55 protein-coding genes are annotated in these 53,792 nt (G+C 65.1%); 21 read left to right on the forward strand and 34 right to left on the reverse strand.

Features of this window, described 5'->3' with window-relative positions; translation table 11 throughout:
* Positions 1 to 260: 260 nt before the first annotated feature.
* Positions 261 to 1,619, forward strand: a complete 1,359-nt coding sequence (trmFO, locus tag WAS25_RS04575) for a methylenetetrahydrofolate--tRNA-(uracil(54)-C(5))-methyltransferase (FADH(2)-oxidizing) TrmFO (protein ID WP_422310385.1) — start codon at positions 261 to 263, stop codon at positions 1,617 to 1,619.
* Here the strand turns inward: trmFO and WAS25_RS04580 are convergent.
* The 14 genes from WAS25_RS04580 to hpt all read right to left on the reverse strand — a co-directional run bounded on the left by WAS25_RS04580 (position 1,616) and on the right by hpt (position 11,874).
* Positions 1,616 to 2,524: a hypothetical protein gene (locus WAS25_RS04580; RefSeq protein WP_422310331.1), complete on the reverse strand. Its 909-nt coding sequence runs from the start codon at positions 2,522 to 2,524 to the stop codon at positions 1,616 to 1,618. The two genes, trmFO and WAS25_RS04580, sit on opposite strands and share 4 nt — an antisense overlap.
* Before the next feature lie 19 nt (positions 2,525 to 2,543).
* Positions 2,544 to 4,064: a flagellar hook-associated protein FlgK gene (gene flgK, locus WAS25_RS04585; protein WP_422310332.1), complete on the reverse strand. Its 1,521-nt coding sequence runs from the start codon at positions 4,062 to 4,064 to the stop codon at positions 2,544 to 2,546.
* A gap of 2 nt (positions 4,065 to 4,066) precedes the next feature.
* Positions 4,067 to 4,363: a hypothetical protein gene (locus WAS25_RS04590; RefSeq protein WP_422310333.1), complete on the reverse strand. Its 297-nt coding sequence runs from the start codon at positions 4,361 to 4,363 to the stop codon at positions 4,067 to 4,069.
* Between the two features lie 32 nt (positions 4,364 to 4,395).
* Complete coding sequence (locus WAS25_RS04595) at positions 4,396 to 4,710, reverse strand: hypothetical protein (protein ID WP_422310334.1); 315 nt, start codon at positions 4,708 to 4,710, stop codon at positions 4,396 to 4,398.
* A 24-nt stretch (positions 4,711 to 4,734) separates the two neighbouring features.
* On the reverse strand, positions 4,735 to 5,037 hold the full coding sequence (flgM, locus tag WAS25_RS04600) for a flagellar biosynthesis anti-sigma factor FlgM (protein ID WP_422310335.1): 303 nt from the start codon (positions 5,035 to 5,037) through the stop codon (positions 4,735 to 4,737).
* A gap of 42 nt (positions 5,038 to 5,079) precedes the next feature.
* Complete coding sequence (locus WAS25_RS04605; protein ID WP_422310336.1) at positions 5,080 to 5,415, reverse strand: rod-binding protein; 336 nt, start codon at positions 5,413 to 5,415, stop codon at positions 5,080 to 5,082.
* Positions 5,412 to 6,521 carry a flagellar basal body P-ring protein FlgI gene (locus WAS25_RS04610; protein WP_422310337.1) on the reverse strand — a complete coding sequence of 370 codons (1,110 nt, stop codon included), beginning with the start codon at positions 6,519 to 6,521 and terminating at the stop codon, positions 5,412 to 5,414. The genes WAS25_RS04605 and WAS25_RS04610 overlap by 4 nt, the downstream gene beginning before the upstream one ends.
* Positions 6,522 to 6,530: 9 nt before the next feature.
* Positions 6,531 to 7,202 (reverse strand): flagellar basal body L-ring protein FlgH, encoded by a 672-nt coding sequence (locus tag WAS25_RS04615; protein WP_422310338.1) that lies wholly within the window; start codon positions 7,200 to 7,202, stop codon positions 6,531 to 6,533.
* A gap of 44 nt (positions 7,203 to 7,246) precedes the next feature.
* Positions 7,247 to 8,077: a peptide chain release factor N(5)-glutamine methyltransferase gene (prmC, locus tag WAS25_RS04620; protein WP_422310339.1), complete on the reverse strand. Its 831-nt coding sequence runs from the start codon at positions 8,075 to 8,077 to the stop codon at positions 7,247 to 7,249.
* 45 nt (positions 8,078 to 8,122) lie between these two features.
* Positions 8,123 to 8,701, reverse strand: coding sequence for a FumA C-terminus/TtdB family hydratase beta subunit (locus WAS25_RS04625; RefSeq protein WP_422310340.1), 579 nt, complete (start codon positions 8,699 to 8,701; stop codon positions 8,123 to 8,125).
* 7 nt (positions 8,702 to 8,708) lie between these two features.
* A complete protein-coding gene (locus WAS25_RS04630; RefSeq protein WP_422310341.1) occupies positions 8,709 to 9,692 on the reverse strand; it encodes a fumarate hydratase in 984 nt (327 codons plus the stop codon).
* A gap of 81 nt (positions 9,693 to 9,773) precedes the next feature.
* The gene (gene holA, locus WAS25_RS04635; RefSeq protein WP_422310342.1) at positions 9,774 to 10,796 is read right to left on the reverse strand and encodes a DNA polymerase III subunit delta; all 1,023 of its coding nucleotides are present in this window, start codon (positions 10,794 to 10,796) and stop codon (positions 9,774 to 9,776) included.
* A complete protein-coding gene (gene lptE / locus WAS25_RS04640) occupies positions 10,796 to 11,356 on the reverse strand; it encodes an LPS assembly lipoprotein LptE (protein ID WP_422310343.1) in 561 nt (186 codons plus the stop codon). Before lptE ends, holA begins: the two co-directional genes overlap by 1 nt.
* Complete coding sequence (gene hpt / locus WAS25_RS04645; protein WP_422310344.1) at positions 11,353 to 11,874, reverse strand: hypoxanthine phosphoribosyltransferase; 522 nt, start codon at positions 11,872 to 11,874, stop codon at positions 11,353 to 11,355. The genes lptE and hpt overlap by 4 nt, the downstream gene beginning before the upstream one ends.
* Positions 11,875 to 11,993: 119 nt before the next feature.
* Here hpt and WAS25_RS04650 point away from each other — a divergent pair, with 119 nt between their 5' ends.
* From WAS25_RS04650 to WAS25_RS04665, 4 genes are read left to right on the forward strand one after another with little or no spacing between them, the layout of a single operon-like run.
* Positions 11,994 to 12,653: an RNA polymerase sigma factor gene (locus tag WAS25_RS04650; protein WP_422310345.1), complete on the forward strand. Its 660-nt coding sequence runs from the start codon at positions 11,994 to 11,996 to the stop codon at positions 12,651 to 12,653.
* Complete coding sequence (locus WAS25_RS04655) at positions 12,650 to 13,162, forward strand: hypothetical protein (protein WP_422310346.1); 513 nt, start codon at positions 12,650 to 12,652, stop codon at positions 13,160 to 13,162. Before WAS25_RS04650 ends, WAS25_RS04655 begins: the two co-directional genes overlap by 4 nt.
* A 24-nt stretch (positions 13,163 to 13,186) precedes the next feature.
* Complete coding sequence (locus WAS25_RS04660) at positions 13,187 to 13,699, forward strand: hypothetical protein (RefSeq protein WP_422310347.1); 513 nt, start codon at positions 13,187 to 13,189, stop codon at positions 13,697 to 13,699.
* Between the two features lie 52 nt (positions 13,700 to 13,751).
* Positions 13,752 to 14,738 carry a hypothetical protein gene (locus WAS25_RS04665; protein WP_422310348.1) on the forward strand — a complete coding sequence of 329 codons (987 nt, stop codon included), beginning with the start codon at positions 13,752 to 13,754 and terminating at the stop codon, positions 14,736 to 14,738.
* Here the strand turns inward: WAS25_RS04665 and WAS25_RS04670 are convergent.
* The 8 genes from WAS25_RS04670 to priA form a co-directional block, all read right to left on the reverse strand.
* Complete coding sequence (locus WAS25_RS04670; protein ID WP_422310349.1) at positions 14,735 to 16,450, reverse strand: ribonuclease J; 1,716 nt, start codon at positions 16,448 to 16,450, stop codon at positions 14,735 to 14,737. The two genes, WAS25_RS04665 and WAS25_RS04670, sit on opposite strands and share 4 nt — an antisense overlap.
* Positions 16,441 to 17,259, reverse strand: coding sequence for a 16S rRNA (adenine(1518)-N(6)/adenine(1519)-N(6))-dimethyltransferase RsmA (gene rsmA, locus WAS25_RS04675; RefSeq protein ID WP_422310350.1), 819 nt, complete (start codon positions 17,257 to 17,259; stop codon positions 16,441 to 16,443). Before rsmA ends, WAS25_RS04670 begins: the two co-directional genes overlap by 10 nt.
* 76 nt (positions 17,260 to 17,335) lie before the next feature.
* The gene (locus tag WAS25_RS04680; protein WP_422310351.1) at positions 17,336 to 21,802 is read right to left on the reverse strand and encodes a hypothetical protein; all 4,467 of its coding nucleotides are present in this window, start codon (positions 21,800 to 21,802) and stop codon (positions 17,336 to 17,338) included.
* Between the two features lie 32 nt (positions 21,803 to 21,834).
* Positions 21,835 to 22,437 carry a hypothetical protein gene (locus WAS25_RS04685; protein ID WP_422310352.1) on the reverse strand — a complete coding sequence of 201 codons (603 nt, stop codon included), beginning with the start codon at positions 22,435 to 22,437 and terminating at the stop codon, positions 21,835 to 21,837.
* A gap of 10 nt (positions 22,438 to 22,447) precedes the next feature.
* Positions 22,448 to 23,602, reverse strand: a complete 1,155-nt coding sequence (locus tag WAS25_RS04690) for a PilW family protein (RefSeq protein ID WP_422310353.1) — start codon at positions 23,600 to 23,602, stop codon at positions 22,448 to 22,450.
* An 11-nt stretch (positions 23,603 to 23,613) separates the two neighbouring features.
* Positions 23,614 to 24,135, reverse strand: coding sequence for a type IV pilus modification PilV family protein (locus WAS25_RS04695; protein WP_422310354.1), 522 nt, complete (start codon positions 24,133 to 24,135; stop codon positions 23,614 to 23,616).
* A gap of 11 nt (positions 24,136 to 24,146) precedes the next feature.
* Positions 24,147 to 24,815 carry a prepilin-type N-terminal cleavage/methylation domain-containing protein gene (locus WAS25_RS04700; RefSeq protein WP_422310355.1) on the reverse strand — a complete coding sequence of 223 codons (669 nt, stop codon included), beginning with the start codon at positions 24,813 to 24,815 and terminating at the stop codon, positions 24,147 to 24,149.
* Positions 24,816 to 24,961: 146 nt separating this feature from the next.
* Positions 24,962 to 27,232, reverse strand: a complete 2,271-nt coding sequence (gene priA, locus WAS25_RS04705) for a replication restart helicase PriA (RefSeq protein WP_422310356.1) — start codon at positions 27,230 to 27,232, stop codon at positions 24,962 to 24,964.
* A 24-nt stretch (positions 27,233 to 27,256) separates the two neighbouring features.
* On the opposite strand from priA, the gene tsaD reads away from it, so the two are divergent.
* Both tsaD and gatC read left to right on the forward strand, forming a co-directional pair.
* Entirely contained in the window at positions 27,257 to 28,279 is a 1,023-nt protein-coding gene (tsaD, locus tag WAS25_RS04710; RefSeq protein WP_422310357.1) for a tRNA (adenosine(37)-N6)-threonylcarbamoyltransferase complex transferase subunit TsaD, read from the forward strand.
* A gap of 1 nt (position 28,280) precedes the next feature.
* Complete coding sequence (gene gatC / locus WAS25_RS04715) at positions 28,281 to 28,565, forward strand: Asp-tRNA(Asn)/Glu-tRNA(Gln) amidotransferase subunit GatC (protein WP_422310358.1); 285 nt, start codon at positions 28,281 to 28,283, stop codon at positions 28,563 to 28,565.
* A 12-nt stretch (positions 28,566 to 28,577) separates the two neighbouring features.
* Here the strand turns inward: gatC and WAS25_RS04720 are convergent, their stop codons facing one another.
* Positions 28,578 to 29,156 carry a hypothetical protein gene (locus tag WAS25_RS04720; protein WP_422310359.1) on the reverse strand — a complete coding sequence of 193 codons (579 nt, stop codon included), beginning with the start codon at positions 29,154 to 29,156 and terminating at the stop codon, positions 28,578 to 28,580.
* Between the two features lie 164 nt (positions 29,157 to 29,320).
* Here WAS25_RS04720 and WAS25_RS04725 point away from each other — a divergent pair, with 164 nt between their 5' ends.
* Together WAS25_RS04725 and WAS25_RS04730 are read left to right on the forward strand one after the other, a co-directional pair.
* The gene (locus WAS25_RS04725; protein WP_422310360.1) at positions 29,321 to 30,442 is read left to right on the forward strand and encodes an anhydro-N-acetylmuramic acid kinase; all 1,122 of its coding nucleotides are present in this window, start codon (positions 29,321 to 29,323) and stop codon (positions 30,440 to 30,442) included.
* Positions 30,433 to 32,406, forward strand: coding sequence for a transglutaminase domain-containing protein (locus WAS25_RS04730; protein ID WP_422310361.1), 1,974 nt, complete (start codon positions 30,433 to 30,435; stop codon positions 32,404 to 32,406). Before WAS25_RS04725 ends, WAS25_RS04730 begins: the two co-directional genes overlap by 10 nt.
* Here the strand turns inward: WAS25_RS04730 and WAS25_RS04735 are convergent.
* Positions 32,393 to 33,163: a slipin family protein gene (locus WAS25_RS04735; protein WP_422310362.1), complete on the reverse strand. Its 771-nt coding sequence runs from the start codon at positions 33,161 to 33,163 to the stop codon at positions 32,393 to 32,395. The two genes, WAS25_RS04730 and WAS25_RS04735, sit on opposite strands and share 14 nt — an antisense overlap.
* Positions 33,164 to 33,261: 98 nt before the next feature.
* Here WAS25_RS04735 and WAS25_RS04740 point away from each other — a divergent pair, with 98 nt between their 5' ends.
* The gene (locus WAS25_RS04740; RefSeq protein WP_422310363.1) at positions 33,262 to 33,879 is read left to right on the forward strand and encodes a hypothetical protein; all 618 of its coding nucleotides are present in this window, start codon (positions 33,262 to 33,264) and stop codon (positions 33,877 to 33,879) included.
* A 1-nt stretch (position 33,880) separates the two neighbouring features.
* Here the strand turns inward: WAS25_RS04740 and WAS25_RS04745 are convergent, their stop codons facing one another.
* The gene (locus tag WAS25_RS04745) at positions 33,881 to 34,504 is read right to left on the reverse strand and encodes an MBL fold metallo-hydrolase (protein ID WP_422310364.1); all 624 of its coding nucleotides are present in this window, start codon (positions 34,502 to 34,504) and stop codon (positions 33,881 to 33,883) included.
* Between the two features lie 37 nt (positions 34,505 to 34,541).
* Here WAS25_RS04745 and WAS25_RS04750 point away from each other — a divergent pair, with 37 nt between their 5' ends.
* Together WAS25_RS04750 and uvrC are read left to right on the forward strand one after the other, a co-directional pair.
* Complete coding sequence (locus tag WAS25_RS04750; protein ID WP_422310365.1) at positions 34,542 to 35,189, forward strand: DUF5808 domain-containing protein; 648 nt, start codon at positions 34,542 to 34,544, stop codon at positions 35,187 to 35,189.
* A gap of 7 nt (positions 35,190 to 35,196) precedes the next feature.
* The gene (gene uvrC / locus WAS25_RS04755) at positions 35,197 to 37,023 is read left to right on the forward strand and encodes an excinuclease ABC subunit UvrC (protein ID WP_422310366.1); all 1,827 of its coding nucleotides are present in this window, start codon (positions 35,197 to 35,199) and stop codon (positions 37,021 to 37,023) included.
* Here the strand turns inward: uvrC and WAS25_RS04760 are convergent, their stop codons facing one another.
* Genes WAS25_RS04760 through WAS25_RS04770 form a run of 3 tightly spaced genes read right to left on the reverse strand, consistent with a single transcriptional unit; the run spans position 37,024 to position 38,989 of the window.
* The gene (locus WAS25_RS04760; RefSeq protein WP_422310367.1) at positions 37,024 to 37,680 is read right to left on the reverse strand and encodes a tetratricopeptide repeat protein; all 657 of its coding nucleotides are present in this window, start codon (positions 37,678 to 37,680) and stop codon (positions 37,024 to 37,026) included.
* A 41-nt stretch (positions 37,681 to 37,721) separates the two neighbouring features.
* Positions 37,722 to 38,177: a hypothetical protein gene (locus WAS25_RS04765; protein WP_422310368.1), complete on the reverse strand. Its 456-nt coding sequence runs from the start codon at positions 38,175 to 38,177 to the stop codon at positions 37,722 to 37,724.
* The gene (locus tag WAS25_RS04770) at positions 38,174 to 38,989 is read right to left on the reverse strand and encodes a segregation and condensation protein A (protein WP_422310369.1); all 816 of its coding nucleotides are present in this window, start codon (positions 38,987 to 38,989) and stop codon (positions 38,174 to 38,176) included. Before WAS25_RS04770 ends, WAS25_RS04765 begins: the two co-directional genes overlap by 4 nt.
* Positions 38,990 to 39,229: 240 nt before the next feature.
* Between WAS25_RS04770 and lipA the strand changes: the two genes are divergently transcribed.
* A complete protein-coding gene (gene lipA / locus WAS25_RS04775) occupies positions 39,230 to 40,135 on the forward strand; it encodes a lipoyl synthase (protein WP_422310370.1) in 906 nt (301 codons plus the stop codon).
* A gap of 10 nt (positions 40,136 to 40,145) precedes the next feature.
* Here lipA and WAS25_RS04780 read toward each other — a convergent pair whose 3' ends face one another.
* From WAS25_RS04780 to WAS25_RS04805, 6 genes are all read right to left on the reverse strand, one after another.
* The gene (locus WAS25_RS04780; protein ID WP_422310371.1) at positions 40,146 to 41,267 is read right to left on the reverse strand and encodes a response regulator; all 1,122 of its coding nucleotides are present in this window, start codon (positions 41,265 to 41,267) and stop codon (positions 40,146 to 40,148) included.
* A 9-nt stretch (positions 41,268 to 41,276) separates the two neighbouring features.
* On the reverse strand, positions 41,277 to 42,803 hold the full coding sequence (locus WAS25_RS04785) for a sensor histidine kinase (RefSeq protein WP_422310372.1): 1,527 nt from the start codon (positions 42,801 to 42,803) through the stop codon (positions 41,277 to 41,279).
* A 3-nt stretch (positions 42,804 to 42,806) separates the two neighbouring features.
* On the reverse strand, positions 42,807 to 43,973 hold the full coding sequence (gene nrfD / locus WAS25_RS04790) for an NrfD/PsrC family molybdoenzyme membrane anchor subunit (RefSeq protein WP_422310373.1): 1,167 nt from the start codon (positions 43,971 to 43,973) through the stop codon (positions 42,807 to 42,809).
* Entirely contained in the window at positions 43,970 to 44,722 is a 753-nt protein-coding gene (locus tag WAS25_RS04795; protein ID WP_422310374.1) for a 4Fe-4S dicluster domain-containing protein, read from the reverse strand. The genes nrfD and WAS25_RS04795 overlap by 4 nt, the downstream gene beginning before the upstream one ends.
* A 433-nt stretch (positions 44,723 to 45,155) precedes the next feature.
* On the reverse strand, positions 45,156 to 46,784 hold the full coding sequence (gene groL, locus WAS25_RS04800; protein WP_422310375.1) for a chaperonin GroEL: 1,629 nt from the start codon (positions 46,782 to 46,784) through the stop codon (positions 45,156 to 45,158).
* Between the two features lie 29 nt (positions 46,785 to 46,813).
* Positions 46,814 to 47,101 carry a co-chaperone GroES gene (locus WAS25_RS04805; protein WP_422310376.1) on the reverse strand — a complete coding sequence of 96 codons (288 nt, stop codon included), beginning with the start codon at positions 47,099 to 47,101 and terminating at the stop codon, positions 46,814 to 46,816.
* Positions 47,102 to 47,314: 213 nt separating this feature from the next.
* Here WAS25_RS04805 and WAS25_RS04810 point away from each other — a divergent pair, with 213 nt between their 5' ends.
* The 8 genes from WAS25_RS04810 to WAS25_RS04845 all read left to right on the forward strand — a co-directional run.
* A complete protein-coding gene (locus WAS25_RS04810; RefSeq protein WP_422310377.1) occupies positions 47,315 to 48,013 on the forward strand; it encodes a zinc ribbon domain-containing protein in 699 nt (232 codons plus the stop codon).
* Positions 48,010 to 48,675 carry a YggS family pyridoxal phosphate-dependent enzyme gene (locus tag WAS25_RS04815; RefSeq protein WP_422310378.1) on the forward strand — a complete coding sequence of 222 codons (666 nt, stop codon included), beginning with the start codon at positions 48,010 to 48,012 and terminating at the stop codon, positions 48,673 to 48,675. Before WAS25_RS04810 ends, WAS25_RS04815 begins: the two co-directional genes overlap by 4 nt.
* Positions 48,676 to 48,782: 107 nt before the next feature.
* Positions 48,783 to 49,208, forward strand: a complete 426-nt coding sequence (locus WAS25_RS04820) for a hypothetical protein (protein WP_422310379.1) — start codon at positions 48,783 to 48,785, stop codon at positions 49,206 to 49,208.
* Positions 49,209 to 49,358: 150 nt separating this feature from the next.
* Entirely contained in the window at positions 49,359 to 50,792 is a 1,434-nt protein-coding gene (locus WAS25_RS04825) for a DUF4139 domain-containing protein (protein WP_422310380.1), read from the forward strand.
* A gap of 53 nt (positions 50,793 to 50,845) precedes the next feature.
* Positions 50,846 to 51,610 carry a DUF58 domain-containing protein gene (locus tag WAS25_RS04830; RefSeq protein ID WP_422310381.1) on the forward strand — a complete coding sequence of 255 codons (765 nt, stop codon included), beginning with the start codon at positions 50,846 to 50,848 and terminating at the stop codon, positions 51,608 to 51,610.
* Positions 51,607 to 52,401 carry a hypothetical protein gene (locus WAS25_RS04835; RefSeq protein WP_422310382.1) on the forward strand — a complete coding sequence of 265 codons (795 nt, stop codon included), beginning with the start codon at positions 51,607 to 51,609 and terminating at the stop codon, positions 52,399 to 52,401. Before WAS25_RS04830 ends, WAS25_RS04835 begins: the two co-directional genes overlap by 4 nt.
* The gene (locus WAS25_RS04840; RefSeq protein WP_422310383.1) at positions 52,398 to 53,354 is read left to right on the forward strand and encodes a VWA domain-containing protein; all 957 of its coding nucleotides are present in this window, start codon (positions 52,398 to 52,400) and stop codon (positions 53,352 to 53,354) included. Before WAS25_RS04835 ends, WAS25_RS04840 begins: the two co-directional genes overlap by 4 nt.
* A partial coding sequence (locus tag WAS25_RS04845; protein ID WP_422310384.1) for a hypothetical protein occupies positions 53,351 to 53,792 on the forward strand: 442 nt, incomplete at its 3' end. The genes WAS25_RS04840 and WAS25_RS04845, both read left to right, overlap by 4 nt.

Raw genomic sequence — 53,792 nt, forward strand, 5'->3', positions numbered from 1 at the left:
AAAGGCTTCCTATCTTCTATCCGGTTTTCAAAGACGCCCACCATGCTCCTCAGCATGTCGGATTCAGCCTCACAGCCTCATCCTGCACCCCACAGCCTCAACTGCGCAGGACATCCAGACTAACACCAACCGCCCCCACTTCAAGAGAAAATTTCTTCCGCAGCGCTCACCTACCGCTTGAAGGGCATACACCCATTCGGTTTAGGGGCCATTCCGCAGAGAAGCATCCTCCGGCGGGGGCTGTTTGAACTTGCCGTAGAATCGGTCCAGTAGGGGGAGCTTTGATCCAGATCGTGGGAGCAGGCTTGGCTGGATCGGAGGCCGCCTGGCAGCTGGCTTCCCTTGGGCATTTGGTCCAGGTCACGGAAATGCGCCCGGGTTACACCACGCCTGCGCACAAGACCCGTCACGCCGCCGAAATGGTCTGCTCGAACTCCTTCAAAAGCGACGATCCGAACTCCGCTACGGGAATTCTCAAGGCCGAGATGCGCCGGATGGACTCTCTGATCCTCCGCTGTGCCGAAGCCACCCGTGTGCCGGCCGGCAACAGCCTCGCCGTCGATCGGGATCTTTTTTCATCCTCAGTGACCGAGGCCCTCAAGCATCATCCGAACATCGAGTGGGTCGAGGCCCAGGTTTCAGTTCCCGACCTGCAACATCCGACCATTCTCGCCACCGGCCCCCTAACCTCAGATCCCCTGGCGGACTGGCTTGCCAGGATCACCGGAAGCGGATGCCTGCATTTCTACGATGCCATCGCCCCCATCGTCGAGCGGGACAGCATCGACATGGGGATCGCCTGGATGGCCTCCCGGTATGACAAGGGGGGGCCCGACTTCATCAACTGCCCCCTTGATCAGCCGCAGTACGAGGCCTTTCTAGATTCGCTGCTCTCGGCAGAACAGGTTCCCCTGCACGAAGTGGATACGCCCTACTTCGAGGCCTGCCTGCCCATCGAGGTTATGGCGGATCGAGGGCGGGAGACCCTTCGTCACGGCCCCATGAAGCCCGTGGGGTTGGACAACCCGAGGACCGGACGTTGGCCCCACGCCATTGTGCAGCTGCGACAGGACACTCTCGCAGGAGAGCACTTCAACCTGGTCGGGTTCCAGACCCGCCTGAAGTGGGGAGCGCAGAAAGAGGTCTTCCGGCTCATTCCAGGCCTGTCCCACGCGGAATTCGCGCGCTTTGGGAGCATCCACCGAAACACCTATCTCCAGGCGCCATCCCTTCTCGATGCGACACTCGCTGTCAAGTCCGTGCCGAACCTCTGGGTGGCGGGCCAGCTCTCCGGCGTGGAAGGTTATCTGGAATCCGCTGCGGCCGGACTAGCGGCCGCCCATTCCGTGGATCGGGCCGTCCGGGGCGCGGCGCCCCTTCCATTCCCTCAGGACACCATCCTGGGGAGCCTCCTGAACTACCTCGCGCACTCGTCCAGCAAGGATTTCGGACCAACCAACGCCATGCTGGGATTGCTTCCACCCATCCCAGAGGAGGAGTTGGACATCCGAGGTCTGAAACGCTCGGGAGGGCTCAGGGCCGTCAAGGCCGCCAAGGGAGAAATCCACCGGAGACGGGCCCTCGCCTCACTGGAGCGCCATCTCGCCACGCCTGATTAAGTAAGGTAATCAAACAGGTTCGACTTGTTGGTCTTGGCCATGGTGCTCAGGGTGACCGACTTCATTGTCTCATCGGCCGCGACCTCCGTCATGACCTTGGGATAGTCGGTCTCCGCCTGGGCGGTCTGGAGGTTCTCAAGGGTCGCGTTGAAGTTGGCGTAGGTTTCCTTCAGGTTCTCAAGTCCCGCCTGCCGACCCCCCAGGTCTGCCTGGGCCTTGTTCAAGTTGGAAAGGATGAGGTTCAGGTTCGCGGATACCACCTTTACGGCCGCCGTGTCGTTGGCATTGAACGCCGTCTTGAGATCGGTGATGGCCTGAAAGATGTCCGTGCTGGAACCCAGACCGCCTGCACCAAAGAAGACCGTGTCACCCGGAATGTTCGTGACCACTTGGTTGGGGTTGGCGGCATTCCCATCCAGATTCAGCCGGATCTGGCCCGAATTGCCCTGGTAGGTGATCTGCGATGTGGGGTCGTTGGGGTTGGTCAAGACGAAGGGCTTCGTGTCGGTAGCAGTGCCGGCGAACACGTACTTCCCCTGGGACTGGGCATTCGCCATGGAAAGCAGGTTCGAGCGGATGGCATCCAGCTCCGCGATCGAGGCCGTCGAGCCTCCGATCGCCAACTCCTGCAGCCGCATGTTGGCTTCGATGACTGCAGCGACGTTGTTCTCCGCTGGCGTCAGGTAGGAGAGCGCAGCGTCGGCCTGCTTGATGAATTGGGTGTTCACCTTGATGGAGTTGTCGAAATCCAGGATCGCAGCGGACGCCGTCGGATCGTCCGCCGGACCGGTGATGCGGCTGCCGGTGGTGAGCCGGGTCTGGTTCTGGGCAAGCCGCTCCTGGGTGCGCTGAAGGTCCAGGAGGCTCTGGCGCTGCTGGGTGGTGCTGGCGGTTCGGAAGGACATGGGTCACCCGTCTCCTAGGTTATCGGCCGAACTGGTTCACCAATTGATCCGTGAGCTGGTTGATGACGCTGATGAAGCGTGCCGACGCCTGGTAGCCCCTCTGAAGGGTCATCATGCTTGAAGCCTCTTCATCGAGGTTGACCCCGGAGATGCTGTCACGCTGGTTCTGAAGCGCCGTCAGCAGATTCTGCTGGGCGGTGGTCTGGGTTTCATAGCGCTGGACCTTGTTGCCCACGTCGCTGATGAGGTTGCCAACCACATTGCTGTAGGTGGTGCCAGAGTCACCTGCCCCGTTGCCATCCAGGTCCACGGTGCCCAGGGCCGTCTGCAGGGCGGCCATGGCCAAAGCATTGGTGTTGTCGCCCTTGGCTCCAGCCGCCCCGGCCGCGGCGATCAGTGAGGAATCCAGCACGATGTTTGGGTCGATGGCCAGGCTGCTCACCATGCCTTTGTAATTGCCGGTGAAATCCACCCCCACGGGAAGGCCAGGGTTGCTGGGGTTCGTGGGATCGCCGACGAAGAAATAGTTGTTGAAAGCCAGCGGCGGGTGGGGCGCGGCCGAGGCCGAATTGGTGATGCCGTCAGCCGCGAAACCTGTCCGATGCAGCTGGTTCACCCCCTGCACGATGCCCGCAGCCAGCTGATCCAGCTGCCGCTGCAGGCCGGGGAGGAGGTTGTCCCGCAGGTCAAGCCTCGCCCCCAGCTGCCCTTCCTTGATGTCGGAAGTGACATTCAGTGGTGGAACGCCCACATCCAGTAGCACACTCGATTTCCCGTCGAGGGCGCCGCCTGGGGAAGTCCTCAGCTGGAAGGCACTCGTACCGTTGACCAGTACACCCGTACCGGAGTCCAGGGTGATCTGATACTCGCCCTTGGCCCCCTCAAAGACACTGATGCCCACCAACGCAGAAAGCTTGTCCGTCAGGGCCTTTCGCTGATCCCTGGCGTCATTGTTGGCTCCAGGTGTGGTCTCGGTCATGATGCGCTGGTTGAGATTGGCGATCTGGTCGGTCAGCGTGTTCACTTGCGTCACCAGACTGCCGACGGCCTGATCCGCACTGTTCCTCTGGTCATCGAGTAGTTGATACCTTGTCTTCAGTGCGGTCACCATGCCTTGGGCCTTGTTGACCAAGTTGGTTCGGAGGGCAGCGCTCTGCGGCTGGGCGGACAGATCCTGGAACCCCTGGAAGAAGGCCTGGATCTGAGCTCCGATCCCGGAACTGCCCGAGTCGGCGAGACTGGTGGCAATCGCGTTCAGCCCCGCGAACCGGTCGGAGGCGCCAGACTCCTTCGCTGTTTCTCGATAGATCTGGAGATCGAGGAACCGGTCGCGAATGCCCTGGACCGAAGTCAAGGTCACCCCGGTGCCAAAATAGAGCTGCCCTTCATTCAACGAGAGGTTGGAGGAGAGATCAGCCCGCTGCCTTGTGTAGCCAGGCGTGTTCACATTCGCGATGTTTTGGCCGACGACGCTCAGGGCCGACTGCTGGGCTTGCAGCCCGGAGAGCCCAAGGTAGAGGCTGGCATTCAATCCAGGCATGGCTAGGCCTTTCCGCGCAACCGCTGGACGCGGACCGGGGCCTCCGCGAGGAATCCCCCCCGACCATACACTGGCGCCCCGGACATCTCAGAGAACGCCGCCCGCAGAGGGGACTGCAGCCCCATGATCAGGGTCTGGATGGCGATGATGCGCTGCTTCAGGGTTCGGGCGGCCACGGCGTCTTCGGGCCATCCGACCAGTTCTGACCAGCGGATGGCGGACAAAAGCTCGGCCGGATCCTCGCCCTCAATCAATCGTGTCTCGAGCGCGTCAAGCAGTTCGGGCACGGCATGCAGCATGGAAGACCTCCGTAGCCCTCTTCCGGCAAGCCTCAGGCCAAGAGATCCAGGTGTGGCCCGGCACCCTCTGCCGGGATATCCACCGTTTCCTCCTCTGAGAGGTCCTCGGTGGCCCCGGTGCCATGCCCGGACCTCCGGTCCTGCTCCCTTGCCCCCTGTTCGGTCAGCTTCAAGACATCCGTCTCCGCCACATCCGACACATCGAGCATGGCCTCCGCGAGCTTCGCGTCGAAGGCCTGGCGACGGGCCTGCTCCCGCTGCACCTGGAACCCGCCTTCCATGGCCTGCCTCACCGTCTCGACTGCGGCGGTCTGGAGGATCTGGCGCTGTCCAAGCGGACTGATCATGCCCTCACGACAAGGGCCTACGGGCTAGGAATGGCGTCCTTTCGCCATGTGTTCCTTGATGAGCCCTGCGGCCACGGCCTCTCCATCGGGGTTGTAGGCATCGGCATCCAACCGGACCTTGATGGCTTCCACCTTCTCCGTCCGGATGTCGGGGACGACGGCCAGGGCCTCCTGGGCCACGGCCACAAGCCGTGCCTCCGAGGAGACCTGGACGGCGTCGGAACCGGAAACCGAAGCGACGGGAGCGGAGGCTGGGGCACCGGAAGGCTTGGGCCCGGTCGCGCTCTGGGTGCTTCCGACACCGCTCGGTTTGCCGCTGATGCGCATGTGTACCTCGACAAGGTTCTATCGGCAGTTTGCCAAGAACCTTCAATCCACTGGGAGTTCTTTTTCCTGCGCGGTTTTTTCTTGACGGGACCAACTGGCTTTCAACCGTTCTGCCAAACCCCAGCCGTGGCCGGTCGAGACGGCCTGATCCACCACCGCCTGGTCCATCAGATACTCGTAGGTGGATCGCGACTGTCCCGACTCACCGAACAGCCCCGAGGGCTGTACCGTCTTTCGCATGGTCTGGAACAGCAGGCTCATCAGCAGGCCTTCAAACTGGCGGGCCGCCTTGTCCGTCCGCTCGGCCTGGTCGGGCAGGGCCTTGGCCCCCTGGGCCTGGGTCACCGAGTCGATGGATGGCAGACCCTGGGCGATCACAGCACCCTCAGTTCGGCCTGGAGCGCACCCGCTTCCTTGATGGCCTGAAGGATCGCCACCATGTCGCGGGGGCTCACGCCCATGCCGTTCAGCATCTCGGCGAGCTTGCCCACACTGACACCGGGCTCCACCGTGACGGTCTTGGGTTTCTCCTCGACGGCCGTCACGTCCTTCTTGGTCGCCGTGACCGTCTTGCCCTGGCTGAAGGGGGCGGGCTGACTCACCAGCGGTGTGGAGGTCACCACGATGCTCAGCCCGCCCTGCACGATGCTCACGGCCCCGATCCGAACTTCCGAACCGAGGATCACCGTGCCTGTCCGCTCATTCACCACCACCCGCGCCTTCGGCTGCAATTGGATGTTCAGGTTCTCCAGCCGGGCCACAAGCTCCACGGCCCGTCCCTGGAACTCCTTCGGGATCTTCAATTCCACCGTGCGGGCATCCAGCGGCTGGGCGAGCTTCTCCCCCAGTTCCTCGTTGATGGCATGCACCACGCGGATGGCCGTGGTGAAGTCCTCTTCCGTAAGGCTGTAGCGCAGAGTCGGTCGGGCGTTGAAGTCGCCCCCGACTTCCCGCTCGATGATGCCCCCATCCGGCACCCGGCCCACGGTCGGGTGGTTCTTGGTGACCGAGGCGCCCCCGGCCGAGGCACTGAATCCACCCACCAGCAGCGGCCCCTGGGCGACCGCGTAGGTCTGGCCATCAGGTCCTTGCATGGCGGTCATCAAGAGCATCCCACCGGCCAGGGACTTGGCGTCGCCGGTGCTCGACACTGTCACATCCAGGCGTGACCCAGCCCGGGCGAAGGGGGGCAGTTCCGCCGTCACCATGACCGCCGCGACGTTCTTCACCTTGATCGTGGCCGGATTGACAGTCAGTCCCTGCCGGGACATAAGGTTGGCCAGGGACTGGACGGTGAACTTGGTCTGGTCCTTGTCACCGGTGCCATCCAGTCCCACAACCATGCCGTAACCCAGAAGCTGGTTGCCCCGGACGCCCTGCAGCCGGGCCACGTCCCGGAGCTTGGACTCGATCTTTTTTTCGGCCTTCGCCAGGTCCGCACCGAAGAGTGCCAGGCCCGTGAGAAAGAGGACGGCGATGCGCATGGGAACTCCCTAGAACGGCCAGATGTAGGCAAGCAGGCGGCTGATGTAGCCCGGCTTCAGCGTTTCATCCACCACGCCCTGACCGCCGTACCCGACGCGCAGCTCAGCCACCTGCCCGGAGGTGATGGCATTGGTGGCATCCAGCATGTGGGGATCAAGCATGCCGGCCACGTAGAGCCGCTGGGTCTCGTTGTTCAGCTGGATGTCCCGGTAGCCCTCGAAGATCAGGTTCCCGTTGCCCACCACCTTGACAACCCGCGCCGTGACCGTCGTGGTGAAGGTGGCACTGCGCCCGGTGGTTCCGGTGCCGGCGAACTTGTTGGTGTTTCCCGTGGTCTTGTCGGCGGTGCTGCTCCCGATCCCGAAGCCAGCCAGGGCGCTGAAGAGGTTGGGACTGCTGAGCTTGTTGCTACCGACCCGGCTGGTCGTGACGTCCGCCTTGCTGATGGCATTGGTGCTCTCGCTGATCTTCAGGGTCACAAGGTCATTCACGCGGAAGGCCCGCAGGTCGGCGATCATCGGCCGGTCCCGCCAGAGGCTCCCCTCGTTCAGGGGCTGCATCGGTGGGGCCTCATCCACATAGGGGATGGCTGGTTTCTTGGCCAGATTGGCATCGTGGCGCTTGGGAATGGAGCAGCCGAATCCCACGAAGAGCAGGACGATAGGCAGCATTTTCCTCATGACGCACCTCCAGCCCTAGGTGGGGCGAGGACAGTGCCAATCCCTCAGGCCAGGGCCACCAGGATTCGATCATGTCCTGCAAGATCCTGATGAATCATGACCTTGCTCCAACCGATGCCCATACCCCGACGGCACAACTCGCCCCCTTGCCCCGCCCCAATCTCCAGCAGGCAAGCCGGGGCGTGCCTGACTCTGGCTTCGCCCAACAGGGCCACCGATAGGGCCAGTCCCCGATCAGGGGCAAACAGGGCCGAGGCTGGTTCAAAGGCCAGCTCCCGCTGCAGGGTCGGCTCGTCGGCGGGGTCCACATAGGGCAGGTTCGCCACCACCAGGGACACCGGATCCGGAACCGGCGCCAGCAGGCTTCCCTCGACGAAGGCGACCTCCGCTCCCAGGCTCAGGGCGTTCTCCCGGGCAATGGCCAAGGCGCCAAGGCTCACATCCGTGGCCGTCACCTGCCAGCCAGTCTCCAGGGCCAGACACACGCCGATGATGCCACTGCCTGTGCCCACATCCACGCAACGGTCCACCTTCAATCGCCTGCCCACCTCCAGGGCCGCCTCCACCAGCAGCTCGGTCTCCGGGCGCGGGATGAGGGTGGCGGGGCTGACCTTGAAGCGTCGGTCCCGGAAGATGCTCCAGCCCAGGATGTAGGCCCAGGGCTCGCCCTGCTTCCGGCGGCGCACCCAACCGCTGACACGACGACGCACCTCCGGGGGAACCTGGTCGCTCCCGTGGGCGGCCATCCAGGTGCGGGAAAGTTCCAGCCCCTCCTCGAACCACCGAACGCACTCCGCGTGGGCCTCCTCCGGATCGAGGAACACCGCCAAGGCAGTGGCCAGGTCGAGGCGGAGCTGATGATAGGTCTGGACCATCCCACCAGCCTAGCGTGGGAACGGTGGATCCAAAATGCGGTGTTTTCAGGCTGTCAGGGCCTTGGCCCGCTCCTGGCTTTGTGCCAGCACGATCTCGTGGAGGCTGCCGCCATGGCTGTCCATCGTGACCACCAGGGGGAAGTCCTCCACCTCGATGATCCAGAAGGCCTCAGGGCTGCCGAATTCCTCCAACATCTTCACGTCCACCACGCGCTTCACGCGCGCGGCGAGCAGACTACCCGCGCCGCCCGTGGCGTGAAGGTAGACAGCGCCGGTCTTCACGAGGCCTTCGCTGGTCTTCTTGCCCATGCCACCCTTGCCGATGACGCCCCGCACCTTGTAGGTCTCGATGACGTCGGCCTGGTAGGGCTCCTCCCGGATGCTGGTGGTGGGGCCGGCGGCCACGAAGGACCACGTGCCATCCGCATTCTTCTTCACCACCGGGCCACAGTGGTAGATGACCATGTTCTCGAGGATGGGCTTCAGCCACTCAGGCTTCTGCTCCTTCATGTACTTGTGGCCGATGTCACGGCTGAGGACGACGCGGCCGTTGAGCAGCACTTCGTCGCCGACCTTGAGCGTGCGGATCTGATCTTCGGTGATGGGCGTGGTGAGTCGGATCATGGGAGCCTCACAGATCGTAGGAAGGCTGGCCGCTGGCCGGGAAAGTGACCGTGCCACGCCGGCTGCTCCAACACATGTAGCTGATGCTCACGTAGAAGCTGGCGGGGTGGCGGTACATCTCCTCGACGTGGATGCCGAGGGCGGTGGTGACGCCGCCGTAGCCCATGGGGCCTATGCCGAGGGTATTGAGGTCTACCGTTAGGTCCTTCTCGAAGGCATCCATCTTCGGATCGGCATTGGTCGTGCCCAGCTTGCGGAGAATGAGTTCCTTGCTCTTCTCGTAGCCCGTGACGCGGTCGCCACCGATGGCCACGCCGAGGATGCCCGGGCTGCAGCCCTGGCCCTGCGCCTTCACCACGGCATCGATGATGCACTTGCGCACGCCCTTGATGTCACGGCCCGCGCCCAGCGAGGCGTCCGGCAGGCGGTACTGGGCGCCCACGTTCTCGCAGCCGCCGCCCTTTTGCATGACCGAAATCTCGATCTCCTGCTTGTCCCACTCCTCGAAGTGGATGGCCGGGTGATGCTCGTGGAAGGGATCCATGTTCGTGCCGCTGTTCTTGCCGCTCAGCGACTCCACGCAGTTGGGGCGAAGCCAGGAACGCTTTGTCGCCTCGACCACGGCGGCGCGGATCTGGGCCTTGGCGGCGCGCTGGCTGAGGCCGAAGGGATGGCGCACCCAGAAGATCACTGAGCCCGTGTCCTGGCAGAGAGGCGTCACCTGGCCATCCGCGAGGTTGATGTTGCGCACCATGTCGTTCAGGGTATTGAAGGCCCGGCTGCCCTCCTCCTCGGCGTCGCGGCCCTTCACGATTGCATCGATCACGTCCTGCGGCAGCCGGCTGGTGGTGCGGCGCAACAGCTCCATCACCGGCTGGGTGAGGTCGAGAGAACTCAGGTTCGACAGGTCAGCCTTCCAGCCCTCAGGCAGGACAGACTTGGAAGCCACCACCTCCGGGGAGGTCAAGGCGGGAATGACGCACTCAGACATGGGCCCTCCGGGATGCAGACCCCCATGATCCGCCCGGCGAAGCTCACGCTCAAGTGATCAATGTCCGGTTCGCCCAGCGGTTCAACGGCCCCAGGCCCGGCACAGGGCCAGGGTCAGGTCCAGCAGGGGCGCCTCGCTCCGGGACAGCGCCATGCCCTTGAGGTCCCGTTCGCACTGGTTGACCCGCCCCAGAAGGGCTTTGACCCCGCGGGCCTTGAGCTTGGCCAGGGCACTCCGATAGCCATCCAACAGGAAGGCCTGCTTGGGCGACATCCCCAGCGCGCCGAGCAGTTCGGCGCCCTTCAATCCCGCCGCCTCCGCTTCCGCCAACCGCAGCAGGCGGTCCACTTCTCGGCGAACCTGGCCCAGCATCATCAAGGGCTCGTCCCCATCCTCCAGCGCTGTGCGCAGGGCTCTGAGCGCCCCGGCGGCATCCCCCTTCTGCCAGGCACCGGACCAAGCGAAAGCCTTCTGGTCGGCCAGCCGGAAAGTGACTTGGTCCACCATGGCCTCGGTCACCCGCCGATCCTCGGACAGCAGGTCCAGCACCTCCAGGGCGCGCTTGAGCAGGCCCGGGTGGCCGCCCTGGCGCTGGGCGAGCATGGCCGCCGCGGCCCCCTGGAGCGACAGGCCCAGCCGCCGGGCCTCCGCCTCGATGAACGCGGGAATCTCCATCGCATCGAGAACTCCAACCTTTAGGATCCGACCGGCCTTGGTCCAGTCCGTCCAGGGCTTCGCGCCCAGCGCCTTCCCAGGGGCGGAAGGAAGGGTCGTCCAGGCCACCAGCAGGAGGTTCACGCCTGCCAAGGGCTTCTCCAGAAGAGCCTTCACCGAGGAAGGCAGTTCCTTCGCGCGGGTGAAGAGGTTGTCCGCGGCGGGCACAATGACGGTGCGGGCCTCTGCGCCCAGGGGCGCCGCTTCCTGAAGGGCGGCCGTGACCTCAGGCCAGGGGCAGCCTTCGGAACAGACCGTGAGTGAGAAGTCCGCCCACTCGGGATCCACGTGCTTCTGCTTCCAGGCCTCCACGGCCTCGCGGCGGCCATCGCCATCCTCACCGTGCAGCAAGGCGAAGCCGTGATTCAGCCAGGCGGAGGGCACGGCCATCAGTCGATGCCTTCCAGCAGCTGGGTCAGGAAGCTCTCGGCGAAGTCGTCCGCCAGGCTTTCCAGCACCTGCAGCTCGCGGCTGTCGAAGCTGGCGAAGTTCTGGTCCACCCGGTACTGATTCGAGAAGGTGAGCCCGCGACGGGAGAGCACCACCACGCCCGTCTGGCCGTCGAGGAGGTCCACGCTGGCCACCACGGCCACCTCGACACGGGAGGCGGACCCGGCGCTGGCCTTGGCCTTGTCGTTACCGAGAGTGAGTCCGATGGGGCGTGAACTGTAGCTCTCCAGGGTTCCCTGGAGCACCCAGCGGGAGGGCTCGCCCTGCGCCACCAGCCGCCAGGGGCTGGCCGCCACCACCCGGTTCTCCAGCGCCTTCGTGAAGCGGTCCTCTAGCCCGAGACGGGGCGTGAGGTTGCGGAAGCGGGCCAGGCGGATGGTCTCCCCCTGCTTCGCCCAGGCGGCTGTGCGCTGCTGGCGATCCAGACGGTGATAGCCGCAGCCGGTCGCCGACAGGCACACGACCAGCAGTAGAGAGGCTCCGAACGGAGAGGGCTTCACGGGTGGTACACGCCGACGTACGGCAGGTTGCGGAGTTTGCCGTCGAGGTCGAGGCCATAGCCCACGACGAAGTGATCCTCAATGGTGAACCCGATGTAGTCCACGGGCACCTCGACCTTCCGGCGGCTGGGCTTGTCCAGCAGGGTGCAGATCCTCAGGCTCAGGGGCTCGCGATCCTTCAGCAGGTTGCCCACCTTGAACAGCGTGAGCCCCGTATCGACGATGTCCTCCACCACCAGGGCGTGGCGCCCCTGGATACTCCGGTCAAGGTCCTTGAGGATGTGCACCTCGCCGGTGCTCTCCATGCCGCCGCCATAGCTGGCCACCTGCATGAAGCTCACCTCGATGTCCAGGTCCATGGCACGGACGAGATCCGCGAAGAAGGGGAACACCCCGTTCAGGAGGCCGATGACCACGAGGTCCTTCCCGGCATAGTCCCTCGTCAGCTGGGCCCCCAATTCCTGGACCCTGCCCCTGAGCTGGGCCTCGGTCACGAGGGGGGTGATGCGCGTTCGCATGGAGACTCCTGCACCTGGGACCTATAAGTCTAAATCCTTGTCCATTCAACCTCATGAGGCCACGCCGGGTCCATCCATTGACGGCGGATTCTCCTTGATTCCCGCCGTCGGAGCCTAACATGATGGCAATAGCCACCTTGAGCGAGCCCCTGATGATCCAGACGGCCAACCCGACCACCGATCGGACCCCCGATCGGACCCCCGATCGGGGCTCGCCGTACCACACCCCGGAGGTGCTGGCCTGGGTGGAGGAGGCCCAGCAGGGCGATCAGGCCGCCTTCGGTTCCCTGGTCCGGCTCTTCTCGAGGGACGTCTACGGCAAGGCCTTCTCCATCTTGAAGAACCACCAGGACGCGGATGACGTCGTGCAGGAGACCTTCATTCGCGTGTTCCGCGCCCTGCCCGGCTTCCGCTTCGAGTCCTCCTTCCGCACCTGGTTGATCACGATCGCCACCCGTCAGGCCCTGAACTACCGGGAGCGCGTCACCAAGGAGCACGAGAGCATCGATGGCCCGGAAGGCACGCTCGAGCATCCGGCCCTCCGGGTGGATGAGACCCAGATCAGCTCGCTCATGGACCAGGAAGCCCGCCGCCTGCTCCAGGAAGCCCTGCCCAAGCTGCCCAAGCGACAGAAGCAGGCCCTGACCCTCAAGCTCCAGCACGACTGGAAGTACGAACGCATCGCCCTGGAGATGGGCACCTCGGTGGGCAGCGTGAAGGCCCACATCTTCCACGCCATCCAAAACCTGACCCGCCATGTCAAAGGAGGCCGAGCATGACCCAGCCCCTCCCCATTCCCTCCGCCTGCGCCCCCACCATGGAGGCCGTCCTGGTGGATCCCCTCGATCCGGGCCCTGAGGCCGAGACCCACCTGAAGATCTGCCGGGCCTGCGCCGAGGTCCGGGTGGCCTACCTCGCCCAGGAGGAGAGTCCCGAGGCCCTGGCCCCCGCCGGCTACTTGGAGCGCCTCCCTGATCGCATCCTGCGGAAGCTGCCCGCCAGGCCCCGCCTGCACCGGCGCCTCGGTTTCTTCACCTGGGCCGCTGCTGCTGCCCTGTTGATGGCCGTGGGGGCCGGTGCCTTCTGGGCCGGGCGGGCCAACCGTACCCCCCTCGTGGAGGCCACCCTCCCCCGGACGCCATCGGAAATTCAGGAGGTCCAGCCGGAAATCCCCTTCCTGGATCCGGAGGACGCTGTGTCCCAGTTGACGGCCCTGTCGCAGCAGGACGCAGATGCCGTGCTCCAGGCCCTCAGCGACCGGCAGGCCCAGCCACCCGTGAAGAAGTGAGCTAAGTTCCCAGTGGAGTCTTCCATGTCCGTCCGAACCCTCCTGCTCCTCGCATTGACCGCCTTCACCCTGGGCGCCCAGGGCCGTGTACGCCCCGAGCGGGCCTTCAGGGACCCCTCGGAGCGCCGCGCTGGACCACGCCGGGAGCGGATCGTGGCGGTGCTCCACGAGCTCCGATCCAGGAAGCTCCAGCGGTCACTCGGCTTGAGCGAGGAGAAGGCCAATGCCATCGCGGACCGCTGGGCCCTCTTCGACGAGGAATCCTCCTCCCGCCGGCTGCTGATGGGCCAGCTGCGCCACCAGATGAACACCACTCTGATGGGCCCCGGTAGCGAGGATGACAAGAACCGGAAGCTGCAGCCCGTGGTGGAGGAGCTTGCCGCCCTCCGGCAGCAGCAGGAGGCCTCCCGGAAGCGCTTCGAAGAGGACATCCGGGGCTCCCTCACGCCGGCCCAGCAGGGTCGCTTCATCCTCCTGGTGGACGAGTTCCAGAAGTCCATCCAGGAAGCCATCCAGGAACAGCGGAAAGACAAATAGCCTCGCTTCGTAGGCGATCCACCCACCCTTCCCCCTCCTGAGCAGGTGACCTGTGAAATGGATCGTCCTGGTGGCGGCTTCGCTGCCAGTCCTGGCCCAATCGAGTGCTGAGCCGGAGCCCGCTCCCTACCGGCCCCCTAATCTCACGCTCAAGCTGGGGGGACTGGCGGACAGCGCCGAGGGCCGGGACTTCCACGGCAAGCTCACCTGGAACCCGAGTGGGGTCCTTTCCCTGTTTATCTCCGGCGTCCGGTCGAACCTCGCCTCCACGGCCCAGGCCCCCAGTCCGGACGGGTCCTCCACCACGGCGACCACCACCAGCCTCGGTGGCAACCATTCTTTCGGCGTGTTCGACCTCGCCTTGCGATACGACCAGACAGACCTGTCCGGCCTGCTGGCCTACAAGCGCTACGCCTTCCAGCCCGCCTTCGACCTGGGCGGCTGGCGGCTCGGCTTCGAGTTCTCCACGCGCACCACGGAGTACGATCGGATCAGCTTCACCAGCCGGCCCATCAACACGCCAACGGGCATCGTCTACGTGACGGGCTACGCGAACCTGAGAGTCACCGACCGGGGCATCGGCGCCAACCTTGATTACCTAGGCGAGGTCTGGCGCCCGTACTTCTCCTACATCCACTACGACTATGGGGCCCTGCACGGGGAGACCGATGTCAGCCGGATCCGAAACAGCTCGGGAGGCGTGAGCCCGGAGGTGTTCCGGGCCCTGTCGGGCCGCCTGGTGAGTTGGCTCGAAAGGGTCGCGGCCTCGCGGGTGGGCTCCAAAGCGTCTCTCCTGGACTGGACGGCGACGGCAGGCCTGGAGGCCGACCTGAAGCGCACCCGATGGGGGCTGGAGGCAATCCGTGACGTGGACCACATGACCGGGGAGAGCTCCGACACTCTGACCGGAACCGCCGGCTGGAAGGTCAACTCGAGGTTCCTCCTGGAACTCCAGGTGGGGGCCACCCGCTCGGAAGCCTTCGGCACGGACCGCTTCGCGGGCCTGACCTTTACCTTCCGCACCCGGCCCGGGTCCTAACTCGCTGGCGCCTCCAGGATCACCGGAATCACCAGGGGTCGTGTCTGCGTGGTCTTCCGGATGATCCTGCGCAGGGCCAGGCGTAGGGTGTCGCGGATGGCCTCGCCATTGTTGCGGACCACCATCGGCGCCTCCTCGTAGGCCTTCCGGGCCACGCCAGCCAGCAACTCGGCGTATGCCTCGTCATCGGACAGCATCACGAAGCCCCGGCTGAGGATGGTGGGCGTCGCCGCCAGCTCGCCTGTCTGTGGATCCACCAGCAGGGTGGCGAAGACAACGCCGTCCTCCTGGAGGATGAGGCGGTCCTGCACCACGCGGGCATCCACCATGTGGTCCACACCCTCGTGCACGAAACATTTGCCAACCGGGACCGCGCCCGGCATGTCCACCCGGCCATCCAGGAACAGGCGCAGGCAGAGGCCGCCATCGAGCAGGGAGATCCGCTCCGGCGGCCAGCCCAGGGAAGCCGCCAGGGCACTGTGGGCCCGCAGGTTCCGGTAGGTGCCATGAACGGGCACCATCTGGCTGGGCCGGACGGCGCGGATCAGGTCGGCCAGCTCCTCCCGGCTGCCATGGCCCGAGGCATGGACGGGGCCCAGGCCATCATTGGAAGTCTCGGCACCCAGACGTTCCGCCGCATCAAGCATGCGCGAGATGGCCACCTCGTTGCCTGGAATGGCCCGGGCGCTCACGACCAGGCGGTCGCCGGGCTCCATGGGCAGGCCCTTCACTTCCCGCCGCAGCAACCGCGCCAGCCCGCTCATGGGCTCGCCCTGGCTGCCGGTGCAGAGCACCACCAGCTCATTCTTGCGGAAGAGATGGGCATCCTTGACGTCCACTAGGAGGTCGTCGGGCAGGTCCAGCCGCTTGAGCGAGCGAGCCAGCGTCAGGTTTCGATCCAGGCTGCGGCCCAGGAGCACCACCTGGCGGCGGAACTCATAGGCCAGGTCCACCACCGTCTGGAGGCGGTGGATGTTGGAGCTGAAGGTGGTGATGAAGAGACGCCCCTTGGTCTGCTCGAAGGCGGCCTCCAGCCCTTCGCGGCACACGGCCTCCGAAGGAGAGCGCCCCGGCCGGCCCACATTGGTGGAGTCGGCCATGAGCAGGCGCACACCGGCGTCGCCCAGGGCCTGAAGCCGCTCGATGCCTGTGTGCCGTCCATCCAGGGGCTCGGGATCCAGTTTGAAGTCACCCGAGTGCACCAGCACGCCCTGCGGGGTGTGCAGCGCCAGTGCGCAGGCATCCGGAATGCTGTGGGTCACGGGGATCCACTCGGCCTCGATCTCGCCATCGCCCACCTTCACGCGGCCGTAATCCGTCACCACGTGCAGCAAGCCCGTATCCAGACCATGCTCGCGGAGCTTGCCTTCCAGCAGGCCCAGGGTGAAGGCCGTGCCATAGACGGGCACCGGCCAGCGGCGGAGGAAGTAGGGCAGCGCACCGAGGTGGTCCTCGTGCCCATGGGTGAGCAGCACGGCCTGGAGGCGATCTGCGAAGGGCTCCAGGTAGGCGAAGTCCGGCACGATGGAGTCGATGCCCGGCTGGTCATCGGAGGGAAAGAGCTGGCCGCAGTCCACCAGGAAGAGGCTACGAGCGCTGTGCACCACGAGCGCGTTCATGCCGAACTCACCGAGCCCGCCGATGGGGATCAGGCGCAGTTCGTTGGCGGCAGGGGCCTCGGCCCAGGTTTCGAATTCAGACGCTACTGGCATGACGATGGGAACACCTCGGGATGATGAAGGATGAGACTGCGGGTCGCGTCCAGCCACGTGGGGGGCGCGATTACTTCGGCGCGAAAGGCCGAGGCCAGGCCCACGCTGGTCAGGGCTTCAGCCGGTAGGACGCCCTGCCAGTTGTTTGCCAAGGTCTTCCGGCGGTGGGCGAAGGAGCGGTGGAGCACCTGGAGCAGGGCCTTGCGCTCCGGCAGCGAGGGGGCATCCTTGCGGGGCTCGAACAGCACGACCGCCGAGTCCACCTTGGGTGCCGGACGGAAGGAGCCCGGCCCCAGCTTCACGAGCCGGGTCAGCCGGGCGCAGAGTTGGGCCAGCACGGAGAGCGGGCCGTAGGCCTTGGTGCCGGGCACGCCCATGAGCTTCTGGGCCACCTCCAGCTGGAACATGAGCACCATGCGCTCCCACGCGACGCCCTCGGTCAGCAGGCGGGCCAGGATGGGCGTGGCGGCGTTGTAGGGCAGGTTGCCGATCACGGACCAGGGCTCGCCCTCCGGCAGCGGGAGCCGGACGGCATCACCCTGCAGCAGGTGAAACTGCGGGCGGTCTCCGAACCGTGACTGGAGCAGCTCACAGGCCTCGGGATCCAGGTCCACGGCCCACAGGGGCCGCCCGTCGGCCAGCAGGCGCTCGGTCAGGATGCCCGGACCGGGACCGATCTCCAGCAGGCGCGGTGCACCCGAGGCGAGCGCCGCCCCCACGAGGGTGGCGATGGCCCCCTCGTTCACCAGGAAGTTCTGGCCGAAGGCCTTTTTGGGTCGAAGGCGGGCGATGGGCGAAGGATCCGGCACACCCCAGCGTACCACCTCGGGAGCCTGGCCATGAAAAGGGGCCCTTGCGGGCCCCTTGGGTTAGCGCAACGCTCGATTAGCGGATGATTCGCCAGGCTCGTGGGGCAAAGGATTGCGTACCGCCTTGCACCACAAGATCTTGGATTTTCACGTTGGAGGAGGATGAGGTACCAGGAATCGGCGTATCCTGGCCGCTCTGCAAGACCATGCGACTGCCAATGGATGTGAGATCTCCGGCTAAGTTGGTCCACGAGAAAACGATGCCATTGCAACCGGCTAGTTGCTTATCGGTGGTGGTACCCGAGGCTGCCAAAGAGCCATTCCCGAAGACTGGGGCCAGCGCATCACACATGCGGTAGGTGAAAGTGTTACCCGCACCTTCGCAAATCACCGTACTTCCAGTCTTGCCTGGCTTAAAAGTGGAGAAAACCAATCCGCCATTGACCACCAGGGAATTCAAATAGGATTTTTCAAACAGCAGCTTGCCCGATATAGCATCCGTGGTGTACCCGCGGAATCGCAGGTAATAGCCGAGATATTGATTGTTCCCAAGGTAGCTTGTATCGCCGGGGGTCACGGTTGAGGTTTGGTCAGACAACAGCGCATCGGTGATGGCATTTCCGAAGCCATTCACATTATTCGGCAACCCGCCGGGGAGGTCGGCGCTGTCCTGCCGGTCGAGCACCATGACCTGTCGGAAGGAGGCGTTCCCTACGGGTCCGATGACATCGAGGTCCATTGGATCATTGCGATCCCCGGTGCCAAAAGCCACACCGACAACGGGCGGGATCATGTTCGGAGCGTTGCTACTGGTGGAGGGGCGCAGGAACTGAGGGATGGCCTTGGGAATGCGGTAGGCCACAGGGGTGGAAGAGATCGGTGAGGCCTCGACGATTTTTCCGCCGACAACTTTAGTCTGCCCCTTGTAAATCCATCGAATACCGGCATTTCCAGGTGTGGTGCCCACATTTAGGGAGCCGTCGGTAGTCCACTGGTCGATGTTGGAGTTATCAAGTCGCCATCCCACAGCGCCAGTGTTCATGGTCTGCATTGATCCCAAGGCATAAACCCCGCCGGACTGGTCGCCGAAATAGACCCGCTGGGCCTTCTTGGAACCCACATAGAACTCCAGTGGGAAGGTGCCGGTCGCAATGGCACCCATATTGGGGAATCCGGCGGCCAGAGAACCGTTGTTTACGAAGTCGTAAATTTTGATGGGCGTGCCATCCAATACATCCATGGCAATCAGCGACCGCCCCAGTTTAAGGGGGCTGGCATTGTTACCAATGGTCAAGGCATCAAGTTCGTTGTTGCTGTAACCACCGCCAAGGAAGACAACATCTTTAACCACAGCTGGGCTGCTGCCGACCTCTACACGAGCCACTGAGGGCGTAGAAGTGGACAGCCCCATGGTCTTGATGGCGGGATCCGCTGAAGTATTGGGATCCAGCATCCATCTAAGGATGGGTGCACCTGGGTCGATCACGTCGAAGGCGTAGTAACTGCGCCCCCCCTTTCGCATTCCGATGATCACCCGGATGGTATCGAGACTATCCACCCTTCGGTTGCCTGAAGTAGATCCGGAAAGGGGGTTGTCCTTGAAGTAGATGTAGGGGGATCCATCTACCGTGTAGATGTGGTCGTTTCCAGGGTTTTTGAGGGCGCTGAGCTTGGGAATGGTGGCGGCTACGGAAGGATTGTTTAGGAATTCGGGTGGCACAAAACTCCAAAGTTCATCCAGATCCGCCTCTAGGATGTCGGAGCCATTGAGACCGCTCACCTCGCCGAAGGCGTGGAAATGACCTTGGTTGTCACCAACGAAGATCACCTGGAACCTGGCGTCCTTCATGGTTTTGTACTTGCTGCCCCACAATCCATTGAGTCTGCTGCCGGCCGGAATGAGCGTTGGATCATACTCCACCGCCGCTGGTGAGCTGTTGACGATGTCGCCCATGATATCTCCGCGGGAGGCCGTGGTGGTGCCATCCGCCTGAGCCGCTTTGGAGGCCCCTCGAATAAAGCGGATTAGGCTTGCCGCTTCTGTGGCTGTCGCCACCCCCATGACTTTAGGGGTGAGCAGGGCGTTGGAGGTGCTGAAAGCCTGTGCCGCCGCGTTCAGGGGTAACCCGGTACCCGGAATGGCGGTGCCGGGAACCATGGTGTATACATTTCGGTTCTTCCACCCTCGGGACGAGTCGAGCAGAGCTGCGGAAGCGGAGGCAACTGCATTCCCTGCGTTGATGTCAATCTGAAAGGCTCCGCTCTTATCGATGAGGCCAATGGTGCCATCGGGCTGGACGCCCAACCCAGTCATCAACAGGTCCCCCTGCCAGACGGAACCCGAGCCATCACCAGCATTTGTCGAGGCGAACCGACCCAGATAGGCCCGGTTGCCAAGGTTAAGGCCAACCAACGGTGCAGCTGGCGCCGTAATGCTGGTATTGGCCTGAGTGACACGAGCAATGATCGCCGAGAGACTGGCAATCAGAGCGTTGGGATCGGAAGCATCAAAGAAATTGGTGGCCATCCCCACCCGACCAGTCGGAAGCCCCGTTGAGCTGTTCAGCGGTGTCTTGCCATAGGCAACGGCATATTGGAGGTCGAATTTCGCCGTATAGGAAGGAGTATTCGTATTGGCAGGATCGCCGTACAGAGCGGTTCTCAGGAGTGGTCCCTTGCCTCCGGTGGCCACAGACGAAGTATTGGTGCCTGCAAGTGAAAGGCCCACCGTCATGGTCGTGATCTTGCGCCCAGGCGTGCCTTCGGAGCCTCGATTCATAACGCGGAAGGGGGCGTACTGGCTAGGAGTACCGGTGCCCGCGGTCAACTGGCTTGCGTTGTTCGTCCCGTTGTCATTTCCGTGAGCTGCGACCGCAGCCAAGCTCCAGATGTTGTAATTCGTGCTGGTCGAGCCAGTATTGACATTTAAACTGGAGAATGGAATCGCCTGCAAATCAGACTCAAGAATGGCGCTCGTTGTCGCGTTGGTAGCGACTTCTTTGGTCCCAATGCTTTCGTTGTTGGCCAATCCGTCAGTAAAGAGGATGACAAAACTCGACCGGCAGGGCGATGGCTCGATGCCCGTGTTCACCTTGTCGAAAATGTTTCCGGGGTTCCCCGAAGTAGACGAAGTGCCGGAATTGATCAACTGGGCGTAGGCATTGGCAATGGCTGCGGTCAGCGGAGTGTTGCCCGCGGGTAGCTTCTTCTGAACCGCAGACACCGAAGGATCAATCCCTGAGGTCACCGTCTTGAACCTGGTGAGGTAGCGATCACCCGTGCCAAAGTTTGTACTATTGGGGCTCAGGTTCGACTCCCCAGCGGGATCGAGAAATCGGTAAGCCCATAGAACCTTGTCCTGTTTGCTGAGCCAGGTTTGAAGCACCGCCTTCTTCAGAAACTGGGATCGGGTTCCAGCCGGGATGCCGTTGTTAAAGGTGGTTCCGCGCGCATCTGACCATGGAGTGGTGCTGGGCGTGGTTGCGTTACCCCCAGCAGGGTCGTAAACGCCAGGAATGATATACCCGCCACCAGCTGGATACTTGCCACCCAGCCCAGCAGTGCTGGTGGTGAAGATGGTCCCGGGCGGGACCTGGTTCCGATCATCGTTCACACCTGCCGCAGCCGTGGTGACATAGCTGTTGCCGTCGGCAGCCTTGACAACGTTGCCCCAGAATAGCCAGTAGGCGTAATCCGCATTGTAGGTGAAGATTTCGAGCGTACTATTTCCACGGCTTACGGTTCCGCCGGAAACATAGGCGCCCGGGTTCGTTGAGAGAGTCACGGTGAAGGTATTGGTGGCTTTGGCCGTAATCCTGTATGTCCCGTTGTAGCCAGCCGGAGAAACGCCCGAGACGACAATGGCGTTACCAACTGCCAGCCCATGGGCGGCTGAGGTGAAGGTGGCTGCCCCCGAGGCCCAAGTTGCCCCCGATATGGTTTTCACGGTGGGTGCTGAAACATTGAGGATGTAGCTAGTGGAAACCGTATAGAGGGTATCAAAAACCACGGAGCTGCCGCTCTTCGGATCGACGAAGAAATCCGGAACTGGGGCTGTCCCGGGCGAAGGCAGGGGGGATGGCACCAGGAAGTTCGTCCAGGGAATGGGGATGTCCAGCGTACGCGTGTAGGTCTTCGTTCCACTTATTTTGGTTGCTGTCAACCGGGCGTGACTGGCCGTCTGCACGACGGCGGCGGTGATGGGCAGCGTGGTGATCTTGGTGCCTGAGGGGTCAACCAAATAGCCGGTAGCCGTAATGCCCCCACCAAGATCGAGGGAGACGAGGCCCGTGGTCTCGTTGACCGTCATGGCATTGCCACTATCGCTATTGAGGTCGGTCCAATACTTGGGGTGCCAGAAGGCATTCACCATCGATCCGGAGAGATCGAAGATGGTGAGCATTTCGGGCAGCCCTCCACCGCTTTTATAAACATCAAGCAGATCGGTGGTAGTCAATAACTTGGAGTCCACTTGTGCAAATAGAGTGGTGGCGGCAAATACGCTCAGCAGCAGTGATTTGATGCGTGCTACTTGGGAAGCCATGGGTTCCTCGCGAAGGGAAAGAAGAATCGGGTTCAAAAAATCGGAACTGAAACGACCAACTCACGCTGGGCCTGGAATGTCTGCGCATCCTTGGGCGTGGCATGGCCCGTAGAAAGGACCCGCCAAACGAAATCGCCTTTTGTGGCATCCACCTTGGTATCACCAGAGGCCCCCGCGTTGTTGGAGCTACCACCACTCGCGCGGCCAGCTGCAATATTGCCTAAGAAGCGAACCTCCAAATCGAAGTTCTGATCAGTAGTTGCGACTGTTCCCATCGACATGGCGGGCTTCCCACTTCCTGACAAGTTCATGATGGGATGGCCTAGAACCGGATCAAGGCTCTGCTTGAGACCCGTCAGAAAATAAATTTGACTAGCGGCGGGTGAGGCGGCCGTAAAATCCGAAAACTTGACGCCGCCTTGCCCCCACGTAATGGTCCAATCCAGCCCCGCATCGGCAGCAGCCGCGGCCTTGTTGCCCTGGATGATGGTCCCCGCCATGGAGAGTTCGCGAATGGCACTGCGGCTCAGACTGAATGTGGCCGCGCCCATGACGGCCACAAGCACCAGCGCCATGACGATGGTGAGGCCCCCCTGTTGACTCGTTCGAGCAGGAATGGTTCGAACCAGCTTCATGAAATCACCTCTAGAGCGGCAAACCGAAGTTACGGGGCGTGACCATCAAGGTCTGTGTGCGACGGATGTACGCAGCTACACCACTCACATCTGAGTTCTCAGAGCGGGGTGCGGCAGATCGAGACACAACATCCATGCGAATAAGACATGGGAAGTTGCGGAACCAAAGTGGGTTAGCAGGGTCGCGTGGATTCAGGGCCTTGCCCCCCGGAGCCTTCGTCACCATCTTGGCGACGATGGAATCCCAGTTGGCCGAGCCTTGGCGCAGCCAGGTGACACCCCCATCGAAACTAAGGTCCACCGTAAAACCTTCGATGTTCTCGGCAATGACATCTGGTTGGACGTTTCCCCAGTTGATCAAAGATCCTCCGGTTGGATAAGTTGTCTGTTGTCGAACCAGGCACGGGATGGTGATGCCAGGATTTGAGGGGTCCCAAGCTCGGGCCTGAATCGAATATCGGGTAACAACATTCGGCCGAAAAATGGCCACAGGTGTTCCACCAGGGTGATAGGAAGGTGCAGAGGTCAACGCAAGACCGGCGACCTGGGTGCTCCCGTAAACCTCCATACCTGCGGGAAGCACAGATAGAGTGGTGCCTGAAATTGTGCCAACCTTCACTTGCTCGAAGTTCGCATCCAGAATAGCCACCACGTCATTAGGTCGAACATCGGCCATAGAACCAGTGACAGGGTTAATGGTTAATGCTGAGGCCGTGGGAGGGGCAGCGAGTGTGGCCTGGATGGGCAGGGGGAGGTCACCCACAAACTGGATTTCATCGGGGTTCGGCGCCAGTGGAGCAGTGACAAGCGTCCCACCAGGGTTGGTCGGATCTGGCCCCGTGACCAGGACGGGGGTTGGAGATGGCAGAATCATGAAAGGTTCCTGCGTCCCGGAGGAAACGGAGTAACCCGCCGGCTGATTGAAAGGAACAAACGCGAAGTAACCAATGGATGAGACATCATCCTGCAAAGATGCCAAGGCCCACCGACCCCGCCGTTGGCTTGCGATCGTGTCATTGATGCGCTGGAAACTGGCCAAATTCGTAGAGTAGATCCGCAACATCCCGGCCGTGAGTATCCCAACGAACATGACTGCTACGAGCATTTCTATCAGGGAAAAGCCATGTTGGAGAGGGCGGAAATGCCGAAAGGACCGGAGCGTCATGGCATGGCCTCCTAGTAGCGGACGAGACGGCTGAGGGTAAGAGTCGAATTGCCAAAGTCCGTGCCATCAGCGCCGACAGCCTGATCCCGCCAGATCACGGTAACGACGAACTCATTCATGTTCATGCCCGTAATGTTCGCTGAGGGTGTGGCGGCCGTTGGAGCCAAACGAGTCCAATTCACGAGGAATACCTGGGTGGGGTCGCCAGCCACGACAGGAAGGCCGCTGATGTCGAAGGCTCCGAATACGCCATTGGTCGCACCTCCCGTATAGGCGCGGGGACCAGTGAAGACCGAACTAGAACCCATCACCCCTGCAGCAAAGGACCAGGAAAGGCTGCCCTCGGCCTGGATCGAACTTAAGCAACCTTCGGCGAGAGAAGCAGCTGTTACACGATTTCGGCCACCAGAATTGCTACGCAAGGTTGATACCTGGAGCGAGGCGAGGCCTAGAAGTCCGATGCCAAAGATGAGGGCGGTCACCAGGAGTTCAACAAGGGAGAATCCAGTCTGGCGGGGGGCTCGGCGCGTCATGTAGAGCTCTCCTAGAGTCGCTGCCAGGGGGAGGCAGCATCGCCCGCATTGGGCTTGTAGAAGGCGTGAATGCCATTGGCCCGAGTCACCAGGACAAGGCCAACCGGAGCACTCCGGTAGGACGCGCCGTTCCGCATGCCCCCTACGTAGACATAGAAATCAGCACTCGCGCGCCCGGTGGGATCAAAAGAGAAATTACTGTTATTAACCCCTGTGAAAAGTTTAGCTGAGGAGCCGGGATTGACCCCGTTGGTGAAGAGACTGGACACTGCGGTGACGCCTCCTGTGAGTGGATCAGGATTCGGTGGCGCTTGAGAGTAGATCGGCCAAGCCGAGCTGGTATCGATGCCGGAGTATCGCGTCGAGTCGCGCCCGGCCGCGTCACGTCGCCAGACGGTGAAGGCCTGATTGGCTGGGGCGGGGATGACATCCCCTTGGGAGGGGAATTGAATCGTGAGGGTTGCCTGGGCCCCGGTGGTCGCCAGTGTCACCGTCCTTCCCGTAGTTTGAGCCACGGTGCGTGCCTCCGAGAGGATGCCAACCAGGGAGTTGACAGTTCCCTTCACCGCCGCTGGCTGAGATACGCCATACCAGGTCCCAGTCACGAGGGCCACAATCCCAATGATCACCACCACGACCAGGAGTTCGAGCATCGAAAAACCTCGTACGGAGCGATGCATGTGGGTCCCCTTGCAGTTCATGTCCCAAGCATCGGCCCAGAGAGCAGAGCGACATGATTGAATTTAAATATTTATATTAAATAACTTAAAAAATCAATTACCGAGTTATCTCCATTTTCCACATCCAAATGTATATTTTTTATACATCATCCGAACTGGATGGGATCCCGGTCAAGGCTAATGGGGCCCGCCGGATCCAGAGGATGCCGGGCCAGGACCTCGCCCAGGGCACCCCGCCCTCCCTTCAGCAACAGGTGCATGCGCCAGCGATCGCGAATCCGTGGGACCGGCGCTTCCAGAGGGCCCAGCACCCGCAGGCCAGGAACGGAGAGGCGCTGCCGGAAGGCGTCCAGGGCCTCCCGTGCCTCCAGGGGCGAATCGGCCTCGGCGCGATAGAGGGAGAGGGCCGTGAAAGGCGGATAGCCAAGGCCCTCGCGAAAGGGCAGCTCGGAAGCGGCGAAGCCCTCGAAGTCCTGGGCCAGGGCATGGGTGATGGCCGGGTGCTCGGGCGAATAGGTCTGAAGGATCACCCGACCGGGCAGCTCGGCCCGGCCCGCCCGGCCCGCCACCTGGGTGAGCAGTTGGAAGGTCCGTTCCGAGGCGCGGAAATCCGCGACCTTGAGCCCCTGATCGGCGTTGAGCACGCCCACCAGCGTAAGCCCAGGGAAGGTGTGGCCCTTGGCCAGCATCTGGGTGCCCACCAGGATGTCCACCTGCCCCGCCTCCGCCGCCAGCAGGCCAGCCTCGAAGGAGCCGCGGCGGCGCGTGGTGTCGCGGTCCAGGCGCAGGATCCGGGCCGAGGGGAACAGCTGGTTCAGGTGCTCCTCCACCTGTTCGGTGCCCTCGCCGACCCCCCGGAGGTGGTTGGCGCCGCAGTCGGGACAGGCCTCGGGCGGCACCGTCTCGTGGCCACAAAGGTGGCACCTCAGCCGGAAGTCCCCGCGATGGTAGGTGAGCGAGATGGAGCAGTGCGGGCAGCCCAGCGTTCGTCCACAGGCCCGGCACATCCAGAAGTTCTCATAGCCTCGGCGGTTCAGGAGCAGCAAGACCTGCTCGCCCTTGGCCAGCGTGCCCGTGATGGCCTGCATCAGCGGCGGTGCCAGGATGACCTTCCGACGCACCTGCCGGTAGGCATCGCGAAGATCCACGATCACGACGGACGGCAGGGAAATGCCTGCGGGCCGCTCTCTCAGCCTGAGCAGCTTGTATCGACCGCTCTGGGCCGCCTGCCAGCTCTCAAGGCTCGGCGTGGCGCTGCCCAGTAGAATGGGACAGTCTTCGAGCTGGGCCCGCTTGATGGCCAGGTCTCGGGCATGGATACGGGGATGTTCTTCGGACTTGTACGATCCCTCGTGCTCCTCATCCACGACGATGAGGCCGATGTCGCGCAGCGGCGCCAGCACCGCGTTGCGCACCCCAACGAAGAGGTCGGCCCCATTGAAGAGCAGGCGCACCACGTCGCCATGCTTTTCACCGGCATTGAGACCCGCATGCCCCACCGCAACCCGGCCGGGGAAGCGCGCCTCCAGGCGGTCGAGCAGCCGCGCCGTGAGCCCGATCTCCGGCACCAGCCAGAGCACCCGCCGCCCTTCGGCCAGCACCCGCTCAGCCAGGGCCAGGTAGACCTCGGTCTTGCCTGATCCCGTCACGCCCTGCAGAAGGTGCACGCCGAAGGTCCCGGTCGCCACGCTCTCCAAGGCAGTCTGCTGCTCCGCGGTCAGGGTCACCGTCCGGTCCAGTCCCGCCTCGCGGCGTTGTCCGAGCAGGTCCACGCGCTTCATCCGCTGGATCAGGCCCCGCTTCTCCAGGGTGCCCAGGACCGAGGCGCCGACCCCTGCCGATGCCAGCAGCTCCGGTTCCATCAGGGCGCCCCCCGAGTCCTCCAGGATCAGCAGCACCTTGGCCTGGGCAGGCGTCACCCGGGGCGGGTGCGATGCCCCGGTGAGGCGCACCTCCGTGAACCCCGAGCCGCGCAGGGCAGCGCGATGCAGCAGCGTGGGCAGGATGGCGGGATCACGGTGCCAGGCTTCGCCCAGGTCGGCCAGGGCACCCCAGGCGTCCCGGTCGCGCTGGAAGGACAGGCGCTGTCCATCCTCGTCGGCCTCCCAGTTGGGAAGCATGGAGGAGGGGAGGCTCAGGGGCAGCAGGTGGGCTTCCAGGCAGCCGTAGTAGCGGGCAGCGAAAGACTGCAGCTCCCGCAGCTTGGCCGGCAACAAGGGAAAGGGATCCAGCACGACCTCGATGGGCCGCAGCTTCGCCGCAGGCGGCAGCAGATCGGCCCCCATCGCCAGCCCCACCGCCAGGCTGTTCCGAACCTTCACCCGCACCCGAACGCCCTCGGGCAGGCCCTGCGGCGCCAGATAGGTCAGTGGCGGCAGGGGCCGGTTCAGCTGGACGCGGGTGGGAACGAGGGCCATGGGTGGCCAGGATACACTTGGCCGGTGATCATCCTCGGCCTCGAATCCTCTTGCGACGACTGCTCCGCGGCCGTGGTGGAGGAGACCCCTGCCGGCCCGGTAGTCCGATCCCTGGTGCGGGAAAGCCAGGATGCCATCCATGGCCCCTTCGGGGGCGTGGTCCCCGAGCTCGCCGCCCGGGGGCACCTGCTTCAGGTGCGATCGGTGATTGCGGGAGCCCTCGCAGAAGCTGGCGTTGGCCTCCGGGACCTGGATCGCATCGCGGTGACCCGGGGGCCGGGCCTGGTCGGCAGCCTCCTGGCCACCTTCAGCGCCAGCAAGGCGGTGGCTTGGCGCCACGGGATCCCCTGGGTGGGTGTCCATCACCTCTTGGGGCACCTCAACGCCGCCCGCTTCTCCGCCCCCGACCTTGCCTTCCCCGCCCTGGTGCTGCTCGTCTCGGGGGGGCATACCCACCTGTATCTCGCCCAGGGCTGGACCTCGCTCCACCTGCTCCAGAAGACCCGCGACGATGCCGCTGGCGAGGCCTTCGACAAGACCGCACGGATGCTGAACCTGGGCTATCCCGGTGGCCCCCTGGTGGATGCCTGCGCCCGGGCGGCGACCAGGGCCGCGGAGCCCTTCACGCCGCCGAGATTCCGGGACGGCAAAGCCTCCTGGAGCTTTTCCGGGCTCAAGACCGGCGTGAAGCTGCGGGTGGAACGGAACCCCCGCCTGGCCGAGGCCGGAGCCACCGACGCCGACGTCCAGGGGCTCTGCCGCAGCCTCCAGGAGGCCATCTCCGCCTGGCTGCTGAAGCCCATTCCCGACCTGGCCCAGGAGCACGGCGCCTGCAGCCTGATCATCAGCGGTGGGGTGGCCTGCAACTCGAGGCTGCGAGCCGATGCCGCCACCATGGCTGCCCGTCAGGGCCTTCGGCTCGCCCTCCCGGAACCGCGCCTGTGCACAGACAACGGGGCCATGATCGCCGCGGCGGGAGCCCTGCTGGCGGCCGACTCCGAGCCCTGGAGCCAGAACGCCGATGCCGATTTAAAGCTGGGAGCCTGACATGGAAGTCACGCGCGAGGATGTCCTGAGGTGCGCTGCCCTGGCCCACCTGAGCCTCCAGGAGCAAGAGGTCGAGCCCATGCGGGTGGCCATGGCGCAGATGCTCTCCCACGCCGCCAGCCTGGATGAGCTGCCCCTGAATGGAGTCGAGCCCCTGCTCCTGGGCCATGGGCGGCCCCTACCCCGGCGGGAGGATGAGCCGCGGGATGGCTTCACGCAGGCTGAGGCCCTGGCCAATGCCCCGGCACAGGACAGGGGATACTTCGTGGTGCCGAAGGTGCTGTAGCGAACCCAGGACCTACCAGTCCCCACCCCCGGAGTCGCCACCGCCAGAATCACCACCGGAATCGCCCCAATCGCTCGATCCGGAACTGGACTCGCCCCAGTCGCTGGAGGAGCTGTCCGAAGCGCCGCCGGTCCAGCCATCACCACCTTCAGAACGGTCGTGGCGGTGACCGCCACCCATCATGCTGCCGAGCATCATGCCGGTGAGCAGGCCGCCCATGCCCCCGCCTGGGTTGCCGTAGCCCCCCTGCTGCATGGGGATGGAGCCCTGCATGGGGCCATCCAGTCCCAGCTGCCGGCGGGCCGAGGGAGGCAGTTCCTCGTCCTTGAGGGACTGCAACCCCGCCAGGGCGCCGCAGTAGCCGCAAGTCCACTTCACCGACCTCAGGCCATCCCAGTCCTGCTTCATCCGGTCCCCCGAGGCGCCACAGGCGGGGCACTTGGGATACGGACACGGGAAGGCGTGGGGTTCCAGGGGACCCGTTGGCAAGCCTCGGCGCGAGGCGCCCAGCTGCTCCGGGCGGTCCTGCCGGCCACGCATCGCGAAGTAGATCACGGCACCGATGATGAGAAGGATGACGAGCATCGTCATGGGAACCCCCAAGGCATCCAGGCTACTCCGTTACCAGCCCCCAGGAGTAGGCGCTGGTCTTCGGAAGTCGGCCAACCGCCGTCCAACCTCGGGCTGTGAACGCCGAACCCGGGGGAGCCGCAGGCTGTCCCCCGAAGGTCGATCCATCCTGGCATCATCACCCCATGCAGCCACGCATCCCGATCCCGGCCGACCGGCCCTGGCGCGTGCTGGGCCTGATGTCGGGCACCAGCGCCGACGGTGTGGACGCCGTGGCCATCGAGGTGGATCCCGGCGCCTTCGAAACGGGCCACCCATTCCGTCGCCTCCTGGGCCACCTCACCCTGCCCTATGCCGAGGGGCTCCGCGGGCAGGTGCTGGAGGCCGCTTCGAACCGGCTGGATCCAGGCAGTCTCTGCGTCCTCCAGCGCCGACTCGGCGACCACCATGCCCTGGCTGCCCGGCAGCTGTGCGACAGTCTGGGCCTCCAGCCCGACTTGGCCTCCCTGCATGGTCAGACGGTGCAGCACCACCCAGCGCAAGGCGCGAGCCTGCAATTGGCGGACCCCTACGTGCTGGTGGAGGCCCTGGGGTGCCCCGTGGTCTGGGACCTCCGCCGCCGCGACCTCGCGGTCGGCGGCCAGGGTGCGCCTCTGGTTCCCCTGCCGGAGCGCTGGCTGCATGGCCCCGGGCCCTGGCTGGCCCTCAATCTGGGCGGCATCGCCAACCTGGCGATGTGGGACGGGAAGGCCACCCACGCCTGGGACACGGGACCAGGGATGTCCCTGCTGGATCTGGCGGCTCGGCAGTGGCTGGACCTCCCTTTCGATCCGGACGGCGCCCACGCGACGGGGACGGTTCTGGCACCCCTTCTGTCCAGGTGGCTGTCCCACCCCTATTTCCAGGCCCCGCCGCCCAAGTCCACCGGCCGGGAGGTCTTCGGCGCGACCTGGTTCGAGGCTGAGCGCAGCCTCCTGGAGGCCCTGTCCCTGCCGGATCGGCTGGCCACTCTGGCGGCCTTCACGGCCACCAGCATCGCAGTGGAAGCCACCCGCACCCGGCCCTGGCCTGTGGGTCTGAGGGCCCTTGTGAGCGGCGGCGGCGCCCGGCACCGGCGCCTGCGGGCGGAACTTGCGGAACGCCTCCAGCTGAAACTGGAGGATGATCTCGACTTCCCCTCAGGGGCCCGGGAGGCCGTGAGCTGGGCCCTGTTGGGTGCGGCCTCTGCCATGCGCCTCCCCGGCCACCTCACCGAAGTCACGGGCGCTTCGCACGCGCGGGTCCTGGGGAGCTGGGTGTGGCCGTGAGGTGGGGCCGTTGGATCGACCACCTGCCTCTGTGGGTGGCGCTCGGGGCCACTGCATCCACGGGCATCTACGAGCCTGGTGAGCTCATGGTCATGGCGCTGCCGCTGGTGGCGGCGGGCATTGTGGAGGCCTTCCGCTGGGACTTCAATCGCCACCACCGGTGGCTGGAAGTCGGGGCCTTGATCTTCTTCCTCGCGGACCTGGCCCGGGGTCGGGGACTGTTCTATGTGGCCATCCACACCCTGTTCATCCTGGCCGGGGTGCGGCTCATTCTTCCCCGGGAGCCCTCCCAGAAGCGCCAGCTGCTGTTGATGAGTTTCCTGCTGTTCCTCACTACCGCCATCGGGGCCACCGATTTCTACTTCCTGCTCTGGACCCTGGCCTGGTCCACATCTGCCACGCTGGCCCTGTTGCAGCAGAGCTGGGAGCCCTCAGCCACCCTCCGGCGTGGCGCGCTCATCCCCCCCCCCTACGCCAGGGTTCCACTCTGGGTGGGAGGGACCCTGCTGCTGGGCTGCGGGTTCTTCGTCATCATGCCCCGCCTGAGCCTGGGTTTGCGTCCCGGCGCCTTCCTCGGTGTGACGCGGGGCTTCGGGCGGGCCGGGATGGGTGACCGGCTGGACCTGGTGGGGGCCGGCCCCATCGAGCCCAATCCGGAGGTGGCGCTGCGGGTCCTGCCCCCAGCCGGACTGGATCCGGCCACTCATCCGGAGTGGATGCGGGGACTGCTCCTCCTCCGCGGCATCACCCTGGAGTCCATCCAGGGTTCCCGCTGGGATGCCTCCGACCTCACGCCCCCACTCCCCTTCGCTCCACCAGGACCAGGGACAGACGCCACGGCCGAGTTCCTCTTTTCCCCAAGCCCCCAGGGCATCCTCGCCCTCCCGGCAGGCGTGAGCCGCTTGGCCCCCTCCGAGCTTTTGAATGCACGGGGTCCGGGAGCCAGCATTCGGTGGCGCTTCCAGAGGGAGCGCACCGTGCCACTGACCGTGGCCTGGAACCCGCGGCTGCCCGACCTGCGCGAGTCCCACCTCTCACCCCACCGGTTGGAAGTGCTCACCCGGATGGAGCCCGAGCATGAAGCCGCCCGACGCGCCAGCTTCCGATTCACGCCCGGGTTCCTGCCCACTCGGCAGCTGGCTCAGACTCTGGAAACCAACCTCCGGCGCTATTCCTACACGCTGGAAAATCCGTCCGGAAAGGCCCAGAACCCACTCGAAGACTTCCTCGAACGCAGCCAGGCGGGTCATTGCGAGTACTTCGCCTCGGCCATGGCCCTCATGCTGCGCGCCCGCGGGGTGCCGGCTCGCGTGGTGAACGGCTACCGCCTGGGCACCTGGATCCCGGAAGGAGGCTACTTCCGGGTGAGCCAGAATGAGGCGCACAGTTGGGTGGAGTATTGGCACGAGGGCCGCTGGTGGACCTCGGACCCCACCCCCCAGGGGCCAGTGGCGGCCGGTGCCATGAGGAACCTTGGCACGTGGGAACGCTGGCTCGATGCCCTGAGCTACCGGTGGGAGCGCTATGTGGTGCGGTTCTCCGACCAGGATCAGCTGGTGGGCCTCTCCTGGCTGCAGGAGCGGATCCAGGGTTGGCATTGGCGATGGAAGACCCCGCCTCCCTTCGTCCTGTGGAGTCTTGGAATGGTCGTGGCGGGATGGCTGCTTTGGCGAACCCGCGACCTGTGGCGGCCGGCCGCGGACAACCCAGGTAGGATCCGGGTTCTGCGACCGCTCATCCATTCCGTCCGGGCCTGTGCCTCTCCTCATCCCGGGGAGACAGCCAGGTCTTGGCTGCTCCGCCTGGGCAGGCTGCGGCCCGAGCGGGCGGGCGCCCTGCTGCTCCTCGCGGATGCCGTGGATGGGCTGGCCTATGGCTCAGGAAACCCTGCGGCATCCGACCTGGCGAAGGCGGAAGCTGCGGCATGGCGGGGTTGGAACCCCATGGAACCTAGCTCTTCGTGAGCTTCTCGAAGGCCTTCATGAACTCCATGGGCAGGGGGAAGACGATGGTGCTGTTCTTCTCCGTCGCGATCTCCGCGAGGGTTTGCAGGTAGCGCATCTGGATGGCCGTGGGGTTCTGGCTGATCTTATTGGCGGCCTCCAAGAGCTGTTCCGAAGCTAGAAGTTCGCCTTCGGCGGCGATGACCTTGGCACGCTTCTCCCGCTCAGCCTCGGCCTGCTTGCCCATGGCCCGCTGGATCAGCTCGGGCAGGTCCACACTTTTGAGCTCTACGCTGCTCACTTCCACGCCCCAGGGCTCTGTGGAGCGGTCGATCATCTCCCGCAGGCGCAGGCTCAGCTTCTCGCGATCCGCGAGCAGCTCGTCCAGGCTGACTTCGCCAAGCAGCGAGCGTAGGGTGGTCTGGGCGATCTGGCTGGTGGCGTAGTAGTAGTTTTCCACCCCCAGAATGGCCTGTTTGGGATCCAGCACCTTGGAGTAGACGACGGCGCTGACCTTCAGGCTGACGTTGTCGCGGGTGATGATGTCCTGGCTGGGCACTTCGAGGACGGTGGTGCGCAGGGAGACGATGACGGCCTTCTGGATGGGCCGCCAGATGAAGACTAGGCCGGGGCCCTTGAGGGTGTCACCCACTTTCCCGAGGGTGAAGACCACGGCCCGCTCGTACTGGTTGATGACCTTGAGACAGCTGAGGGACCAGATCACGGCGAAGATGACGAGGGGGCCGAGCAGTCCGAACGAAGCCAGAAGTGTGTCCATGGGAACTCCCTGAGAGGTCCCAATCATGCCAGGATCACGGGCTCGAAAGACAACTCATATCTCGGCTATGGTAGAGTCGTCTTTTTACAGGAGCCACGATGCGCCGCCTCATCCTCCCAATCTGTCTGATCGCCGGAACCTCCCTCATGGCCCAGTCGGTCCGCATAAACGGCGGCCTCCAGGTGGGCCTCGGCCTACCCACCGGTGACTTCGCCGACAAGAAGACCTCGGATGGTGAGTTCCTGGGCGCCAACGACGGGCTCGGCATCCACTTCGGGGGCCACCTCGACTTCAACTTCACCCAGCACCACCAGCTCCGCCTCATCGCCAACATCAACGGGTTCGCCAGCAAGAAGCAGGACATCTACAGCGCCGGCTACTACGATGGCACCCGCCAGAACTCTTTCGGCATCAGCCAGTTCGGGGCCGACTATGTCTACAATGCCGGCACGCCCTCCCGGGGCGGCTACTTTCTGGCGGGTCTGAACCTGAACCAGGTGAAGGCGAAGGCCGAGTTCTCCTACTACGGCGACTCGGAAGTCACCCAGTCGGGCCGTGTCGGCATCCGAGTCGGTGGCGGCTACACCTTCAACCGGCTCTTCAGCCTCGAAGGGCACCTCAACAGCGTCGCCGTGGACAAGTCCGGTCCGGACGGCCTGCCCTACGACGCCATCACTTGGGTCTCGGTGAGCGCCGTCTTCCGCTTCGGCCGCTAGGCTACTTCCGCACGAAGGGATTGGTCTCCGCCTCCACCCCCAGGGAGGTGGCGGGGCCATGCCCCGGAATGACCAGGGTCGCGCCGTCCAGGACGTAGAGCTCCCGCCGGATGCTCTGCTCCAGCAGGTCCCAGCTGCCGCCCCAGAGATCGGTACGACCCACGCCACCCCGGAAGAGCGTGTCGCCCGCCAGGAGCACCTGCCCCTTGGCGAAGGCACCATGGAAGCAGCAGGAGCCGGGTGTGTGCCCCGGAGTGTGCAGGGTCGTCAGATCCAGGTGCTGATCGCCAGCGTCCAGGGCCGTCATCTCGGGCTGGGGGATGGCGGGCATGCCGAACATACCTGTCTGTTGGGGCAGAGCCTCGATGAGGAAGGTGTCATCCCCGTGCAGGTGGGCGGGGCACTGCCAGAGGTCTTGCAGCTCCCGGGTGGCGCCCACGTGGTCGAAGTGGGCATGGGTGTGGAGCAGGGCCGTGACCTTGAAGCCAAGGGTCTCCACCCGCTTGCGGATCTTCGCGCCGTCCCCGCCCGGATCCACCACCACCCCGAGGCCCGTGTCGGGCTCCCAGAGGAGCGCACAGTTGCAGCCCAGGGGGCCCACGGGAAAGGTCTCAAGGTTCAGCATGGTTCCAGTGTGGCAAACCCGGCGGTAGATTGGGGCCATGGAACAAGTCGATCCACCTCGAGTGCCCTGGCTCTCCCCCTGGGACCTGCTCCCCCTGGCGGGCGCCCTGGCCCTGGCCTTCGCCCTTCCTGGGCTCATGCGCGGCCTGCCGGATCCCATTCCCACCCACTTCAATGCCCGCGGCATCGCCAATGGCTGGACCTCCCAGACCAGCTATCCCTGGCTGGCCTTCGGCCTGCCCGCGGCGATCTGGGCCGTGCTCTGGCTTACAGGCCGGGCCTTCGTGGGTTCGGATCAGGATCCGGACGGCCGCAAGAGCGCCGCCATGGCTCCACTCCGGGGCCTGATCCCCCTGGGCCTGCTGGGAATGATGGCAGGCGGCCTCTTCATCCCGCGCCACGGGCAGGGTGTGATCGCCTGGATGATCGGCGGCTTCCTGGCCCTGACCACCCTCGGCATCGTGCTCGTGGCGCGGCAACTGAAGCAGACCCTTCGAGCGGATGACCGCAGCGAGCACTACCGCTGGGGGCTTTTCTACGTGAACGCGGAGGACCCTGCCCTCTGGGTGCCCAAGCGGCTGGGCCTGGGCTGGACGCTCAACTTCGCCCACGGCCTCAGCTGGTTCATCCTGGCACTGCTGCTGCTGCCCGTGGCCCTGGTCATCGGCCTCACGCGGACCCGCTGAGCCGCCCGTGGCCGCCGTGCGCACCAACCTCGAGAAGTCCCCCTTCCTGCAACGGAAACTCGGGGACCTTCCCCAGCGTCCTGGTTGCTACCTCTACCGCGACGAGGGCGGGAACCTGCTCTACGTGGGCAAGGCCAAGGTGCTGCGGAACCGCGTGAAGTCCTACTTCCAGCAGAAGCGGCTGGATGCCAAGACGCGGCGCCTGGTGGCGCGCATCTGGGACATCGAGCTAATTGTCTGCGAGACCGAACTCGAAGCGCTCATCCTCGAGAACAACCTCATCAAGGAGCACTGGCCGCCCTTCAACATCCTGCTGAAGGACGACAAGAGCTACCCCTACGTGAAGCTCACCTGGAAGGAGGCCTTCCCCAAGGTCTTCGTTACCCGCAAGGTGCGCAAGGACGGCAGCCTATACTTCGGCCCTTTCTTCCCCGCCAGCACCGCCTACCGCACCGCGGAGCTGGTGTACCGCTTCTTCCAGATCCGCGACTGCGACATCGACATTGACGGCAAGCGGGGCCGGGCCTGCCTGAAATACCAGCTGCACCGCTGCACCGCCCCCTGCATCGCCGCCGTGGGCCAGGAGGCCTACCGAGAGCAGGCCAAGGAGGCACGGCTCTTCCTGGAAGGCAAGCGCGAGGAGTTGAAGGCCCGCCTGGAGGCCGCCATGTGGAAGGCCGCGGAGGCCGCCGCCTTCGAGCAGGCCGCCCAGCACCGGGATGCCCTCCAGCAGGTGGATGCCTGGTTCACGCGGCAGAAGGCCGCCAGTGCCGACCTGGACGACACCGACGTCTACGGCAGCGCCGTGCTGGATGGCCGCGCCTGCGTCCACCGCCTGATGCTGCGCGAGGGCCGCATGATGGGCCGACAGGAATACGTGCTGGAAGACATCGAGACCTTCGATGGCGCCGTGCTGGCCCAGGTGATCCAACGGGTCTACAGCGCGGACCCCGTGCCTGCGAAGCTCCTCGTGGAGGTGGAGCCCGAGGAAGGCGACCTGCTCCGCGAGTGGCTGTCGGGCCTGCGCGGCACCAAGGCCCGCATCCATGTCCCCCAGAAGGGCGAGAAGGTGGACCTGCTGGCCATGGCCCAGGAGAACGCCCGGCTGGCCCTTGAGCGGAAGTTCGAACCGGCGCGCCTCAACGAAGCCGTGCTGGAGGGCCTCCAGGCCTTCCTGGGCCTCAGCCACCTGCCCCGGCGACTGGAGTGCTTCGACATCAGCCACGGCCAGGGCCGCGAGGTGGTGGCCAGCTGCGTGGTGTTCACCGATGGCGTTCCCGACAAGGCCCGCTACCGCCGCTTCAAGATGACCAACGAGCAGAACGACGACTTCGCCAACATGCAGGAGGCGGTCAAGCGCCGGTACCGGCGCATGAAGGACGAGGGCCTGGAGTTTCCCAACCTGGTGATCATCGACGGTGGCCTGGGCCAGTTGCACGCGGCGGAAGCCGCGCTGAAGGAGCTTGGGCTGGAGCAGCTGGAGCTGGCCAGCCTCGCCAAGAAAGAGGAGCTGGTCTTCCGGCCGGGCTCCAGCGAGCCGCTCAAGATCCCGAAATCCTCGCCCGTGCTGCAGCTCCTGCAGCGCATCCGCGATGAAGCGCACCGCTTCGCCATCACGTACCACCGGGCCCTGCGGGCGAAGCGCACCCTGCAGACCGAGCTCACGCTGATTCCCGGCATCGGTCCGGTCACTGCCAGGAAACTGCTGCAGACCTTCGGCAGCGCCACCAAGGTGCGGGAGGCCGATCCGGCCGAACTGGCAGGGGCCATTGGAGCCGCGGCCGCCAGGAAGGTGCTGGCCTGGCGCGCCACTCCAGCTACCGAGTCCAGGTGATCAGCGGCCGCCTTCGATCTGGTTCAGCTCGGCCCGGGCGGCATCGCTGCCCATCTCTGCCGCCTTCCGGTACCAGTAGAGCCCCTGCTCGCGGTCCTTGGGAACATTGAGTCCCTGCAGATACAGGGCGCCAAGCATGCGCATGGCGTGAGTGTCCCCGCCCTTGGCCCGGTCAAGGTAGGCCTGGACATCCGGCGGCAGGGACCTGGCCGAGCTCGCCGTTCCAGGGTTGGCAGCGGCCGGGCCGGCCAGCGGGCTCGCTGGCGGGGTGATGGGCCCCCGGGCGAACACTAGGTAGGCCGCCGCCCCCAGCACCACCAGAGCGCCGATGCCGACGGGCCACCTCCAGGCGATGGACCTCGGAGTCAGGGGCGGGAGCGGGAGGTTCTGCGTCTGCCCCTCCGCTTCGGCAGGCTGATCCACCCGCTGCACTCGGATGGGCGGTTCGTCCATTCTGGGTCGCATCATCTTCAGTGTCTGATCAGAGGCTGCCACTGACGTCCCCGGCCGCAGCTTCGGGGTGGCTTCAATCCCAAGGTCCTTAGAGAGGTTGAGCCGCTGGGTGGCATAGGGATCGGCCGGCGCCCCCGCGGACAGCCTCACCGTGTCGTCTGGCGAAGGCACAGGGGCGGTGAGATCGGACTCGGGGTCGGGCATGGGCCTTCCTAGGGAGGATGCATCCAGCATACCTGGATGGCTCAGCCCTCCAGCTGCTTCGCCCAACGGTCGTATCCGGGCACGAGGGCCAGGAACAGCACCGGAGTCATTAGGATGAAGCCCCAGACATGGCGGGTGGCGTGGGCGCCCACCAGGATCCAGTCGACCAGCCCGCAGAGGGTGCTGACCTCGAGGGCCGCCCCATAGAGCAGGCCTTCCCGGATCACAGTGGCGGGGCGTTCTCCATCTGGAATCTTGCGGAACCCGCTCAGAACCTTCCCGCTGCGCCACCAGACCCAGGCGGCCGACAGGAACACGAGGCCCGTGAGAAGGTAGCCCACCTGCTGGTGGATCCCCTCGGGGGACTCCCGGCCCGGGGGCACAGTCCCGGAGAGGATGAGCGCTGCGACCAGGGCCGGCGTGCCAAAGCAGAGGGCCAGGCCCAGCAGACGACCCAGGCGATGGGCCGTGCGGAGGGCTTCGATCCCGCCGGTCACGCGGCCTCGGCGGCCTTGACCCGGATCTCGCCGAAGGTCTCGCCCTGGAACAAGGCGATGCGGCCCGTGCGAACCAGTTCCAGGAGAGCCAGGAAGGTGAGCACCAGCTCGTCGCGGGAGCGCGCCTGGCCCAGCAGGCCTTGGAAGGGCTTCCAGAGGCCATCCTGCAGGTCTCGCATCACCTCCATCACCCGCTGTTCGAGGGACTTGGGCTGAGTGCGGACCTCCACAGGCGGCGGCGGCATGAGCCGCTTCAGGGCCTCGCGGTAGGCCCCCAGCAGGTCGAAGAGGGTGGCGCGGATGGGCTCCTCCTCCACACGCTTGTGGTCGTCCAGGTCAAGCCCGGGTGCGAAGGCGATCTTCTGCCAGACGGACTCGCGGTCCGAAAGCGCCGCGGCGGCGACCTTCACCTGCTGGTAGTCCAGCAGCCGCTGCACCAGGGCCTCACGGGGATCGTCCTCGCCGCAGGCCTCCGGCGGACGGGGCAGCATGAGCCGCGACTTGATCTGGAGCAGCTGCGCGGCCATGGCCACGAACTCCGCTGCGATCTCCAGGTTCAGCTCCTCCATGAGCCGAAGGTAGTCCATGTACTGCTGCGTGACCTCCGCCATGGGCAGGTTCAGGAGGTCCAGCTTCTGCTCCTGGATGAGGTGCATCAGCAGGTCCAAGGGGCCTTCGAAGGCGGTGAGGTGGAGCGCCAAGCCCCGGAACTTCGTTTCGAAGCCCTTGGGGGACTCGAAGGTCCTGGGGGCCTCGGGTGGTGGCACAACTTCAGCCACCGGTTCTGGGAGTTCCTGGGGGGTGTCGGACATTCCTCCATTCTAGCCGGGCCCATGGGTCAGGCACCGCCACCGAAAACGCCATTCAAACCACCGATGAACGCCGATACCTGCATGAAAAGAACCCATTCATCTTTATCTGTGTTTATCTGTGTTTATCAGTGGTTAATTATTTTTTTCTTTACCTTTAATGGCGATCAAGACACTCGTTCATCGCTGAGTCAATCCATTGTTCGATGGCAATGATAGGACGGAGGGTGACAATGGAAAGCCATGGCCCGCCCTCCTGTCCTCCCCGGCCCCCGACCCGACTGGCTGAAGATCCGCATCCCGGCCCCGGAGGTGGTGGCCGAGGTCGAGGGGCTCATCCGCGAGAAGCGCCTCGTGACGGTCTGCGAGGAGGCTCGCTGCCCAAACCTGCATGAGTGCTGGGGCATCCACCGCACGGCCACTTTCATGCTCATGGGCGACATCTGCACGCGGCACTGCGGGTTCTGCAACGTGGGAAAGGGGCGGCCAGGTGACTTGGATCCCCAGGAGCCCCAGCGGGTGGCGGAGGCCGTGGCGCGCCTGGGCCTGCGCTTCGCCGTGGTCACCTCGGTGAACCGGGACGATCTGCCGGACGGTGGCTCGGCCCACTTCGCGCAGACCATCCAGTGGATCCGCAGCCTCTCCCCCCACAGCGGCATTGAAGTGCTCATCCCCGATTTCCGTGGCAGCGAACTGGCCCTGCGGACCGTGCTGGAAGCCCGGCCGGACGTGCTCAACCACAACGTGGAGACCGTGCCCCATCTCTACAAGCGGGTGCGACCGGACGCCGACTACCAACAGAGCCTGGAGCTGCTGCGCAGGGCGGCGGCCTGGCGGGACGTCCATTCGCCAGCCATGCGGGTCAAGAGCGGCATCATGGTGGGCCTGGGGGAGACGGCCGAGCAGGTGCTGGAGCTGATGGCCGACTGGCGGGAAAGCCACGTGGACGTGGCCACAATCGGCCAGTATCTCCCACCCTCCGAGCAACACCTCCCCCTGCACCGGTTCGTGGAACCCGCCGAATTCGACCTGTATCGGCGCCAGGGCCTGGAGATGGGCTTCCAGCGCGTGGAATCCGCGCCCCTGGTGCGCTCCAGCTACCACGCCGGAGACAGCTACGGGGACCCGAAGGCCCCCGCAGCAGAGTGACCCGATCGTTCTAGGCCTTGGCGTGCTCGTCGGCGCCGAGGAACTGCTGTTCAAAGACCGTCCAGTCCAGCGGACCGGCGCCTTGAGGGCCGTTCGCTGTGCGGAGGCGGGTGATCTCTTCCTGGTACCAGTCGATGACGGGCTTGCCGATCTTGAGGCCCGACAGCTCCGAGGCGAGGTCGCTGGGCGTCAAGAGGCAGACCCAGCCGCGGTCATAGGGGCTGCGGATGAGCTCGCCGGGATCGGTCTTGAGACCGGCGTTGTCATGTTCGATGCGACCCGACAGCGGCGAAGCCACATGAACCGTGCCGGTCGCCCCCTTCAGGGTGAACAGCGTGTCGCCCGCCTTCACTGTCTTGCCACGCTCGGGCAGCTCGATCGCCTTCACGGAGCCCAGCGCCTTGCGGATGAAGTCATCGATGCCGATGCGGACTTGTCCTTCGGGCTCAATGCGGACCCAGGCATGGCCCGGGGAAAGGAAGGCGCCTCCCGGAACGCAGAATTCGGTTGCGGGCACCACTTCGGCCATCTCGGGCGAGACCATCCTGACATTCGGGCGGCGGGCCGCCTCAAGCCGAGCTTCGCGCTTGATCAGGAGCTTCTTCGCGAAGTCGCCGAGCTCATCGGCCGTGAAGGGCTTCTGCACGTACTCGCAGGCACCGTGCTGCAGGGTCTGGACCGCGGTCTCGATGCTTCCGTAGCCGGTGATGACGACCACGTCCACGTCGGGACGTAGGTGCTTCACCGCCTTCACCACCTCGACGCCGTCCATGTCCGGCATCTTCAGGTCGGTGAAGACGAAATCGTAGTCGTTGCGCTGCACCAGGCCCAGGGCCTCCGGTCCGTGCTCCACGGTGTCCACGCTGAAGCCCTCGAGGACGAGGATGCGGCGGAAGGAATCCAGCACCACGGCCTCGTCGTCCACAGCGAGGATGCGGGCCCTGGGATTGGGGACCGCGACCCGCTTGAGGCTCTTGGCCTCGTGGGTGAAGTCCAGGCGGATGGCGGTGTTGAGGACGGCTTCGCGCGCCTCGCGTTCCCGGTTCTCGCGCATCCGGCGCAGCGACGTGCGCACCACGAAATCGATGCCCACGAAGGCCACGAACATGAGAAGGATCAATACAGCGGTCATGGCGACCTCCTAGGTGAGGGTGGGAATGTTCGGTGTTCCGCCGTCGGCCCCGATGGCCGTCGGCAGGCGCAGGGTGAAGCAGGTGCCCTGGCCGGGCTGACTCTGGACTTCCAGCGAGCCACCGTGGGCCTCCACGATGCCCCAGCTGACGGCAAGCCCCAGCCCCGTGCCGTGGTTGCCCTTGGTTGTGAAGAAGGGCTCGAAAATCCTGGGGAGATCTTCGGCGGAGATCCCCCTTCCGCTGTCTTCCAGCAGGAACTCGATGGCGCTGGTACCCACCGGGCGGGTGATGGCCCGGATCTGGCCACCCCCGGACCCGATGGCGTCCGCCGCATTTAGCAGCAGGTTCACGATCACCTGCTGGATCTGGTTCGGGTCTGCCTGGACCTGGGGCAGATCCGCCGCGAGATCCAGGGACAGGTTCACCTGATTCAGGCTCAGCTGCGTCATAACCACTGACACCGAACGCCGTGCCACTTCGTTGAGGTCCATGGGCTTCCGCGCCGGGGCCGCGGGCCGGGCGAAGTCTAGCAGCTCGCGGATGATGCCGCGGCAGCGGACTGTTTCCCGCACGATCACGTCCAGGTCCTCGCAGGCCGGTACGTCATGCTCCATGCGCTTGCGCAACAGGGAGGCGTAGCTCAGCACGCCGGTCAGCGGATTGTTGATCTCATGGGCCACGCCGGCGGCCAACCGGCCGACGGAGGCGAGCTTGTCGGCCTGGGTCAGCTGGCGCTGGGTATCCGCCAGCGTCCGGGTCATTTCGTTGAAGGCCTTGGCGAGTGCTCCCAGTTCGTGCCGTCCGCTGACAGGGATGGTGACGCCCAGATCACCCTCCATGACGCGGCGGGTGCCCTCGACCAGGGCCGCCACAGGACGGACCACCAGCCTTCGATTGAGCCACCACAACATGAGGCTGCCGGCCAGGATGGCCAGGATGGCCGATGCTGTGATGACCAGGCGGCTGTGGGCGATCTCCTGATCCACCTCCGCCAGGGAGACATTCACGTCCAGCACGCCGAGGAGACTCTGCTTGGCGTTGTGGGCATGGCAGGCCGCCGTGGAACAGGACGGCTCGTTGGGGATGGGATTGATGACGCCCAGCACGCGGGTCCCGTCCGCAGCGCGGAAGGTCCTGGCCCGGGCCTGGATGTCCAGCCGCTCTAGGGGGCGCCCCTCGGCATGGCAGGCGTAGCAGGCTTCGCCCTTGGGGTCGAGGCTGGTGCCGATCTCCTCGCTGGCCGAGGAGAACATGATCCGCCCCTCCTTGTTGAAGACGCGGACCTTGCGGATGCCCTCGTCATGGAGGCCGCCCACGCCCCGGATCTGCCGATGCAGGTTCTCCCGGCGGTTCTCCAACATGTCGAAGTGGGTGGCGCTCTTGATCGTCTCGCTCAGCTGGTCGGCGCTTCGGGTCCGCTCGGCAAGCAGCTGGGCCGTATGGGATCGCAGGATGGCCACCGACATGCCGCCGATCACCAGCGCCGTCGCCAGGCCGGCGCCGAGGATCAGACGGGTGCCGATGCGGGTACGCATGGCTCAGGCTCCTTCTTCCGACTCCGAGCCGCGGGTGACCGGCCCACCCGGGAAGATCGGGAACATGCGCACGGCGAAGGCGAAGACCGCCATGCCAGTCGCCACAAGGCCCACGGATACGATGATCTCCATGCCAGAGGGGAGGTAACGGGTGCCGGAGGCCGCTTCCATCCCCGTGATGCTCACGTTGAGACGGTTCATCACGAACCCCAGCACCGCCAAGAAGGCGCTGCCCACCAGCCAATCCGGATGGGTCCGCAGGCGCTTGAAGGACATCAGCACCACCGGCAGGATGACTCCCAGGGTGAACTCCAGCAGGAACATCTGCCCCTCATATCCGAAGTCCAAGATGCTCCCGAAAGCGTGGTTGCGACGGATAGCCTGCAGACGCATAAGTCCGTAGATGCCCAGAGCCACGACCATGCCCCGGGCCAGAGGCTCGAGCAGGTCCATCTCCAGGTGGCGGCGGAAGGCCCGGCCGCTCAGGTAGGACTCCAGGATCACCATGCCAATGCCGGCCCCGATGGCGGAGATGTAGAAATGGAGAGGCAGCATGGGGGAGTACCAGAGCGGGTGGAGCTTGCTTGGCACGATGAGGTAGAGGGATCCCAGCGAGGACTGGTGCAGGGTCGAGAGGATCACGCCGAGGATGACCAGGGGCGTGATGAGCCGGTGGATGATCCGCGCCGGGGCATGGAAGCCGAACTTCTCGAACACTACCGGGGAGAACTCCACGGCCAGCACGGTGGTGTAGAGCATCACGCACCAGGCCACTTCGAACATGACGGAGTGGGGGTTCCAGTAGACGATGGCGTGCCAGATGCGCCAGGGTTGCCCCAGGTCCAGCAGCAGGGCCACGATCACGAAGGCGTACCCCAGGAAGCCGGTGAGGATCGTGGGTCGGACGATGGGCTCGAACTTCTTCAGGTTGAAGAGGTGGACCACGGCCGTCAGGGTGAAGGCGCCGGCGGCCAGGCCCACGCCGCAGAGCAGGTCGAAGCCGATCCAGAGGCCCCAGGGGAACTGGTCGCTCAGGTTCGTGACGGCGCCCAGGCCCTTGGTGAAGCGGATGACCGTGACGGTGCAGAAGGCCAGGAAGAGGACAACGGCGACCGCGGTCCAGAACCCGGGTCGGAAGCGGCGAGGCGCCAGTGCAGCGACAGTGTTCATGACTGGCCCTCCCGATCGTTTCCGTGGTTCTCAACTTTGGCCACATCGTCGCGGCGGGCCGTAATCCAGTGCACGCCGTAGAGGAAGACACCCCACACCCCGATGAAGTCCGGGATGTTGGAGAGCACCTGCCAGGTGCGCATGGCCGGGGGCTCCGCAGGCAGGTTCGACTTCAGGCCCAACTTGTCGAAGGGCACATTCGAAATCATCATCACCGAGGTGCCACCTGCTTCCGTGAGGCCGTAGATCTGGTTCACGTATTCTCCGGGCTTCTGGCGGAGCCGGGTCCGGGCCTCCCACACCAGGTCCTCCTTCTTGCCGAAGATGGTGGCCTCGGCCGGGCAGGCTTCCGCGCAGGCGGTGGGCTTGCCCTCCTTGATCCGGCCCGCGCATAGGATGCACTTGCCGATGACGGGAACCGGCCGATCCCACTGGTACTTCGGCACCTCGAAGGGACAGGCCATCATGCAATAGCGGCAGCCCATGCAGCGCTCTGCATCGTAGACCACGGGGCCATCCGCAGTCTTCGTCAGGGCGGCGACGGGGCAGACCGAGGCGCAGGTCGGCACTTCGCAGTGCATGCACATGCGCCGGACGTTGAGCCCCTCCCGCGCCTGGAGGGTCGTCCAGGTATACGCCGTCAACACCTCCTCCACCTTGCCTGGCAGCTTGTTCTGCTCCTTGCATGCGGAGCTACAGGCGCCGCAACCGATACAGCGTGTGGCATCAATGAGAAGGCCCATGCCCATGGGTGCTCCTGCCTTGTCAATCGACCCCAGGAATCATTCCTGGGGGAGTCGGATGGAAGCATGCACCCTGATTTTTCTATAGTCAACCCATGGGTAGTAATTAAAAACGACTTCATTGTCATTAGTAAGATTCACGCCCTGGCGATTCGACAGATAGTGGATTTACGGGTGCATTGAATTCTGAAGGGATACCAGCCTCGGGGGTCCCCTTGGTTGCTCGAATATGTGCGCACGGGGGGGTTTGAGATCAGCCGATTCTGAACTCACGGGACGTCTTCATCCCCTGTGGGTCATGGCCGGGCGGATGCACAACCTGCCCTCGAAAAAAATTTGCTCACCGCACCACCAGGGAATTTTTCACCCTGACATCCCTCGGCTTGAATAGAAAAGGCCCCGCGGATGCGGGGCCTTTTGCGTGCTCGAGTGCTGCTGGTTAGTACATGTCTTCCATGCCGCCCATGCCACCAGGGCCGCCGGCAGGCGCGGACTTGGGCTCCGGGAGCTCCGTGATGATGGCCTCGGTGGTCAGCATCATCGAGGCGACGGAAGCGGCGTTCCGCAGGGCAGACTTGACCACCTTGGCGGGATCCACCACACCGAAGGCCACCATGTCGCCATAGGCGTCAGTGGCCGCGTTGTAGCCGAAGTTGCCCTTGCCTTCGCGGACCGTGTTCACGACGACAGAACCTTCCACGCCGGCATTGGTGGCGATCTGGCGGAGGGGCTCCTGCAGGGACTTGCGGATGATGTCCACACCAGTGGCCTGATCGCCGGTGAGCTTCAACTCGGCGAGCTGGGTCAGGCTACGGAGCAGCGCGACGCCGCCGCCAGCCACGATGCCATCCTCGACGGCGGCCTTGGTGGCGTGCATGGCGTCTTCGACACGGGCCTTCTTCTCCTTCATCTCGGTCTCGGAAGCCGCGCCCACCTTGATGACGGCGACGCCACCCACGAGCTTGGCCAGACGCTCCTGGAGCTTCTCCTTGTCGTAGTCGCTGGTGGAGGTCTCGACCTGGGCGCGGATCTGCTTGACGCGGCCCTGGATCGCCTCGGTGCTGCCGGCGCCCTCGACGATGGTGGTGTTCTCCTTGTCGATGACGATCTTCTTGGCGCTGCCGAGGTCAGCCAGGGTGAGGTTCTCGAGCTTGAGGCCCAGGTCCTCGCTGATGGCCTTGCCGCCGGTGAGGGTGGCGATGTCCTCGAGCATGGCCTTGCGGCGATCGCCGAAGCCGGGAGCCTTCACGGCGGCCACGTTCAGGGTGCCGCGGATCTTGTTCACCACCAGGGTGGCCAGCGCTTCGCCGTCCACATCCTCGGCGATGATCAGCAGGGGGCGGCGGCTGTTGACGACCTGCTCGAGCAGGGGCAGGAGGTCGCGCATGTTGGAGACCTTCTTCTCGTAGGCGAGAATGTAGGGGTTCTCCAGCTCGACCTTCATCTGGTCGGGGTTGGTCACGAAGTAGGGGCTGAGGTAACCGCGGTCGAACTGCATGCCCTCGACCACGTTCAGCTCGGTCTCGCGGCCCTTGGCCTCTTCCACGGTGATGACACCGTCCTTGCCGACCTTGCCCATGGCTTCGGCGATGATGCGGCCGATCTCTTCGTCGCCATTGGCGGAGATGGTGCCGACCTGGGCGATCGCGTTGCCCTCCACGGGCTTCTTGATCTCGTCGATGGCCTTCACGACACACTCGACCGCAAGGTCGATGCCCTTCTTGATCTCCATGGTGTTGGCGCCGCTCACGACAGCCTTGATGCCTTCCTTGTAGATGGCGCGGGCCAGCACCGTCGCGGTGGTGGTGCCGTCGCCGGCGATGTCGGAGGTCTTGGAGGCAACCTCACGCACCAGCTGGGCGCCCATGTTCTCGTGCTTGTCCTTGAGCTCGATCTCCTTGGCGACGGTGACGCCGTCCTTGGTCATGAGCGGAGAGCCGAACTTCTTCTCGATGAGGACGTTGCGGCCCTTAGGGCCGAGGGTGACCTGCACCGCGTCGGCGAGCTTGTTCACACCGCGCAGAATGGCCTGGCGGGCGTCTTCGGCATAGATGATGGACTTGGCCATGTGTGTCTCCTTGGTCTCAGTTGGGGTCGTTAGCTGACGATCGCGAGGATTTCGTCTTCGCGCACGATCACGTGGTCGATGCCGTCAATCTTCACTTCCGTGCCGCTGTATTTGCCGATCAGGACCTTCTGACCAGCCTTTACGGACATGGGATTGCGGGTGCCGTTCTCGTTGATCTTGCCTTCGCCGACGGCCACCACCTCGGCCTCCATGGGCTTTTCCTTGGCGGTGTCGGGGATGATGATGCCGCCCTTGACGGTTTCGGCGGCGTCGACGCGCTTCAGCACGACGCGATCGGACAGGGGCTGGATGGCCATGAGACCTCCTTGAGAAGGATTGAAGGTGGGAACGAACAAAGCTGTTAGCACTCACCAACAGCGAGTGCCAAGTCTCGCACTGCAGTGTGGGGCGAGTCAAGCCCAATTGACTCATCCGACGTAAAATATTAGTGAATTATAGAAGATTTTCTTCGCCTACAGTTGCTGACGGAAAGCCCCTGCGGAGGCTTCTGAGGGGTGTAGCCTCAATTCATGGAACAACTCACCACCCTGCGCGACCTGCAAGCCACTCTGGACTACCTGGCCACCATCCAGCGGGAACTGTCAGCCCTCCCCCCGGACCTGGCAGCCCTTGATGCGAAGGTCAAGGCCACCGAGAAGCAGATTGCCGAAAAGACCAAGGCCCTGGACACCGCCAGGGCCCAGATCGCAGTGAAGTCGAAGGAATTCATCCAGGCCCAGAAGGATGAGGATCGCGCCCGGGCCGCCGTGAAGTCCACGAGCCAAAAGCTCCAATACACCGCCGCCATTCGCGAATTGGACGAGAAGGAGCGCCTCAAGGCCGCCGTCTCCAAGCCCCTCAAGTCCCTCGAGAGCACCGTTCAGACCCTGGAGCAGGCTCTCGGCACCCTGGAAACGGACCGCGCCGCCGCCCAGGCACAGTTCGACGAATTGCATGCGGTCTTCCTGGACGAGCACGCCAACCAGGTGGCTGGCCGGAAGCAGCTCCTGGCCAAGAAGGCCAAGCTGGAGGGCAAGCTGACCGCGCCCGAAGTGGCCCGCTTCCACCGGCTCGCCGGCGCCCGGCAGGGCCGCGCGGTGGTGGTGGTGGAGAACGGTGCCTGTTCAGGCTGCAACGTGAAGCTCCGCGGGCCGATGCTCTTCCAGTTGAAGGAGGGCAAGACCATCATCACCTGCGAATCCTGCCAGCGGACCCTCTTCCTGCCGTGAGCCTGCTCCAGCGCATCGAGGGCCTGCAGGCCCGGATCCAGCGCGCCTGCGAAGCTTCCGGCCGGGATCCCGCCACCCTCGAGCTGCTACCGGTCTCGAAGAAGCAGCCCGTCGCTCTTCTTCGAGAAGCCGCCGCCCTGGGCTTCACCCGCTTCGGCGAGAATTACGTGCAGGAAGGCGCCGACAAGGCCGCGACCCTGCCTGAGCTGGCCTTCGTGCTGCTGGGGCCCCTCCAGCGCAACAAGGCCAAGGCCGCCCTGCAGCACTTCGCCGAGCTCCAGAGCCTCGACCGCCCCGAGCTGGTCGAGCGCCTGCGTCGCCTGGCCGAAGAACTCGGCGTGGTGCGGCCCGTCTGGATCCAGGTGGATCTCTGGGACGAGGCCACCAAGCTGGGCGGCTGCACCGGGACGGGCCTTCCAGCGCTGATCGAAGCCCTGGGGGACGACGCGCGGCTGCCCCTGCGCGGCCTCATGGCCATCCCCCCACCCGACGATGAAGGCGCCTTCCTCCAGATGGCCGCCCTGCGCGACCGACTGCAGCAGGACCTAGGCCAGCCCTTGTTGCTGAGCATGGGCATGAGCGACGACCTGGAAGCAGCCATCGCCGCGGGTTCGGATCAGGTTCGCATCGGTACGGCCTTCTTCGGGGAGCGGTCGCGCTGACCTGGAACATCCGACGCAAGGAGGCGAAGACCGCAAGGCAATGGAGGGTCTTGCTTTGCGCCTTTGCGCCTTTGCGTTGATCATTTCCTTTCACCCCTGGAGTCTTCATGACCACCCTACAGACCGCCACCGCCACCCTGCCGATCTCCGCGGATGCCCTCTACGCCTTTCTTTCCGACCTATCCAAACACCGCGCCTTCCTCGAACCCGCCGCCATGAACTTCCAGGGCACGGCCGACGCGCACAGCTACGTCATCGAGGTGATGGGCATGAAGATGCCCCAGGAGCTGATCGCCAAGACCCGCACCCCCGGCCAGCTGGTGAGCCTGGTGCCCGGCACAAAGAAGCTGTTCGACCACGAGCTGCGCTTCGAGATCGCCTCAGCGGGTGAAGGCAGCACCCTGCGCCTGGTGGACGAAGCCGACATTCCCACGATGATGGCCATGATGGGCGCCGAGAAGCTGCTCCAGGGCCAGCTGGACTCGGCCCTGGCGAGGATCCAGGAACTGGCGGCGAACGGCAACCTCAGCTAGCCACGGTCCAGAATTGTTACTCGCTTCGGCAAGTTCAGGGTTGCCACGGAAAGCATTCCCCTGCTCAAAACGGGGTGAAAGGATTCTTTTCCTCGAGGCATGACCATGTATCGGGCCCCTTTCCTGCCCGGCACCCACCCCGGAGGTTCCATGCGCCCCACCCTGCTCCTCGCCGCCCTGCCTGCGCTGCTCGTCGCCCAGGAGACGCCCACCATGCTGAAGGACCAGAAAGGCCTGGCGGTGACGATCTACAACGACAACCTGGCCCTGGTGAAGGACACCCGCGAGGTGCGGCTGCCCAGGGGCGAGGCGCGGCTGGCCTTCCAGGAAGTGTCGGCGCAGATCCGACCCGAGACGGCCCTGCTGCGCAATCTCACCCACGCGAAGGACTTCTGGGTGGCGGAGCAGAACTTCGACTTCGACCTGCTCACGCCCCAGAAGCTGCTGGAGAAATATGTGGGAGAAAAGGTCACCGTGGTGCGCGGCGTACCCAACGCCGACGGCGCGGGCTCAAGGGAGGTCCGCGAGGAGGCCACGGTGTTGGCCACCAACAACGGCACGGTGCTGCAGTTCGCCGACCGCATCGAGACCAGCATCCCCGGCCGCATCGTGTATCCCAGGGTGCCCGGCAACCTGCGGGCCCGGCCCACGCTGGTCATCAGCCTGAACAGCGGCGTGGACAAGGCCCAGCAGCTGGAGTTGAGCTACCTCACGGGTGGCCTCTCCTGGCGCGCCGACTACGTGGCCAACCTGTCATCGGACGAGAAGACCCTCGACCTCAGCGGCTGGGTGACCCTCACCAACCAGAGCGGCGCCACCTATCCCAACGCCACCCTGCAGCTGGTGGCGGGGGATGTGAACCGGGCCCGGGAGCCTCGCAGGGACATGGTTGCCGGTGCCGTCATGTCGGAAATGCGGATGAAGGCCGCAGCTCCGAAAATGGCCGAGGAGAGCCTCTTTGAATACCACCTCTACACCCTGGACCGCCCCACCACCCTTGCCGTGAACCAGACCAAGCAGGTGGCCCTGCTCAGCGCCAGCGGCGTGCCGGTGCGCAAGGAATACCTGCTGCAGGGACAGAACCACTACTACTCCGGCAGCTATGGCGACTTGGGCGAGAAGCAGAAGGTGGGCGTGTTCGTGGAGTTCGACAACAAGGAGTCCAGCCGCCTGGGCATGCCCCTGCCCAAGGGCATCATCCGCGTCTACAAGCGCGACAGCGAGGGCCGCGCCCAGTTCGTGGGCGAGGACCACGTGGACCACACCCCCAAGAATGAGCTGGTGCGCCTGAAGCTGGGCGATGCCTTCGATCTCACCGCCAAGCGGAAGCAGACCGACTTCAAGAGCCTGGGCCGCCAGGGGAAGTTCGGCTACGTGTACGAGTCGGCCTTCGAGGTGGAGCTGAAGAACGCCAAGAAGGAGTCCGTCACCGTGACCCTTCTGGAACCCATGCCCGGCGACTGGGAAGTGCTGCAGAGCAGCCAGCCCGCCATCAAGGAGGCCTCGGGCACGGCCCGCTTCAAGGTCACGGTGCCCGCCGAGGGCAGCGCCACGCTGACGTACCGGGTAAGGGTGAAGTGGTAGGAACCACACCCGGCCAGCCTGGAGCCGCGGCACCTGCGCCATACTGAACCCCCATGCCCCTGCCCGCCCGCTTCCTCGCCCGTCTGCGACGCCTGCCGCTGCGCTTGCGTGGGCGTCTGGGCGGAGGCACGGAAGGCCAGCACCCTTCCAAGTTCAAGGGCGCGGGGCTCACCTTCGTGGAGAACCGACCCTACGTGCCAGGGGATGATCCCCGCTTCATCAACTGGCCCCTGACGGCGCGCACAGGCGAGCCCATCATGAAGCGCTTCGAGAGCAGCCGTGACCTGGTGCTGTGGCTGGTGGTGGATCCCTCCCCCTCCATGTTCCTGGGCGATCCGGTCTCACCCCTGCGCTGGGCCCTGGAGCTCTGCGGCGCCGCCTTTGCCACCCTGCAGGCCACGGGGGATCGCCTGGGCCTCATTGTGCCCGGCGACAGCCGCACGCCGGCCCTGCGCATCGCCCCCAAGCGCGGCCGCATCCACGGGCTGCGCATCCTAGAGACCCTGGCCGAGCGGGGGCCCTCCCTTCCCACCGAGGCCTCCTGGCGCGAGGCCCTGGGCCACTGGGGGGAACACGGCAAGGGGCACCGACTCTGGCTCTTCAGCAACGGCTCGGGACTTCAGGGCGTGGCGCCCCTGCTGAAGCCCCTGGCCACCCGCCATCGCCTGGTGTGGTTCCAGCCCGAGGACCGCGCGAACCGGAAGGGCATGACCTGGCCTGATCCCGGCTTCAGCCCGGCCATCGAGCGGCAGCGCTGGGACCTGCTGGACGACCCCGTGGTGAAGCTGAACAGCTGGCTGCGGGCGGGGGGCGCGTGAGGCCCACCAGAGGCGGTCGCCTGGTGCTGGCCTCTGGGCTCGCAGCCTTGCCGGCCCTTGCCGCCCCCGAATGGAAGGCCCCACCCCAATCGAAGCTGGGCGAACTGCAGGTGCTGGAGCTGCGTGAAACCGATGAGGCATCTCCCGCCCCACCGCGTCCCACGGTGGAGGACCGCCTGGGCCCGTTGTACCTGCGTGCCCTGGAACCACTGCCGGACGGTCGCGGCTGGCGCTTCCAGGTGCAGGCGCTGGAGCCGGGCCTGGCGGTGGTCCCCGCCCTGGACCTGGGCAACGGTCAGCGCAGCCCGGAGCTGCGCCTGTGGGTGCCCCGCAGCATCCCCTACGGCAGCCCCTGGGTGGGCTTCGGAGGGGGTAACGACGACCGCCTGCCGGCCATCCCCTTTCCCTGGGCCTGGGCCAGCCTGTTGCTGGTGCCCCCCGCGGCCCTCGTGGGTTGGGGCGTCCGTCGCTGGCGGCGGGGCTCCGCCCAGCGCCGGCTGTCCCATGCGGTCCATGCCTTCCAGCGGCACTGGCCTCCGACCGACCGCGAGCGGACCACGCTGGATGCCGCCCACGGCCTGGGCCGTGACCTGCTGGCCGCGCGCTTCGGCGAGGCGGCAAGGGCCTGGGGCACGACGGACTTCCAGGACCGGGCGCTGGGCCCGTGGGTGCTCTGGCTCCGCAGCCTGGATGCGGCCCGCTTCGGGCGATCCGACCCGCCCTTCCCCTCGACTGAACAGCTCGTGGCCGTCATCCATGCCGCCAAGGCACAGGACGAGGTCCGGCCGTGATCGCCCTCCGCCATCCCTTGCTGATGCTGCTGGCGGTGCCGCTGGTAGTCTGGGCCTGGCGGGTCGTCTACCGCTGGGGCATCCCCTCCTCCCGCCCCTCCAGCCGACTGGCCCGCCTCACCTCCCACTGGATCCCCATCCTGCTGGCCCTGGCCCTGAGCCTTGCCGCCGCCGGTCCCGAGTGGCGCACACCACTACGGGGTGCGGCCCCGGTGGTGGACCTGGCCGTAGTGCTGGACGGCAGCAGCAGCATGCGGATCCTGGACCGGCCCGACGAGGACCGCTGGCACGCCGCCCGGCGTACCCTCGCCCAGTTCGTGCTGCGGCGCCCGGACGACCGCTTCGCCCTCATTCTCTTCAGCGCCCATCCCGTGACGCTGAGCCCCCTCACCGCCGACCACCTGCGGCTGCTACGCATGCTGGCACGCCTGGACATCGACAGCCGGGATGACGGCACGGCCATCGGCTCGGCCCTCATGACCGCCGTGCGGCGGCTGGAGGACAGCCCGGCCCGCAGCCGTGTCATCCTGCTGATCACGGACGGGGTTCAGAACCGTGGCCGGGTGACGCCCCTGGAGGCCGCGGAGGAGGCCCGCCGCAACGGCATCCGCATCCACGCCGTGGCGCTGGGCAGCAATGGCGAGAGCCTGGTTCCCCTGGAGGGCGGCGGCTTCGCCCGCCTCCGGGTGGAGGTGGACCACGCCACCCTGCAGCAGGTCGCCCACCTCACGGGCGGCGAGTCCTTCAGTGCCGAAGACCCGGTCGGCCTCGAGAACAGCCTCGCCTCCGTGGACCGCCTGGAGAAGACGCTGCTGCCCGTGGACCCACCCACGGAGGGCCGGCCAATGACTCTGTGGTTCCTGCTGGCGGCCGCCCTGCTGGCCCTTCCCCTTGCCGTGGACCTGGCCTTCAAGCGGGGCAGACCCCGGCCCGCCTGGGTGGAGGGGCCATGACCCTGCCCTTCTCCCACCCCTGGGTGCTGGCCCCGACTGGCGGCACCGTCCTGCTCTTGCTAGTCCTGGCGCTGCGCGCCCACCTCCGGCCCGGCCTCGGCGTGCAGGTCGTGGGCCAGCGGCCGCTCTGGCAGGGACTGGGCCTGGCGCTGATGGTCGCGGGGCTGGGCCTGGGTCTGGCGGAACCCCGCTGGGGCCTGCCGGAGTTCCCCAGGCTGACGGTCCATGTGGTGCTGGATGCCAGCCGCTCCATGACCGTGTCCGATGCAGGTGGCCGCACCCGGTGGGAGGCGGCCGTGACCGCCCTGGACCGCATCTGGTCGCGTCCGCAGCCGGGCATCCGGTGGGGCTTGGACCTGCTGACGGGCGATGACATCCCCATCCATCCGCCCGGGGAGGACCGCACCCTGCTGCGGGAGGCCCTGCGGGCCGTGGTGC

Origin of the sequence: Geothrix sp. (assembly GCF_049292215.1) — a bacterium.
Taxonomy (GTDB): domain Bacteria; phylum Acidobacteriota; class Holophagae; order Holophagales; family Holophagaceae; genus Geothrix.

What these genes read in the sequence shown, in the direction of transcription:
- WAS25_RS04650 (WP_422310345.1), top strand. Translation starts at nt 11,994, where the DNA reads ATGATGGCAATAGCCACCTTGAGCGAGCCCCTGATGATCCAGACGGCC.
- gatC (WP_422310358.1), top strand. Translation starts at nt 28,281, where the DNA reads ATGGAAGTCACGCGCGAGGATGTCCTGAGGTGCGCTGCCCTGGCCCAC.
- groL (WP_422310375.1), bottom strand. Translation starts at nt 46,784, where the DNA reads ATGGCCAAGTCCATCATCTATGCCGAAGACGCCCGCCAGGCCATTCTG.
- WAS25_RS04660 (WP_422310347.1), top strand. Translation starts at nt 13,187, where the DNA reads ATGTCCGTCCGAACCCTCCTGCTCCTCGCATTGACCGCCTTCACCCTG.
- flgM (WP_422310335.1), bottom strand. Translation starts at nt 5,037, where the DNA reads ATGCGCATCAGCGGCAAACCGAGCGGTGTCGGAAGCACCCAGAGCGCG.
- WAS25_RS04735 (WP_422310362.1), bottom strand. Translation starts at nt 33,163, where the DNA reads ATGGACACACTTCTGGCTTCGTTCGGACTGCTCGGCCCCCTCGTCATC.
- WAS25_RS04700 (WP_422310355.1), bottom strand. Translation starts at nt 24,815, where the DNA reads ATGCATCGCTCCGTACGAGGTTTTTCGATGCTCGAACTCCTGGTCGTG.
- WAS25_RS04830 (WP_422310381.1), top strand. Translation starts at nt 50,846, where the DNA reads ATGCCCCTGCCCGCCCGCTTCCTCGCCCGTCTGCGACGCCTGCCGCTG.
- WAS25_RS04825 (WP_422310380.1), top strand. Translation starts at nt 49,359, where the DNA reads ATGCGCCCCACCCTGCTCCTCGCCGCCCTGCCTGCGCTGCTCGTCGCC.
- WAS25_RS04590 (WP_422310333.1), bottom strand. Translation starts at nt 4,363, where the DNA reads ATGCTGCATGCCGTGCCCGAACTGCTTGACGCGCTCGAGACACGATTG.
- WAS25_RS04695 (WP_422310354.1), bottom strand. Translation starts at nt 24,135, where the DNA reads ATGACGCGCCGAGCCCCCCGCCAGACTGGATTCTCCCTTGTTGAACTC.
- WAS25_RS04685 (WP_422310352.1), bottom strand. Translation starts at nt 22,437, where the DNA reads ATGAAGCTGGTTCGAACCATTCCTGCTCGAACGAGTCAACAGGGGGGC.
- WAS25_RS04760 (WP_422310367.1), bottom strand. Translation starts at nt 37,680, where the DNA reads ATGCCCGACCCCGAGTCCGATCTCACCGCCCCTGTGCCTTCGCCAGAC.
- WAS25_RS04580 (WP_422310331.1), bottom strand. Translation starts at nt 2,524, where the DNA reads ATGTCCTTCCGAACCGCCAGCACCACCCAGCAGCGCCAGAGCCTCCTG.
- WAS25_RS04610 (WP_422310337.1), bottom strand. Translation starts at nt 6,521, where the DNA reads ATGCGCATCGCCGTCCTCTTTCTCACGGGCCTGGCACTCTTCGGTGCG.
- WAS25_RS04630 (WP_422310341.1), bottom strand. Translation starts at nt 9,692, where the DNA reads ATGTCTGAGTGCGTCATTCCCGCCTTGACCTCCCCGGAGGTGGTGGCT.
- WAS25_RS04720 (WP_422310359.1), bottom strand. Translation starts at nt 29,156, where the DNA reads ATGACGATGCTCGTCATCCTTCTCATCATCGGTGCCGTGATCTACTTC.
- WAS25_RS04795 (WP_422310374.1), bottom strand. Translation starts at nt 44,722, where the DNA reads ATGGGCATGGGCCTTCTCATTGATGCCACACGCTGTATCGGTTGCGGC.
- WAS25_RS04690 (WP_422310353.1), bottom strand. Translation starts at nt 23,602, where the DNA reads ATGACGCTCCGGTCCTTTCGGCATTTCCGCCCTCTCCAACATGGCTTT.
- WAS25_RS04615 (WP_422310338.1), bottom strand. Translation starts at nt 7,202, where the DNA reads ATGAGGAAAATGCTGCCTATCGTCCTGCTCTTCGTGGGATTCGGCTGC.
- WAS25_RS04670 (WP_422310349.1), bottom strand. Translation starts at nt 16,450, where the DNA reads ATGCCAGTAGCGTCTGAATTCGAAACCTGGGCCGAGGCCCCTGCCGCC.
- WAS25_RS04625 (WP_422310340.1), bottom strand. Translation starts at nt 8,701, where the DNA reads ATGATCCGACTCACCACGCCCATCACCGAAGATCAGATCCGCACGCTC.
- WAS25_RS04785 (WP_422310372.1), bottom strand. Translation starts at nt 42,803, where the DNA reads ATGCGTACCCGCATCGGCACCCGTCTGATCCTCGGCGCCGGCCTGGCG.
- WAS25_RS04805 (WP_422310376.1), bottom strand. Translation starts at nt 47,101, where the DNA reads ATGGCCATCCAGCCCCTGTCCGATCGCGTCGTGCTGAAGCGCGTCGAC.
- WAS25_RS04740 (WP_422310363.1), top strand. Translation starts at nt 33,262, where the DNA reads ATGCGCCGCCTCATCCTCCCAATCTGTCTGATCGCCGGAACCTCCCTC.
- WAS25_RS04745 (WP_422310364.1), bottom strand. Translation starts at nt 34,504, where the DNA reads ATGCTGAACCTTGAGACCTTTCCCGTGGGCCCCCTGGGCTGCAACTGT.
- WAS25_RS04750 (WP_422310365.1), top strand. Translation starts at nt 34,542, where the DNA reads ATGGAACAAGTCGATCCACCTCGAGTGCCCTGGCTCTCCCCCTGGGAC.
- WAS25_RS04725 (WP_422310360.1), top strand. Translation starts at nt 29,321, where the DNA reads ATGCAGCCACGCATCCCGATCCCGGCCGACCGGCCCTGGCGCGTGCTG.
- nrfD (WP_422310373.1), bottom strand. Translation starts at nt 43,973, where the DNA reads ATGAACACTGTCGCTGCACTGGCGCCTCGCCGCTTCCGACCCGGGTTC.
- lipA (WP_422310370.1), top strand. Translation starts at nt 39,230, where the DNA reads ATGGCCCGCCCTCCTGTCCTCCCCGGCCCCCGACCCGACTGGCTGAAG.
- flgK (WP_422310332.1), bottom strand. Translation starts at nt 4,064, where the DNA reads ATGCCTGGATTGAATGCCAGCCTCTACCTTGGGCTCTCCGGGCTGCAA.
- WAS25_RS04810 (WP_422310377.1), top strand. Translation starts at nt 47,315, where the DNA reads ATGGAACAACTCACCACCCTGCGCGACCTGCAAGCCACTCTGGACTAC.
- WAS25_RS04595 (WP_422310334.1), bottom strand. Translation starts at nt 4,710, where the DNA reads ATGATCAGTCCGCTTGGACAGCGCCAGATCCTCCAGACCGCCGCAGTC.
- prmC (WP_422310339.1), bottom strand. Translation starts at nt 8,077, where the DNA reads ATGGTCCAGACCTATCATCAGCTCCGCCTCGACCTGGCCACTGCCTTG.
- holA (WP_422310342.1), bottom strand. Translation starts at nt 10,796, where the DNA reads ATGGCCGTGCCCTCCGCCTGGCTGAATCACGGCTTCGCCTTGCTGCAC.
- WAS25_RS04655 (WP_422310346.1), top strand. Translation starts at nt 12,650, where the DNA reads ATGACCCAGCCCCTCCCCATTCCCTCCGCCTGCGCCCCCACCATGGAG.
- WAS25_RS04680 (WP_422310351.1), bottom strand. Translation starts at nt 21,802, where the DNA reads ATGGCTTCCCAAGTAGCACGCATCAAATCACTGCTGCTGAGCGTATTT.
- hpt (WP_422310344.1), bottom strand. Translation starts at nt 11,874, where the DNA reads ATGCGAACGCGCATCACCCCCCTCGTGACCGAGGCCCAGCTCAGGGGC.
- WAS25_RS04820 (WP_422310379.1), top strand. Translation starts at nt 48,783, where the DNA reads ATGACCACCCTACAGACCGCCACCGCCACCCTGCCGATCTCCGCGGAT.
- WAS25_RS04770 (WP_422310369.1), bottom strand. Translation starts at nt 38,989, where the DNA reads ATGTCCGACACCCCCCAGGAACTCCCAGAACCGGTGGCTGAAGTTGTG.
- priA (WP_422310356.1), bottom strand. Translation starts at nt 27,232, where the DNA reads ATGGCCCTCGTTCCCACCCGCGTCCAGCTGAACCGGCCCCTGCCGCCA.
- WAS25_RS04780 (WP_422310371.1), bottom strand. Translation starts at nt 41,267, where the DNA reads ATGACCGCTGTATTGATCCTTCTCATGTTCGTGGCCTTCGTGGGCATC.